This window comes from Methylobacterium sp. GC_Met_2 (assembly GCF_026540795.1).
GTDB lineage: Bacteria > Pseudomonadota > Alphaproteobacteria > Rhizobiales > Beijerinckiaceae > Methylobacterium.
Map to the genome: position 1 here is coordinate 56,414 of NZ_JALNUM010000003.1, position 55,442 is coordinate 111,855.

Annotated in this window: 53 protein-coding genes (2 of these 53 running past the window's edge); 23 read left to right on the plus strand and 30 right to left on the minus strand. The window is 68.0% G+C overall.

All coding sequences use genetic code 11. The annotated features are described in order from the left end of the window. The 3 genes from OXS49_RS02010 to ugpC all read right to left on the minus strand — a co-directional run. Positions 1-168 carry the 5' end (the start) of a sugar ABC transporter permease gene (locus OXS49_RS02010; protein WP_267421304.1) on the minus strand. 789 nt of this gene lie to the left of the window's left edge, so 168 of the gene's 957 nt are visible here — the first part of the coding sequence; it begins with the start codon at positions 166-168; the stop codon falls past the left edge of the window. A 23-nt stretch (positions 169-191) separates the two neighbouring features. Beyond that, complete coding sequence (locus OXS49_RS02015; RefSeq protein WP_267421306.1) at positions 192-1,496, minus strand: ABC transporter substrate-binding protein; 1,305 nt, start codon at positions 1,494-1,496, stop codon at positions 192-194. A gap of 74 nt (positions 1,497-1,570) precedes the next feature. After that, a complete protein-coding gene (ugpC, locus tag OXS49_RS02020) occupies positions 1,571-2,632 on the minus strand; it encodes a sn-glycerol-3-phosphate ABC transporter ATP-binding protein UgpC (RefSeq protein ID WP_244001874.1) in 1,062 nt (353 codons plus the stop codon). A gap of 257 nt (positions 2,633-2,889) precedes the next feature. On the opposite strand from ugpC, the gene OXS49_RS02025 reads away from it, so the two are divergent. From OXS49_RS02025 to OXS49_RS02035, 3 genes are read left to right on the plus strand one after another with little or no spacing between them, the layout of a single operon-like run. Next, positions 2,890-4,083, plus strand: a complete 1,194-nt coding sequence (locus OXS49_RS02025) for a fumarylacetoacetate hydrolase family protein (protein ID WP_267421313.1) — start codon at positions 2,890-2,892, stop codon at positions 4,081-4,083. A 47-nt stretch (positions 4,084-4,130) separates the two neighbouring features. Beyond that, positions 4,131-5,498: an FAD-binding oxidoreductase gene (locus OXS49_RS02030; protein ID WP_267421315.1), complete on the plus strand. Its 1,368-nt coding sequence runs from the start codon at positions 4,131-4,133 to the stop codon at positions 5,496-5,498. 10 nt (positions 5,499-5,508) lie between these two features. Then, positions 5,509-5,793 carry a DUF167 family protein gene (locus OXS49_RS02035; RefSeq protein WP_267421317.1) on the plus strand — a complete coding sequence of 95 codons (285 nt, stop codon included), beginning with the start codon at positions 5,509-5,511 and terminating at the stop codon, positions 5,791-5,793. A gap of 35 nt (positions 5,794-5,828) precedes the next feature. Here OXS49_RS02035 and OXS49_RS02040 read toward each other — a convergent pair whose 3' ends face one another. Continuing rightward, positions 5,829-6,758: a 3-keto-5-aminohexanoate cleavage protein gene (locus OXS49_RS02040; RefSeq protein ID WP_267421319.1), complete on the minus strand. Its 930-nt coding sequence runs from the start codon at positions 6,756-6,758 to the stop codon at positions 5,829-5,831. Between the two features lie 2 nt (positions 6,759-6,760). Continuing rightward, positions 6,761-7,684 (minus strand): 3-hydroxyacyl-CoA dehydrogenase, encoded by a 924-nt coding sequence (locus OXS49_RS02045; RefSeq protein WP_267421320.1) that lies wholly within the window; start codon positions 7,682-7,684, stop codon positions 6,761-6,763. Positions 7,685-7,779: 95 nt separating this feature from the next. On the opposite strand from OXS49_RS02045, the gene OXS49_RS02050 reads away from it, so the two are divergent. From OXS49_RS02050 to OXS49_RS02065, 4 genes are all read left to right on the plus strand, one after another. Beyond that, positions 7,780-8,493 (plus strand): GntR family transcriptional regulator, encoded by a 714-nt coding sequence (locus tag OXS49_RS02050; protein WP_267421321.1) that lies wholly within the window; start codon positions 7,780-7,782, stop codon positions 8,491-8,493. 2 nt (positions 8,494-8,495) lie between these two features. Beyond that, complete coding sequence (locus OXS49_RS02055; RefSeq protein WP_244001471.1) at positions 8,496-9,263, plus strand: SDR family oxidoreductase; 768 nt, start codon at positions 8,496-8,498, stop codon at positions 9,261-9,263. 156 nt (positions 9,264-9,419) lie between these two features. Beyond that, positions 9,420-12,371 (plus strand): FAD-binding and (Fe-S)-binding domain-containing protein, encoded by a 2,952-nt coding sequence (locus OXS49_RS02060; protein ID WP_267421324.1) that lies wholly within the window; start codon positions 9,420-9,422, stop codon positions 12,369-12,371. Positions 12,372-12,430: 59 nt separating this feature from the next. Then, a complete protein-coding gene (locus tag OXS49_RS02065) occupies positions 12,431-13,111 on the plus strand; it encodes a GntR family transcriptional regulator (protein ID WP_267421325.1) in 681 nt (226 codons plus the stop codon). Positions 13,112-13,132: 21 nt separating this feature from the next. Here the strand turns inward: OXS49_RS02065 and OXS49_RS02070 are convergent, their stop codons facing one another. Continuing rightward, positions 13,133-13,786, minus strand: a complete 654-nt coding sequence (locus OXS49_RS02070) for a GntR family transcriptional regulator (RefSeq protein ID WP_267421326.1) — start codon at positions 13,784-13,786, stop codon at positions 13,133-13,135. A gap of 362 nt (positions 13,787-14,148) precedes the next feature. Between OXS49_RS02070 and dctP the strand changes: the two genes are divergently transcribed. The 5 genes from dctP to OXS49_RS02095 all read left to right on the plus strand — a co-directional run bounded on the left by dctP (position 14,149) and on the right by OXS49_RS02095 (position 18,331). Beyond that, complete coding sequence (dctP, locus tag OXS49_RS02075) at positions 14,149-15,171, plus strand: TRAP transporter substrate-binding protein DctP (RefSeq protein ID WP_267421328.1); 1,023 nt, start codon at positions 14,149-14,151, stop codon at positions 15,169-15,171. Continuing rightward, a complete protein-coding gene (locus OXS49_RS02080; RefSeq protein WP_267421331.1) occupies positions 15,168-15,839 on the plus strand; it encodes a TRAP transporter small permease in 672 nt (223 codons plus the stop codon). Before dctP ends, OXS49_RS02080 begins: the two co-directional genes overlap by 4 nt. Beyond that, the gene (locus OXS49_RS02085) at positions 15,836-17,188 is read left to right on the plus strand and encodes a TRAP transporter large permease (RefSeq protein WP_267421334.1); all 1,353 of its coding nucleotides are present in this window, start codon (positions 15,836-15,838) and stop codon (positions 17,186-17,188) included. Before OXS49_RS02080 ends, OXS49_RS02085 begins: the two co-directional genes overlap by 4 nt. A 60-nt stretch (positions 17,189-17,248) precedes the next feature. After that, complete coding sequence (locus tag OXS49_RS02090; protein ID WP_267421336.1) at positions 17,249-17,512, plus strand: hypothetical protein; 264 nt, start codon at positions 17,249-17,251, stop codon at positions 17,510-17,512. 351 nt (positions 17,513-17,863) lie between these two features. Then, a complete protein-coding gene (locus tag OXS49_RS02095) occupies positions 17,864-18,331 on the plus strand; it encodes a YbaK/EbsC family protein (RefSeq protein ID WP_267421338.1) in 468 nt (155 codons plus the stop codon). Between the two features lie 10 nt (positions 18,332-18,341). On the opposite strand, the gene OXS49_RS02100 is transcribed toward OXS49_RS02095, so the two are convergent. The 4 genes from OXS49_RS02100 to OXS49_RS02115 form a co-directional block, all read right to left on the minus strand. Next, a complete protein-coding gene (locus OXS49_RS02100) occupies positions 18,342-19,154 on the minus strand; it encodes an enoyl-CoA hydratase/isomerase family protein (protein WP_267421340.1) in 813 nt (270 codons plus the stop codon). A gap of 23 nt (positions 19,155-19,177) precedes the next feature. After that, entirely contained in the window at positions 19,178-20,398 is a 1,221-nt protein-coding gene (locus tag OXS49_RS02105; protein WP_267421342.1) for a CoA transferase, read from the minus strand. 7 nt (positions 20,399-20,405) lie between these two features. Continuing rightward, positions 20,406-21,698 (minus strand): MFS transporter, encoded by a 1,293-nt coding sequence (locus tag OXS49_RS02110; RefSeq protein ID WP_267421344.1) that lies wholly within the window; start codon positions 21,696-21,698, stop codon positions 20,406-20,408. Between the two features lie 213 nt (positions 21,699-21,911). Further along, a complete protein-coding gene (locus OXS49_RS02115; RefSeq protein WP_244001448.1) occupies positions 21,912-23,162 on the minus strand; it encodes an MFS transporter in 1,251 nt (416 codons plus the stop codon). A gap of 530 nt (positions 23,163-23,692) precedes the next feature. Between OXS49_RS02115 and OXS49_RS02120 the strand changes: the two genes are divergently transcribed. Then, positions 23,693-24,625: a L,D-transpeptidase gene (locus tag OXS49_RS02120; protein WP_267421348.1), complete on the plus strand. Its 933-nt coding sequence runs from the start codon at positions 23,693-23,695 to the stop codon at positions 24,623-24,625. A 35-nt stretch (positions 24,626-24,660) separates the two neighbouring features. Here the strand turns inward: OXS49_RS02120 and glpX are convergent, their stop codons facing one another. The 3 genes from glpX to OXS49_RS02135 all read right to left on the minus strand — a co-directional run bounded on the left by glpX (position 24,661) and on the right by OXS49_RS02135 (position 27,953). Then, positions 24,661-25,644, minus strand: coding sequence for a class II fructose-bisphosphatase (gene glpX, locus OXS49_RS02125; protein WP_244001443.1), 984 nt, complete (start codon positions 25,642-25,644; stop codon positions 24,661-24,663). 196 nt (positions 25,645-25,840) lie between these two features. Then, positions 25,841-27,157, minus strand: a complete 1,317-nt coding sequence (locus OXS49_RS02130) for a homoserine dehydrogenase (RefSeq protein WP_244001441.1) — start codon at positions 27,155-27,157, stop codon at positions 25,841-25,843. A gap of 109 nt (positions 27,158-27,266) precedes the next feature. Next, positions 27,267-27,953, minus strand: a complete 687-nt coding sequence (locus OXS49_RS02135) for a ceramidase domain-containing protein (protein WP_267421354.1) — start codon at positions 27,951-27,953, stop codon at positions 27,267-27,269. A gap of 137 nt (positions 27,954-28,090) precedes the next feature. Here OXS49_RS02135 and xth point away from each other — a divergent pair, with 137 nt between their 5' ends. Together xth and OXS49_RS02145 are read left to right on the plus strand one after the other, a co-directional pair. After that, positions 28,091-28,885, plus strand: coding sequence for an exodeoxyribonuclease III (gene xth, locus OXS49_RS02140; RefSeq protein WP_244001437.1), 795 nt, complete (start codon positions 28,091-28,093; stop codon positions 28,883-28,885). A 69-nt stretch (positions 28,886-28,954) separates the two neighbouring features. Beyond that, on the plus strand, positions 28,955-29,578 hold the full coding sequence (locus OXS49_RS02145; RefSeq protein WP_267421355.1) for a glutathione S-transferase family protein: 624 nt from the start codon (positions 28,955-28,957) through the stop codon (positions 29,576-29,578). Between the two features lie 23 nt (positions 29,579-29,601). Here OXS49_RS02145 and OXS49_RS02150 read toward each other — a convergent pair whose 3' ends face one another. From OXS49_RS02150 to poxB, 7 genes are all read right to left on the minus strand, one after another. Next, positions 29,602-30,504 (minus strand): tetratricopeptide repeat protein, encoded by a 903-nt coding sequence (locus OXS49_RS02150; RefSeq protein WP_267421357.1) that lies wholly within the window; start codon positions 30,502-30,504, stop codon positions 29,602-29,604. Continuing rightward, positions 30,491-32,221, minus strand: coding sequence for a dihydroxy-acid dehydratase (ilvD, locus tag OXS49_RS02155; protein WP_267421358.1), 1,731 nt, complete (start codon positions 32,219-32,221; stop codon positions 30,491-30,493). The genes OXS49_RS02150 and ilvD overlap by 14 nt, the downstream gene beginning before the upstream one ends. A gap of 663 nt (positions 32,222-32,884) precedes the next feature. Next, positions 32,885-33,745, minus strand: coding sequence for a transglutaminase family protein (locus OXS49_RS02160; protein WP_267421359.1), 861 nt, complete (start codon positions 33,743-33,745; stop codon positions 32,885-32,887). A gap of 70 nt (positions 33,746-33,815) precedes the next feature. Continuing rightward, the gene (locus OXS49_RS02165; RefSeq protein WP_267421360.1) at positions 33,816-34,409 is read right to left on the minus strand and encodes an LUD domain-containing protein; all 594 of its coding nucleotides are present in this window, start codon (positions 34,407-34,409) and stop codon (positions 33,816-33,818) included. Then, positions 34,406-35,977 carry a lactate utilization protein B gene (locus OXS49_RS02170; RefSeq protein WP_267421362.1) on the minus strand — a complete coding sequence of 524 codons (1,572 nt, stop codon included), beginning with the start codon at positions 35,975-35,977 and terminating at the stop codon, positions 34,406-34,408. Before OXS49_RS02170 ends, OXS49_RS02165 begins: the two co-directional genes overlap by 4 nt. Continuing rightward, a complete protein-coding gene (locus OXS49_RS02175) occupies positions 35,974-36,717 on the minus strand; it encodes a (Fe-S)-binding protein (RefSeq protein WP_244001422.1) in 744 nt (247 codons plus the stop codon). Before OXS49_RS02175 ends, OXS49_RS02170 begins: the two co-directional genes overlap by 4 nt. Before the next feature lie 65 nt (positions 36,718-36,782). Beyond that, complete coding sequence (gene poxB / locus OXS49_RS02180; protein ID WP_267421366.1) at positions 36,783-38,513, minus strand: ubiquinone-dependent pyruvate dehydrogenase; 1,731 nt, start codon at positions 38,511-38,513, stop codon at positions 36,783-36,785. Between the two features lie 181 nt (positions 38,514-38,694). On the opposite strand from poxB, the gene OXS49_RS02185 reads away from it, so the two are divergent. Both OXS49_RS02185 and OXS49_RS02190 read left to right on the plus strand, forming a co-directional pair. Beyond that, positions 38,695-39,087, plus strand: a complete 393-nt coding sequence (locus OXS49_RS02185; protein ID WP_244001418.1) for a DUF2267 domain-containing protein — start codon at positions 38,695-38,697, stop codon at positions 39,085-39,087. Between the two features lie 174 nt (positions 39,088-39,261). Continuing rightward, complete coding sequence (locus OXS49_RS02190; protein WP_244001416.1) at positions 39,262-39,480, plus strand: hypothetical protein; 219 nt, start codon at positions 39,262-39,264, stop codon at positions 39,478-39,480. Positions 39,481-39,492: 12 nt separating this feature from the next. Here the strand turns inward: OXS49_RS02190 and OXS49_RS02195 are convergent, their stop codons facing one another. The 3 genes from OXS49_RS02195 to OXS49_RS02205 all read right to left on the minus strand — a co-directional run bounded on the left by OXS49_RS02195 (position 39,493) and on the right by OXS49_RS02205 (position 42,944). After that, positions 39,493-40,425: a hypothetical protein gene (locus OXS49_RS02195; RefSeq protein ID WP_267421368.1), complete on the minus strand. Its 933-nt coding sequence runs from the start codon at positions 40,423-40,425 to the stop codon at positions 39,493-39,495. A gap of 315 nt (positions 40,426-40,740) precedes the next feature. After that, a complete protein-coding gene (locus tag OXS49_RS02200; RefSeq protein ID WP_267421370.1) occupies positions 40,741-40,872 on the minus strand; it encodes a hypothetical protein in 132 nt (43 codons plus the stop codon). After that, complete coding sequence (locus tag OXS49_RS02205) at positions 40,869-42,944, minus strand: M3 family metallopeptidase (RefSeq protein ID WP_267421372.1); 2,076 nt, start codon at positions 42,942-42,944, stop codon at positions 40,869-40,871. Before OXS49_RS02205 ends, OXS49_RS02200 begins: the two co-directional genes overlap by 4 nt. A gap of 176 nt (positions 42,945-43,120) precedes the next feature. Between OXS49_RS02205 and OXS49_RS02210 the strand changes: the two genes are divergently transcribed. From OXS49_RS02210 to OXS49_RS02220, 3 genes are all read left to right on the plus strand, one after another. Beyond that, positions 43,121-44,038, plus strand: coding sequence for an extensin family protein (locus tag OXS49_RS02210; protein ID WP_267421374.1), 918 nt, complete (start codon positions 43,121-43,123; stop codon positions 44,036-44,038). Positions 44,039-44,110: 72 nt separating this feature from the next. Continuing rightward, a complete protein-coding gene (locus OXS49_RS02215; RefSeq protein WP_244003998.1) occupies positions 44,111-45,205 on the plus strand; it encodes a L,D-transpeptidase in 1,095 nt (364 codons plus the stop codon). A gap of 255 nt (positions 45,206-45,460) precedes the next feature. Next, complete coding sequence (locus tag OXS49_RS02220) at positions 45,461-45,850, plus strand: response regulator (protein ID WP_243920087.1); 390 nt, start codon at positions 45,461-45,463, stop codon at positions 45,848-45,850. Positions 45,851-45,878: 28 nt separating this feature from the next. Here the strand turns inward: OXS49_RS02220 and OXS49_RS02225 are convergent, their stop codons facing one another. Then, positions 45,879-46,268: a YraN family protein gene (locus OXS49_RS02225; protein WP_267421386.1), complete on the minus strand. Its 390-nt coding sequence runs from the start codon at positions 46,266-46,268 to the stop codon at positions 45,879-45,881. After that, the gene (gene rsmI, locus OXS49_RS02230) at positions 46,265-47,221 is read right to left on the minus strand and encodes a 16S rRNA (cytidine(1402)-2'-O)-methyltransferase (RefSeq protein WP_243920089.1); all 957 of its coding nucleotides are present in this window, start codon (positions 47,219-47,221) and stop codon (positions 46,265-46,267) included. The genes OXS49_RS02225 and rsmI overlap by 4 nt, the downstream gene beginning before the upstream one ends. Positions 47,222-47,356: 135 nt before the next feature. On the opposite strand from rsmI, the gene OXS49_RS02235 reads away from it, so the two are divergent. After that, positions 47,357-48,640, plus strand: a complete 1,284-nt coding sequence (locus OXS49_RS02235) for a penicillin-binding protein activator (RefSeq protein ID WP_267421388.1) — start codon at positions 47,357-47,359, stop codon at positions 48,638-48,640. Here OXS49_RS02235 and hemW read toward each other — a convergent pair whose 3' ends face one another. The 3 genes from hemW to rph are packed head-to-tail and all read right to left on the minus strand — an operon-like array spanning position 48,641 to position 51,194. Beyond that, complete coding sequence (hemW, locus tag OXS49_RS02240; RefSeq protein ID WP_267421492.1) at positions 48,641-49,816, minus strand: radical SAM family heme chaperone HemW; 1,176 nt, start codon at positions 49,814-49,816, stop codon at positions 48,641-48,643. A gap of 38 nt (positions 49,817-49,854) precedes the next feature. Further along, complete coding sequence (gene rdgB / locus OXS49_RS02245; RefSeq protein WP_267421391.1) at positions 49,855-50,484, minus strand: RdgB/HAM1 family non-canonical purine NTP pyrophosphatase; 630 nt, start codon at positions 50,482-50,484, stop codon at positions 49,855-49,857. Further along, complete coding sequence (rph, locus tag OXS49_RS02250; protein WP_244003988.1) at positions 50,481-51,194, minus strand: ribonuclease PH; 714 nt, start codon at positions 51,192-51,194, stop codon at positions 50,481-50,483. The genes rdgB and rph overlap by 4 nt, the downstream gene beginning before the upstream one ends. 180 nt (positions 51,195-51,374) lie before the next feature. Here rph and hrcA point away from each other — a divergent pair, with 180 nt between their 5' ends. Next, positions 51,375-52,430, plus strand: a complete 1,056-nt coding sequence (gene hrcA, locus OXS49_RS02255) for a heat-inducible transcriptional repressor HrcA (RefSeq protein ID WP_244004005.1) — start codon at positions 51,375-51,377, stop codon at positions 52,428-52,430. Between the two features lie 434 nt (positions 52,431-52,864). Next, positions 52,865-53,497 carry a LysE family translocator gene (locus tag OXS49_RS02260; protein WP_267421400.1) on the plus strand — a complete coding sequence of 211 codons (633 nt, stop codon included), beginning with the start codon at positions 52,865-52,867 and terminating at the stop codon, positions 53,495-53,497. Positions 53,498-53,516: 19 nt separating this feature from the next. On the opposite strand, the gene OXS49_RS02265 is transcribed toward OXS49_RS02260, so the two are convergent. After that, positions 53,517-55,076 carry a methyl-accepting chemotaxis protein gene (locus OXS49_RS02265; RefSeq protein ID WP_267421402.1) on the minus strand — a complete coding sequence of 520 codons (1,560 nt, stop codon included), beginning with the start codon at positions 55,074-55,076 and terminating at the stop codon, positions 53,517-53,519. Between the two features lie 9 nt (positions 55,077-55,085). Then, on the minus strand, positions 55,086-55,442 hold the 3' portion of the coding sequence (locus OXS49_RS02270) for a hypothetical protein (protein WP_267421403.1). It continues 69 nt past the right edge of the window; the window shows 357 of its 426 coding nt (coding positions 70-426); the start codon falls outside the window, past its right edge — the gene reads right to left on this strand; its stop codon occupies positions 55,086-55,088.

Consider the following 55,442-nt stretch of genomic DNA (forward strand, 5'->3'; position numbering starts at 1 on the left):
CAGCCAGATGCCCTTCAGAAGCGGATAGGCCAGGAACAGGCCGAGGATCAGCGCGGTCGGCAGCATGAACCAGAAGCCCGCCCAGCCGCGGCTCGCCCGCAGGCGCTTCCAGCCTGAGCGGGTCGGGACCGCGACTGGGGCGGGTTGCGTCAAGGCCGTGTGCGCCATGCTGTCGCCTCTCGCGCCGCAAGTCAGGTGTTGCGGAAGATGCGCTGGGCGGCGCGCTCGGCGTTCTTGATCGCGCCCTTCACGTCCTCGCGACCGGTGCAGTGGCTGGCGAACATGTCGACCACCACGAAGTCCGCCAGCACCGCCGCGATGCGCTCGCTCACCGGCGCGAGCCCGCCTGCCGCCAGGGAACGCCGCCCGGCCTCGGCGAAGACCGCGTTCTTCGGGTCGGCCGTCCAGATCGGATTCTTGGGATAGTTCGACAGCGGCTGGCACAAGTAGCCTTGTGCCTGCTCCAGCCACGGATTGTAGTTCGATGCCTCCATCATGAAGGCAATGAACGCCTTGCAGGCATTGGGCGCCTTCGAATACTTGAACGCCAGGATCGGGAAGGCAAGCTGGAACTCGGTCGGCTTGCCGACCGGGCCGACCGGCCAGACCGCGTGATCCATGTCCTCGGCGAGTTTCGGGTTGTCCTTCTTGGCGGCGGCGTAGATCGAAATGCCGTTGTTGGTGAGATACAGGTCGCCCGCCAAAAACGCCTTGTTGTTCGAGGAATCGTTCCACGAGACGGTGCCGGGCACAAAGGTCTCGTAAAGCGATTTGACGTATTCGAGCGCTTTGGCGGTCTCGGGTGAATTGATGACGATCTTCTCGTTGGCATCGACCAGATTGCCGCCATGCGACCAGAGCGCCCAGTGACACCACGTGTTGCCGTCGCCGGTGGCGTGGCCGAGCGCGAAACCGGCAGGCGTATTATTCTTCTTCAGGCCGCGGCAGAGTTCGAGAAAGCCGGCAGTATCGGTTGGAAACTTTTCGAACCCAGCCTTCTTCATCGCCGAGATGCGGTAGTTCGGGTATCCGCCGTTGAAGGCAACGGGGATCGCGATCCACTTGCCCTTGACCTTGCCGTAGGCCTCCGCGGACGGGAACCACGGGCCATACTTCTTGGCGAGGGACTCGGCGACATCCTCCAGCTGCAGGCACTTGTCGGGGAAGAGCGCCGGGAACGAGAACAGGCCCCAGACCATGTCGGGGCCCTGCCCCGTATTGGCCGCCACGGACGCCTTGGGCTGGATGTCGTCGTAGGATTCGTTGCTGACCGTGATCTTGACGCCGGTCGCCTGCGTGAAGGCATCGACCATCTTGAGGAAGGCCTCGTCCTCGCTCGGGATGAAGCGCTTCCAGCGCAGGAGCGATAGGCTGGCCCCCGGCTCGGGCTTCCACTCGGAACTCTGCGCCCAGGCCTTGGCGAAGCCGAGGAGGTCGCCGCCTGCAACGAGCGCGGCAGCGCCGGCGAGGAGGGAGCGGCGGTCGGTACCTTGCATGGGTGGCTTCTCCCGGGATGTGTCGCTTAGTGGGACCGGTTTACCGTCCCGCCGTCCGAGCGTTCGGAAGCCGTTCAGGTGGGCAGACGACGGCCGGTCTCGGCATCGAAGAGGTGCACGCGGTTCGGGCGCAGGAAGACGGTTTCGCCCGGCCGTTCGGTCACGCGTTCGCGCAGGACGCAGGTGAGATCGTGGCCGACCGCACGCACCGCCAGCATGGTCTCCGAGCCGGTGGGCTCCACGACGACCACCTCTGCGGCGATCCCGTCCGGGGTGAGATCGAAATGCTCGGGCCGGATCCCGAGGACGAGGGGCTTTCCTTCGACGCCGACCGGTATGTCGGTCAGCGGGATGGTCAGGCCCGTATCGGTGACGAAGGTCAGGCTGCCGTTCGCCCGGATCTTGCCGGACAGGAAATTCATAGCCGGCGAGCCGATGAAACCGGCGACGAACAGGTTGTCGGGCCGGTCGTAGAGTTCGAGCGGCGGTCCGATCTGCTCAACCACGCCGTCGTGCATCACCACGATCCGGTCGGCCATCGTCATGGCCTCGATCTGGTCGTGAGTGACGTAGATCGTCGTGGTCTTCAGGCGCTGATGCAGCTCCTTGATCTCGGTGCGCATGGCGACGCGCAACTTCGCGTCGAGGTTCGAAAGAGGCTCGTCGAACAGGAACACCTGGGGATCACGCACGATCGCCCGCCCCATGGCGACGCGCTGGCGCTGCCCGCCGGAGAGCTGGCGCGGATAGCGGTCGAGGAGATGGGTGAGCCCGAGGATCTGCGCGGCCCGATTGACCCGCAAGTCGATCTCGGAGGCGGCCGCTTTCCGAATCCGCATCGAGAACGCCATGTTCTCGCGCACGGTGAGATGCGGGTAGAGCGCGTAATTCTGAAACACCATCGCGATGTCCCGCTCCTTGGGCGGTACATCGTTCACGACCCGCTCGCCGATGCGGATCTCGCCGCCGGAGATGTTTTCCAGCCCGGCGATCATCCGCAGGAGCGTTGATTTTCCGCAGCCCGACGGGCCGACCAGGATGACGAATTCACCATCCCGGATGTCGACCGAGACACCGTGAAGGATGTTCGTCGATCCAAAAGCCTTGCGTACCTCGCGGATTCCCACCGAGGCCATGCTTCCTCCCGATCTAGGCCGCTCTGTCGGCAGCTCTGTGAATACAGTACACGGGAGCGTGAGCAGGAAAGCAAGGCGTCACCTTCATCATCCTGCAGAATATCCCGGTTCTGTCATTCGTCCTCGAACGGGTGGGTTACGGGGCGGTCGTGGTGAAACGGCGCTCAAGCCACAGCTCTCATTCGGGATGCTAAGGCTGCGCCGCCCCGGCCCGGAAGCAGGCTGCGGGACCGGCCATCTGGGGACAGGGGAGCACCATGCCGCTATCGGGTCTGAATGCGCACGCGATCCTGCCCGTAGACGGATGCCGCGGTTCGCTCGTGGGTCGGGTTTGGCGTCCGGACGCGCAGGGTCCGAGCGTCGTGGCGATCCGCGCAGGTGCGTCTGGCGAGGCGCGGGTGATCGATGTCACGCCCCGTCTGCCTACGGTGAGCGACCTGTGCGAGCAGCCCGATCCCGCCGCCGCCCTGCGGGACGTTCAGGGTGAGGATCTCGGCAGCCTCGATACCATCCTTGCGAATACGCCGCCGGATGCCCGCGATCCGAACCGGCCGTGGCTTCTCGCTCCGGTCGATCTCCAGGCCCTCAAGGCCGCGGGCGTCACCTTCGCGACCTCCATGCTGGAGCGGGTGATCGAGGAGCGCGCCCGGGGCGACCTCGCGGCCGCAGCGACGATCCGTGCCGAGGTCGAGCGCTTGGTCGGCCAGGACCTGCGGCGGCTCAAGCCCGGCTCGGCCGAGGCGATGGCGCTCAAGGCCGTGCTGGTCGCGCAGGGCGCATGGAGCCAGTATCTCGAAGTCGGCATCGGCCCGGATGCCGAGATCTTCACCAAGGGGCAGCCGCTCTCGGCCGTGGGCTGCGGCGCGGATGCGGGCCTCCACCCGGAATCGCATTGGAACAACCCGGAGCCCGAGGTGGCGCTCGCAGTCGCGTCGGATCAGCGGATCGTCGGCGGGACGCTCGCCAACGACGTCAACCTGCGCGATTTCGAGGGCCGCTCGGCGCTGCTCCTCGGCAAGGCCAAGGACAACAACGCCTCCTGCGCCGTCGGGCCGTTCCTGCGCCTGTTCGACGAGACCTTCGATCTCGACACGATCCGGCGCACCACCGTGACGTTGGAGGTGACCGGCGCGGAGGGGTTCCGCATGGAGGGTACCTCGCCGCTGGCTGAGATCAGCCGCAATCCCGACGAACTGGTGGCAGCCCTGATGGGGCGCACGCACAACTACCCGGACGGTGCCTTGCTGCTGCTCGGCACGATGTTCGCCCCGATCGAGGATCGGCACGGGCCAGGCCTTGGCTTCACCCATGTCGAGGGCGACCAAGTCGTGGTGGCGAGCCCGGAACTCGGAAGCCTCGTCAACCGCATGCGCCCGTGCGACGCTTGCGAGCCCTGGACCTTTGGGGCCCGCGCGCTGATGCGCAACCTCGCGGCGCGCGGATTTCTATGACACAGCCTCGGGCTCCAGCGCCGACATTTCCCGTCGAGACCCTGCCGATGACGAACGCCGCCCTGCTCGACCGCCTCGCCGCGATCGTCGAACCGTCCGGCCTCGTCACCGGTGACGAATTGCGCCAGCGCTCGGCCAACTGGACGCGACCCACCGAACCCTGCGCGGCCTTCGCGTTGGTCCGCCCGCGCAACACCGCGGAGACCAGCGCCGTGCTGGCAGCCTGCCAGGAAGCGCGCGTCGCGGTGGTGCCGCGCGGCGGCGCCACCGGGCTCGTGGATGGGACGCTCTGCGCGCCCGACGAGATCACGCTCTCAACCGAGCGGATGACCCAGATCGAGCCGGTGGATCCGCTCGGCATGACCGTCGTGGTCGGCACCGGCGCCACTCTCGAAAGCGTGCAGAACGCAGCGAGCGACAGCGGCCTGTTCTTTCCCCTCGATCTCGGCGCCCGGGGCTCGGCCACGGTCGGCGGCGCGATCTCCACCAATGCCGGCGGCCTGCGTGTGTTGCGCTACGGCATGATGCGCGAGATGGTGCTCGGTCTCGAAGCGGTGTTGGCCGACGGCACGGTGGTGTCCTCGATGCGCCCGCTGATCAAGAACAACACCGGGCTCGACCTGAAGCAGCTCTTCATCGGCACCGAGGGCACGCTCGGCATCATCACGCGGGCGGTGCTGCGACTGCGTCCGGAGCCGGCCGGTTACGCGACCGCGCTGATCGCCTGCCCCGGCGTGGATGACGGCGCCAGGGTCCTGCGCGCGGCGCAGAGTGCATTCCAGGGGCGCGTCTCGTCCTTCGAAGGCCTGTGGCCGGATTTCTACCGGGTGATGACATCCCCCGGCCGGGCGACCCCGCCGCTCGACCACGACTATCCGTTCTACGCGATCATCGAAGTCGAGTGTGTCCCCGAGGAATCCGAGCGGTTCCTCGGCCTGCTGGAGCGCCTGATGGGCGAGGGTACGATCCTTGATGCCGCAATCACCGCCTCCGAAGAGCAGAGGCGCGGGATGTGGCGTATCCGCGACCGGGTGGAGCACCTGAACGCCGACGGGCTCGACCGTGCCTTCGATGTTAGCGTACCGCTGGCGAAGATGGACGGCTACGTGCGCGGTGCGCTCGAACGGCTCAACGCGATTCCGGGCTGCCGGGCCGTGGTCTACGGCCATATCGGTGACAACAACCTGCACTGGAACACGAGCCGTCTTGATACCGTCGGCAACGCCGCGATCGATGCGGCGATCTACGAGCCGCTGGCCGGGTTGAACGGCTCGGTTTCGGCCGAGCACGGGATCGGGCTGGAGAAGCGGGGCAAATTGATGCTGTCGCGCTCGCCTGAAGAGATCGCCGCCATGCGCCTCGTGAAGCGGGCGCTCGATCCGGACAATCGGCTGAACCCCGGCAAGATCTTCTGAGACCCGCCCGATGACGGTTCGGCTGGCGGTGCGGCTGACACCCCGCGGCGGGCGGGACGCCACCGAGGGATGGGCCCGGGACGAGAAGGGCCAGCCCTACCTGAAGGCGCGCGTCGCCGCCCCGCCGGTGGAAGGCGCCGCCAACGCTGCGCTGGAGAAGATGATCGCCAAAGCGCTTAAGGTGGGCCGGGGTTCGGTGCGGATCGCATCTGGCGACCAGAGTCGGTTGAAGATTCTGGAGATCGACGGGATCGCGCAGGTGGATTTGGAGCGGGTGTTCGGCCAGCCCGGTTGAGCCACTACGGAAGCTGCCAACCGCCACGCTCGGCTTCAGAACGCGACCTTGTCGCCCCCCTTCAGCGCCAGCATCTCGCGCGCCTCGTCGGGCGAGGCCACGGCGAGCCCCAGCCCCTCGATGATCGACCGGACGCGCCGGACCTGCGCCGCATTGGTCTCGGCGAGCTTGCCCGGCCCGTCCCAGAGACTGTCCTCCAGACCCACGCGGACGTTTCCGCCCATGGCAGCCGCCATGGCGGCAATGTTCATCTGGTTGCGGCCCGCCCCGAGCACCGACCATTGGTATTGATCACCGAACAGCCGGTCGGCGGTTCGCTTCATGTGCATCACGTCGTCCGGATGCGCGCCGATGCCGCCTTGAAGTCCGAATACCGTCTGGATGAACAGCGGCGCCTGCACGAGGCCGCGATCGAAAAAGTATTTCAGATTGTAGAGGTGAGCGGTGTCATAGCACTCGAACTCGAACTTGGTGCCGTTCGGGCCGCAGGTGGTCAGGATGTGCTCGATCTGACCAAAGGTATTCCGGAAGATAATATCCTTGTTGCCGAGGTAATCACGCTCCCACTGGTGCTTGAGGTCCTTGAACCGATCGAGCATGCCGAATAGCCCGAAATTCATCGAACCGAGGTTCAGGGAGGCGACCTCCGGCTTGTAGGTCGCGGCCGGGCGGACCCGCTCCTCGATCGACATGGTCGGCGCGCCGCCGGTGGTGATGTTCACCACGCAGGATGAGCGCTGCTTGATCACGGGCAGGAACTTAGCAAACGCCTCGGGCGACTGGTCCGGTTGGCCGGTCTCCGGGTTGCGGGCGTGCAGGTGAACGATGGCGGCACCCGCCTCGGCGGCTCCGATAGCGGCGTCGGCGATCTCTTCGGGCGTCACGGGCAGGTGCGGCGACATGCTGGGTGTGTGGATCGCGCCCGTCACCGCGCAGGTGATGATGACTTTCCGCTGTGAGGCCATGCTCAATCCTCCTGTGAAACCTTGTGGGCCCGGAGCGCCGCCAGCCGCGTGTCGCGGCGGCGCATCCGGGCCGGCAGATCGGGTTTGTGCGGCCATTGAGCCAGGATCGCCTCAGTCGCTGGCACCGCGTAGACCGAAGGCGGCGCCGGATCGGCGGCGAGGCGCTGATAGAAACCCGTGTAGCGCGCGCAGTAATCGGCGATGCCGCCCGGTGCGTTGAGCTCGATCGTCTCGAACGGCCCCATGAAGCTCCAGCGCAAGCCGAGCCCGTCCGCGACGGTCCGGTCGAGATCCTGCGGGCTCACGTAGCCCTCCGCGGCGAGCCGAAACGCTTCCGCCAGCAGCGCGCCTTGCAGCCGGTTCAGGATGAAGCCCTCGATCTCCTTGAGCACGGTAATCGGCACCTGTCCCATCTGCTCGTAAACAGCCCTGGCCCGAGCCAACGCCTCCGGGGTCGTCCACGGCGCGCCGCTGATCTCCACCAGCGGAATCAGGTGGGGCGGGTTGACCGGATGGCCGATCAGGCAGCGCGCCCGGCCCGGCAGGTCCTCGGTGAACAGGGAGCACCGGATCGCCGAGGAGGACGAGGCCAGGATGGCGTCAGCGGGCGCATGGGCGTCGAGTTCGGCAAACAGCGTTTGCTTGGCGATCAGCGTCTCTCGACCGTTCTCCTGCACGAAACTGACGCCGTCGAGGCACGAAGCGAGGGTCGCGAAGGCCCGGATCCGGTGTCCGGCCACCGTCGGCTCGGCGCAGAGCCCATTGCCGGCCAGGACGTGCAGCCCATCGGCACAGAGCGGGATCGCTGCCTCGGCGACGCCCGCGGCGGCGTCGAACAGACGTACATCCCAGCCGGCGCGGGCGAAGATCATGGCCCAGGCCCGGCCGATCAGGCCGACCCCCACGATCGCGACGCTGCCGGTCATGACAGCCCTCCTGGGATACGCTCGGACGCAGCATGCGTTCACGCTGTGATCACAGATCACTAGCGGGATCGATCCGGTTTCGTCTAGTCTGAGCGATGGAATCCGTGGCGGCTCTGGCCGACCTTCCGCAACTGGACCGGCGAACCCTGACCGACACCGCCTATGCGGCGTTGTCGGACCTCCTGGCTTCGGGGCGGCTGGCCCCGGGCGACCGGCTCTCCCTGCGCCGAAGCGCGGCAGCCTTCGGTGTCTCGGTGATGCCGGTGCGCGAGGCCGTGAGCCGCCTCGTCGCAGAGGGTGTGCTGGAGGTTGCCCCGTCGCGGATCATCCGCGTGCCGATCCTGAGCGCGGAGACGTTCCGGGCCCTTGCCGAGACGCGCATCGCCGTGGAGGGCATTGCGGCCGCGCGGGCTGCGGAGCGCCGGACCGAGACCGAACTCGACGCCATCCGCAGGGCCGAGGCGGCGTTCCGGTCAGAAGCGGAGTGCCGTGAGCCCGATCGGGTCATGGCCGTTCAACTCAACCGCAACCTGCACTTCGCGATCTACAGCGCCTGCCGGTTGGCCCCACTCATAGAGATAATCCGACGCCTGTGGCTGAAAGCCGGCCCGGTCATCAACCTGGATCTGCGCGCCTGCCCGGAGCGGCTGCATCAGGGTTTCGCGCTCCGGCGGCACGCTGCAGCCCTCGCGGCGATCGAGGGGCGTGACGGTTCAGCTGCCTCTGCGGCCGTCGCAGCCGACATCCGCGACGCGGCCGATTTCATCCTGTCCCGCGGCACTCTGCGGACGGAACACGGGAAGGACTGATCATGGAACTCGGATTGGCAGGCCTGCGCGTCCTCGTCACGGCGGGCGCCGCGGGGATCGGGCGGGCGATCGTGGATGCCTTCCATGAGGAAGGCGCCCGGGTCTTCGCCTGCGACATCGACGCGGAGTCCTTGAACGCCCTGCCGGCCGATGTCGGGCGCAGCCGTACCGACGTCGCCGACCGGGTCGCCGTGGCGGCGCTGATGGATGCCGCGATCGATCATCTCGGCGGGCTCGACGTCCTCGTGAACAATGCCGGCATCGCCGGACCGACGGGTCGGGTCGAGGAGATTGCTCCCGAGGCCTGGGATCAGTGCCTGACCGTGTGCCTGACCAGCCAATTCAACTGTGCGCGCCTCGCCGTGCCGCACCTGCGGCAGAGCGCCAACGCCTCGATCGTCAACCTGTCCTCGGCGGCCGGCAAGTTCGGCTTCGCCCTGCGCAGCCCCTACGCGGCGGCAAAATGGGGCGTCGTCGGCTTCACCAAATCCCTTGCCATCGAGCTCGGCGGCGATGGCATTCGGGTCAACGCGATCCTGCCCGGTCTGGTCGCCGGGGACCGTCAGCGCCGGGTGCTGGAAGCCAAGGCCCAGCAACAGGGCACGAGCTTCGCAGAGATGGAGGAGCGCGCCTTCTCGTTCGTCTCGGTCAAGGAGTACGTCACTGCCCGCCAACTCGCGGATCAGATCCTGCTGCTCTGCTCGGAGCGCGGTCGAACGATGTCCGGCCAAGCCATCTCGATCGACGGGGATACGCGAATGCTATCCTGAAAACAGATCTCGATGGTGCGGAGCCTACGGACGAGAACGCCGCCGGAGGCCGCACCGCGCCGGAAGCGCGCAGGTTGCCGGGGGTGACTTCCGAATGGCTGAATTTTGAATACAATCCCGACAAGGTGACTCAGAGTCTCCGGGGAGGATGCCGAATTGACGGGACCGAAGGCGCAGATCGCGACAGCGCCGCGCGCGGCGGCGCGCCGGGATGCCGGACTGGCGCGCAGGCTGGCCGAGCAACTGCAGGGCGAAGCACGCTTCGATGCCTTTACGCGCGGCCGGTACAGCACCGACGCCTCGATCTACCAGATCATGCCGGCCGGCGTGGTGCTGCCGCGTTCCGCCGCAGACATCGCCGCCACGTTGCGGATCGCCGCCGATCACGGTGCGCCGGTGATCCTGCGCGGCGCTGGCACCTCGCAGAACGGGCAGCCGATCGGGTCCGGCTTGGTGGTCGACTGCGCGCGCCACTTCAACGGCGTGCTGGCCTACGATCGGGAGGCCGGCACGATCACGGTCGAGCCCGGCATGGTGCTGGAGCGGCTGAATGCCCGGGTGAAGGCCGACGGCTGGTTCTTCCCTGTCGAGCCGTCCACGGCGACTCGCTGCACCATCGGCGGCATGGCGGGTAACAATTCCTGCGGCGCCCGCTCCCTGCGCTACGGCAAGATGAGCGACAACGTCCTCTCCCTCGACGCGCTGTTTCATGACGGCGAGGCCTTCACGTTCGGCCTGACTGGCAACACGGTGTCGGGCGTGACCGGCTCAGCCCGTGCTGAAGCTCTGGCCGAGCAGGTGCGCACCCTGGCGGACGAGTATCGGGACGAGATCGCGCTCCGCTACCCGAAGGTGCAGAGGCGCGTGGGTGGTTACAACCTCGACGCTCTGATCGAGCCGCGGCCGAACCTCGCGCACCTGCTGGTCGGTTCGGAGGGCACGCTCGCCGCCACCACGGCGGTGACGCTGAAGCTGTCGCGCCTGCCGACCCATCGCGTGATGGGCGTGTGCCACTTTCCGTCGTTCCGCGCCGCGATGGAGACCACGCGGCACATCGTGGCCCTCGATCCGGTGGCGGTCGAGCTGGTGGACAACAACGTCCTCGTGCTCGGCGCCGACATACCGCTGTTCCGGACCACGCTGGCCGATATCACCCGCGGCAAGCCGAACTGTCTGCTGCTCACGGAATTCGCCGGGGACGACCTCGCCGCCCTGAAGCGCGATCTGAAGCGCCTCGAAGCCTGCATGGCCGATCACGGCTATCCGGATGCGGTGGTCGAGATCGTGGAGCCGGCCCGGCAGAAATCGGTCTGGGAGGTGCGCGAGGCTTGCCTCAACATCATGATGTCGATGAAGGGCGACGCCAAGCCGGTCTCGTTCATCGAGGATTGCGCGGTGCCGCTGGAGCACCTCGCCGAATACACCGACGCAGTGACCGCGGTGTTCACCAAGCACGGCACCCGCGGGACTTGGTACGCCCACGCCTCGGTCGGCTGCCTGCACGTGCGCCCGATCCTCGACATGAAGCAGGGGGGCGACGTCGCGAAGATGCGTGCGATCGCCGAGGAGACCGCCGAGCTGGTGCGTCGGTACAAGGGCTCCTATTCCGGCGAGCACGGCGACGGCATCTCCCGCTCCGAGTTCATCGCGCCCCTCTTCGGTGCCGCGATCGCGAAGTGCTTCGAAGTCGTGAAGGACGCCTTCGATCCGGAGAACCGGCTCAATCCCGGCAAGATCGTTCGCCCGCTCGCGATGGATGACCGGTCGCTGTTCCGGTTCAAGCCCGACTACGCGGTGACCCAGCCGATGGAGACGGCCCTCGACTGGTCGGACTGGGGCGGCTTCGGCGCGGCCGTGGAGATGTGCAACAACAACGGCACCTGTCGGAAGCTCGTCGGCGGGGCCATGTGCCCGTCCTACCGGGCGACCCGGGACGAGCAGCACCTGACGCGGGGCCGGGCCAATTCGTTGCGGCTCGCGATGTCGGGGCAGCTCGGCAAGGACGCCTTCACCAGCCCGGACATGAAGCGGACCCTCGATCTCTGCGTCTCCTGCAAGGCCTGCCGGCGGGAATGCCCGACCGGCGTCGACATGGCCAAGATGAAGATCGAGTTCCTGCATCATTATCACGCCCGGCACGGGCTGCCGCTGCGCGAGCGCCTGGTCGCCCTGATGCCGGTCTATGCCGGGGCGGCCGCCCGGCTGGCGCCGCTCCTCAACCTGCGCGATCGGCACCCGGGGCTGGCACGGCTCTCCGAGACGTTCGCGGGCCTCTCGGCGAAACGGACCCTGCCGCGCTGGCGCCGGCCCTGGAGCGAACAGGGTGAGGCCGCCCATCCGGACGACATCACGGGCGATGCCCGCGATATCATCCTGTTCGGCGACACCTTCAACCGCGCCTTCGAACGCGAGAACCTGGAGGCGGCCGAGCGGGTGCTGCGCGCCGCCGGCTATCGCCTGCACCGGGTCTATCCGAGCCGCGGGCGGCGCCCCCTCTGCTGCGGCCGGACCTGGCTCGCCTCGGGCCAGACCGACCGGGCGCGGCAGGAGGCGCGGCGAACCCTGGACGCGCTCCTGCCCTTCATCCGGGCCGGCGCCCGGGTGGTCGGCCTGGAGCCGTCCTGCCTGCTGACCTTCCGCGACGAGTTCGCATCCCTCCTCCCGGGCGCGGACACCGCCCTGCTGGCGAAGCAATCGATGCTGTTCGAGGAGCTGCTGGCCACCGATCTCGCGACGGGGCGGATCGAACTGCCGCTGGCGGATCAGCGCGGCCGCGTGGCCCATCTGCACGGGCATTGCCACCAGAAGTCCTTCGGCCTGATGGGCTCGGTGGAGACCGTGCTGCGGTCGGTCCCGGGGCTCGACCTACGGGTGATCGAGTCGAGCTGCTGCGGCATGGCCGGGGCCTTCGGCTACAGGCCGGAATCGATCGAGACCTCCTTCGCGATGGCCGAGCTATCCCTGTTCCCAGCCCTCCGGGCCGCGGGTCCCGACGATCTCGTGGTCGCCGACGGGACGAGCTGCCGTCACCAGATCCACGACGGCCTCGGCATACACGCGGAACATGTGGCTCGCGTGCTCGATCGGGCTCTCGTGCCTCGACACTGAATTGCCGGACACATAGACAGAGAAGACAGGCAAGCGGCCCTGCCATGCGTCGGGGGACCATGAACAAGATCGAGTCCGGTATCGGCATCCACCGCCGTTATCTTCACGATGAGGTGGCCGACCGGATTCGCGAGCTGATCCGATCCGGCGACATGGAGCCGAAGGCGCGGATCAACGAGGGCGAGTTGACGGAGCGCTTCGGCATTTCGCGGACGCCGCTGCGCGAGGCGATCAAGATCCTGGCGACCGAGGGTCTCCTGGAACTCCTGCCGAACCGGGGGGCACGCGTCGCCAGCATCTCGGATGCCGAGCTCGAGGAGATGATGGAAGTGATCGCGGGTCTCGAGGCCACGGCCGGCGACCTCGCGTGCCGCACGATCGGCGACGAGGAAATCGACGCCATCGTCACGGACCACGTCGCGATGGTGGCGGCCTGGAAGGCGGGCGACGAGGCCGGCTACTTCAGCCACAACCGGCGCATCCACGAGGCCATCATGGCGGCCAGCCGGAATACGGTTCTGGCGAACATCTACGAGAGCCTGTCGGGTCGGATTCAGCGTTCGCGCTACTCGGCCCATCAGACGCCGGACCAATGGGCCCGCGCGGTCTCCGAACACGAGCGCATGATCACGTTCCTGCGCGCCCGCGACGGCGCGTCGCTCGCCGTTCTCATGCGCGAGCATATCCGGGGCAAGAAGTCGGTCATCGCCGCGAATTACGGGGCTGCCGAGGCGGTCTGAAGCACCGTCCTGCGGCTGCGCTCAGGCGGCATTCGGTGCCCGCAGGCCGGCGACGAGATCGGTGAAACGGTCGCCCTGCACGATGACATGGCCGCGCAGCGCGTCGGCTGCCTGCGCCGCATCGCCGGCCAGGATGGCTGCCACGATCGCCTCGTGCTCGGCCAGCGACTGCGGCACACGTTGGCGAACGCGCAGCTGCAGCCGGCGATACGGCGCCAGCCGGCGATGCAGCGTGAGCGCCTGATCGGCCAGGAAGTCGTTGTGGCTCGCCCGGTATACGACGGAGTGGAAGACGTAGTTCTCGGCGTAGTAGGCTTCGGCATCCTCGGCCACCATGGCGGCGCGGCAGCCCGCCAGCGCCGCCTGCAGGGCAGCGGCATCCGCGGGAACGAGCCGCCGGGCCGCGAGCCGCCCGCAGGCCGCTTCGATCTCCGCCATGGTTTCGAACATCGCCAGAAGCAGGTGCGGCTCCGGTGCGCTGACGATCGCGCCCCGTCGGGGTTTCGTCTGGATCAGACCGGTGGCAGCCAGTTGCAGCAACGCCTCCCGGATCGGCGTCCGCGAAACGCCGAACCGGATCGCGAGCTGATTCTCGTCGAGCCGCGACCCGAGGGCGAGCTCGCCGGCGACGATCTCGTCCTCGATCCGCTGCTTCAGACGCTGCGCGTGGCTCATCCCCCGATCCCTTTTCTGCGACCGCCCTTTCAGAGGCCCCACTCTCGCCGTCACCCGAAACGACCGCACGGCGACGCTCGAAAGAGGTCGTCGACGCAGCCTCCACAACACGGACGCAGACCGTTGGCGGCGAAGCGGATTGAAACGCCGTTCTCCCGCGTCAGTGCTTGGTCTGGTGGCGAACCGTACGGTTGACCGATCGAAGCGCGCTTCCGGCGGTAAAAGCCCGGATTGTACCGAAGCGCATTATGCTTCCGCATTGACAAAATATACAAGCCGGTCATTCATGCATACATAGCGACGGTGCAAAGAATGCACCGCACAACAAGTCAGCCGCGTTGTTTGCGGTGCGGGAGAGCAACATGACGCCAACTCGTCGCTCGTTGATCGCTGCAACACTTGCAGCCCCTGCCCTGCTCAGGTTCGGCGTCGGGTCCGCGCAAGCCGCCACCACGTTGAAGCTGTCCCATCAGTTTCCCGGCGGCACCATCGACGAAGGCGATTTCCGCGACCGCATGTGCCGGCGGTTCGCCACGACGGTGGCCGAACGCTCCAAAGGCGCGTTGGAGGTGCAGGTCTATCCCGGCTCCTCGCTGATGAAGACGAACGCCCAGTTCGGCGCCATGCGTAAGGGCGCGCTCGATATGTCGCTCTATCCGAGCCCCTATGCCGGCGGCGAGGTGCCGGAGATGAATATCGGGCTGATGCCGGCGCTGGTGACCTCCTACGCTCAGGCGGTCGCCTGGAAGACCGCGCCGGTGGGCCGCAAGCTCACTGAGATCCTGGATTCCAAGGGCATCATTCTCGTCTCCTGGGTCTGGCAGTCGGGCGGCGTCGCCAGCCGCGAGCGGCCCCTTGTCAGCCCGGCGGATGCCAAGGGCATGAAGGTCCGCGGCGGTTCGCGCGAGATGGATATGATGATGAAGGAGGCGGGCGCCGCCACCCTCTCCATTCCGTCGAACGAATCCTACGCGGCGATGCAGACCGGAGCGTGCGACGCGGTCATCACCTCGTCCACCAGCCTGATCTCGTTCCGCCTGGAGGAGCTGGCCAAGGCGCTCACCTCGGGCCGGGAGCGGTCCTACTGGTTCATGCTCGAACCGATCATGATGTCCAAGACCGTGTTCTCCGGCCTGCCGAAGGACCAGCAGGACCTGATCATGGCGGTGGGCGGCGAGCTCGAGGCCTTCGGTCAGGCCGGCGCCAAGGAAGACGACACCCGCGTCGAGGAGATTTTTGGCAAGGCCGGCGCCAAGGTCTCGCAGCTCGACGAGACGTCCCTCGGGCAGTGGCGCGACCTCGCCCGCGGCACCGCCTGGAAGGACTATGCCGGCAAGAACGCGAACTGCGCGGAGCTGCTCAAGCTCGCGGAGCAGGTCGCGTGAGCCACGGCTTCGACGCCGCCACAGCGCCGCCCGAGGCCCGGGCCGACGAGCCGCGGCTGCCCGGACTGCTGGGCACCCTCGATCGGGCGATGCGTCTCCTGAACCGCGTGATCCTGGGGATCGGCGGCCTCTGCCTCGTGGCGGCCTGCCTCGTGCTGACCCACAGCGTCGTCGTCCGCTACCTGCTGAAGGAGCCGACCGAGTGGCAGGATGAGATGGCAGTGTTCCTGATCATCGGGGCCACCTTCCTGTCGGCAGCCGGCGTCCAGGCCAAGCGCGGCCACGTGGCGATCGAGGCGCTGACCGGCCTGCTGTCGCCGGCCGCCAACCGGGTCCGGCTGCTGCTGGCGGACGTCGTCAGCTTGGTCTTCTGCCTGTTCTTCGCCTGGAAGAGCTGGTCCCTGGATCATGAGGCCTGGACCGACGGTCAGGTCTCGCAATCGACCTGGGGGCCGCCGCTGTGGATTCCCTACACGCTGATGGCGGCCGGCATGAGCCTGCTGTGCCTGCAATTCGCCCTCCAGATCGCCGAGGGCCTCGCCTACGGGCCGCGCGCGGCCGGGTGGGCGAAACCCAAGATCGGGCTCGGCGCCGACCTCAACCAGACCATCGCGCCGGAGGGACCGGACCCGATGGGCCGGACGGTCACCGCGAAGGGTCAACGATGAGCACGGCGGCGATCGGTTTCCTGTACGCGGGCGCCACCCTGGGGGCGATGCTGTCGGGCATCCCCATCGCGTTCGCGCTGGGCTTCGTGGCGTTGGCGTTCATGGTGGCGTTCATGCCGGGCGCCTCCCTCGATACGGTGGCGCAGAACGTCTACGAGGAGATGGCCTCCATCACCCTGCTGTCGATCCCGCTCTTCATCCTGAAGGGCGCGGCGATCGGCCGGTCCAAGGCGGGCCAGGATCTCTACTCGGCCATGCATGCCTGGATGCACCGCATCCCCGGGGGCCTGGGCATCGCCAACGTCTTCGCCTGCGCGCTGTTCGCCGCCATGGCGGGTTCGAGCCCGGCGACCTGTTCGGCGATCGGCTCGGCCGGCATCCCGGAGATGCGCAAGCGCGGCTACTCGCCGGGCTTCGCGGCCGGGATCATCGCGGCCGGCGGCACGCTCGGCATCCTGCTGCCGCCCTCCATCACCATGATCCTGTACGCGGTGGCGGCCGAGCAATCGCTTGGGCGCCTGTTTTTGGCGGGGATCGGGCCGGGTCTGCTGCTCGTGAGCCTGTTCGCCACTTGGTCGGTGATCCGGTTCCGCTCGGAATACGCGACCGCGAGGGCGGTCGTGGAGCGCGGCGGCCCGGCCTCGCCGATCCTGGCGGACGAGCAGTACAGCATGGCGCAGCGCTTCTCGACGCTGCCGCGGGTGCTGCCGTTCGTGGTCCTGCTGACCGGCGTGATGGTGGCGCTCTATGGCGGCTACTCCACGCCCTCGGAGACGGCGGGTCTCGGCGGCCTGATGGCGCTGGCGCTGATCGCTGCGATCTACGGCGTGTGGCGGTTCCGGGACGTCAGCCCGATCCTGACCGCGACGTTGCGTGAATCCACCATGCTGATGCTGATCATCGGCATGTCGCTGCTCTACGCCTACGTGATGAGCTACCTGCACATCTCGCAATCGGCAGCCGCCGCGATCGTGGCGATGCAGCTCTCGCCCTGGGTCCTGCTGGTGACCATCCTGGCGCTCGTGATCGTGCTGGGCTTTTTCCTGCCGCCGGTCTCGATCATCCTGATGACGGCGCCGATCATCCTGCCGCCGCTGAAGGCCGCCGGATTCGATCTGGTGTGGTTCGGCGTGGTGATGACCATCACCATGGAGATGGGCCTGATCCACCCGCCGGTGGGGCTCAACATCTTCGTGATCAAGAACATCGCCCCCGACATCCCGCTCTCGGACATCATCTGGGGCACCCTGCCCTTCGTGCTGCTGATGGCGGTGGCGATCCTGATCCTGTGCCTCGTGCCGGGCATCGCGATGTGGCTGCCGGACCTGCTGCTGGCCACGACGCGATAGGCTGCGGATCCCGGCGACGCTACAGTCGCGTCGCCGGACGCGCCGCGCTATCACCACGGGATGACCGACCTCCGGACCATCCAGATGCTGCACGCGGCCAACGTCATCGCCGAGGACGAGATCGACGCGAGCGTCGAGGCGTTCCTGCAGGGCGCGGTGGCGGAACCCTACCGGTTCCGGAGCGGCCACCGGCTGAATCTCATCAAGGCGGTGCGCAGCCACCCCGGGGCGCAGGAATTCGTCGGGCGGGCGAATGTCGGCACATCGCTGAAGCGCCCCTTCGTCCGGGCGGCGATCCTGCAGGCACGGCCGCTGAAGGATTGATCGGGCATTCGTCCTCCGCATAAGCGCAACCTGCCCCCTCTCCCGTGCGGGAGAGGGCTGGGGTGAGGGACGAGAAGGTTCAGGATCGCGCGCACCGTTAAGGCGCCGACAGGGTGCGCCTCCTCCGGACAGGTCTCAACTCTCACCCGGCTTTCTGCGAAAGCAGACACCTCCTGCACGGGAGAGGGGACCCGCGCCTCGGTCCGCGATGGTGGCGTCGCTGTCGTGTCCCGTGTTGCAACGCGATCGGGCGCAGCTCTAAGCGCTGGACGCGATCACGCCGGCCCGCGATGAGGCTCGGGTGATCGCGCGCGCTTCGCGGGCACGACTGCCCCTGCATGAGAGACACCGATGAGCCTCGATTCCGTCCGGGCGTACTTCGCCGAGAAGGCGCCCGATATCGCGGTCCTCGAACTGGCGACCCGAACCGCGACCGTCGCGGAGGCCGCAGCCGCCCACGGCGTCGCCCCGGCGCAGATCGCCAAGACGCTGTCGATCCGGGTCGGCGATCAGGTCATCCTGGTCGTCACCCGCGGCGATGCCCGGCTCGACAACAAGAAGGCCAAGGCGGTGTTCGGCGGCAAGGTCCGGATGCTGGATCTCGCCGAGGTCGAGGCGGCCACCGGCCACCCGGTCGGCGGGGTCTGCCCGTTCGGCTTGAGCGCGCCGCTGCCGGTCTATTGCGACGTGACGCTCCGAGCCTTCGACGAGGTCGTCCCGGCTGCCGGGAGCACGCACAGCGCCGTGCGGATCGCGCCGGGCCGCATGGCCGACCTGACCGGGGCGACCTGGGTCGATATCTGCCAGGAACCGGGCTGAGCGCGCCGGTTCAGCGCCCGGTCCAGTCCGGCGTGCGCTTGCCGAGGAACGCTTCCATGCCCTCGCGGAAATCCTGGCTCATGTAGCACATGAGGATCAGGTCATCGCCCGGATGCGACTCGCCCTCGGCGGTGGCCTCCTCCTCGGCGAGGCGGCGCAGCCCTTCCTTGGTGGCCTGCATGGTCAGGGGCGCGTGGCCGGCCAGAAGCTGCGCCAGCGCATCGACCCGCGCGGTCAGGGCGGCGCAATCCTCCACGACCTCGCCGACGAGCCCGATCGCCAGGGCCTCCTCGGCCCCGACGAGGCGCGCGGTGAAGATGATGTCCTTGACCCGGGCCGGCCCGATCAGTCCCGAGAGGCGCTTGAGATTACCCTGGCTCAGGCAGTTGCCGAGCGTCCGGGCGATCGGGAAGCCGAACCGGGCGTCGCGGGTGGCGATGCGCAGGTCGCAGGCCGCCGCGATGGCGGCCCCGCCTCCCGTGCAGGCGCCCGCGATCGCCGCGATGGTCGGTACCCGCAGGCGCTCCAGGGAGCCGAGCACCCGGTCCATGAAGCGCTCGTAGCCCAGCGCATCCTCGGCGGTCTTGAAGGCGCGGAACTGCGCGATGTCGGTGCCGGCCGCGAAGGCCTTCTCGCCGGCGCCGGTGATGATCAGCGCCTTCACGGCCGGGTTGTCGGCGACCGCCTCGCAGCAGCCGATCAGGCCCTGATACATCGCGAAGGTCAGCGCGTTGCGGGCCTGCGGCCGGTTGAGCACGATCCGGGCGATGCCGGCTTCGTCGGTCGTGAACAGCAACTCGTCGGTGGCGGGCGTGGCACTCATCGGAACGGTCTCCGGGCGTCGGGTCAGGCGACGGTCTCGCGGACGACGCCCCGCGTGATCAGGCTGTCGATCTCGTCGGCCGTATAGCCGGCCTCGGCCAGGATCGCCCGGGAATGCTCGCCGAGCAACGGGGCCGGCCCGTGGACGCGGCCCGGCGTGTCCGAGAACTTGACGGGAAGGCCCAGCGTCTTCATCCGGCCGACCCGCGGGTGATCGACCTCGACCACCATCTCGCGCGCCCGCGTCTGCGGATCGCGGTGCATGGCGTTGACATCGAGCACCGGCCCGGCCGGGACGCCGCCGGCTTCGAGCCGTGCCAGCCATTCCGCGGAGGAATGCGCCCGGAAGATCGGAGCCAGCGTCGCGGCCAGCTCCTGGCGGTTGGCCATCCGGTCGCGGTTGAGGGCGAAGCGCGGATCCTCCGCCAAGGCGTCGGCACCGATCGCCTTCAGGAGGCGCAGCCAGTTGGTCTGGTTGGCCGCCCCGATGGTGATCCAGCCGTCGGCGGTCTCGAACGCCTCGTAGGGCGCGTTGAGCGGATGGGCCGAGCCCATCGGGCCGGGCGCGATCCCCGTCGCCATGGCGATGGCCGATTGCCAGTAGGTGTGGGTGATGCCGGCCTCGAACAGCGAGGTGTCGACCGCCTGGCCTTTACCCGTCCGGAGCCGGTTGGAATAGGCCGCCAGCACGCCCATTGCGGCGAGGATGCCGGCGGTGATGTCGGTCACCGGCGGCCCGCACTTCATCGGCGGCCGGCCGGGCCCCTCCCCGGTCACCGACATGAGCCCGCTCATGCCCTGCGCGACGAGGTCGAACCCGGCGCGGTCGGCGTAGGGGCCGGTGCGGCCGAAGCCGGAGAGCGAGCAGTAGACCAGCTCCGGGAACTCCTCGCGCAGGGTCTCGTAGCCGATGCCGAGGCGCTCCATCGTGCCGCCGCGGTAGTTCTCAATCAGCGCATCCGCCCCCCTGAGCAGGCGGCTCAGCACCGCGATGCCATCCGGGTCCTTCAGGTTGAGGCTGATCCCGCGCTTGCCGCGGTTCATCATCATGTAGGCAGCGCTCTCGCCCTCAAGGGCGGGCGGGACGGTGCGGCGGGTATCGTCGCCGTCCATCTTCTCGACCTTGATTACCTCCGCGCCCATGTCGGCGAGCATCAGCCCGCAGACCGGGCCGGCCATGATGTGCGCGAGTTCGATCACCCGCATCCCGGCGAGCGGGCCGAACCGTCCGGTCTGTTCCGCCATCGTGGGTCTATTCTCCCGCCGGGACGGTGGCGCTCGGCTGGACCAGCCGCCCGTCCGGCTCCACGAATTCGCGCTCGGGATGCATCGTGAACGCGAGGCCGGCGCCGAGCAGGCAGAGCCCCACCGACCCGATGAACGGCAGCGTCCAACTGCCCGTCAAGTCCACCACCACGCCGAAGACGATCGGCGAGACGATCGCGGCGATCGCCGAGCCGGTATTCATCAGCCCACTGGCGGTGCCGGCATATTTGGGCGCGATATCCATCGGCACCGACCAGATCGGCCCGATCACCAGCTCGGCGAAGAAGAAGCCGGAGGACAGGAGCAGCGCGACCAGGGTCAGGTCGCGGGTGAGCAGCACGCCCGCCAGACTCGCGGCCGCACCCAGGAACCCGACCACGATCACCGACAGCCGGGCGCGCTTCACGTTGCCGGTCCGGTGCAGGATCGCGTCGCTGAGGACGCCGCCGACCGTGTCGCCGATCACGCCGGCGAAGAACACACCCGAGGCGAACAACGCCGAGTTCTTGAGATCGAGGCTGTAATTCTCCTTGAAGAAGCTCGGAAGCCAGCCGAGGAACATCCACAGGGTCCAGCCGTAGCAGAAATACGTGATGCTCACCGGCAGCATGCGCCGGGTCAACGCGCCCCACGGCACGGTCTGCTTCGCGCCGACCTTTCGGGGTGCGGGCAGCGTGTCGAGCTCAGCCTGGGTGATCGCCGTGTGTTCGGACGGGTCGTCGCGGAAATACAGGTACCAGACCGCGACCCAGATGAAGCTCACCCCACCCAGGATCACGAAGCTGGTGCGCCAGCCGAAATGATAGATCAGGTAGGCGACGATCGGGGGCGCGACTGCGTTGCCCAGCCGCGCGAAGGCGTGAGTGATGCCCTGCGCGAAGCCGCGCCGGCCCGGGGCCGTCCAGTTCTGCATCGCCCGCGTCGCGGTCGGGAAGGTCGCGCCCTCGCCGAAGCCGAGCAGGACCCGGGCGAGGAACAAGCTCACCAACCCGCCGACCATCCCGGTCAGGATCGTTGCCATGGCCCAGATCAGGCCGCAGACCAGCAGCGTCCGCCGGGCGCCGAACTTGTCGCCGACCGACCCCCCGATCACTTGGAAGATCGCGTAGGGGTAGGCGAAGGCCGACAGGATCAGGCCGAAATCGGTCTTCGACATGCCGAAATCACGGATGATCTCGGCGCCCGCCGTGGCGATGTTCACCCGGTCCAGATAGGTGATGAAATACATCACACAGAGCAGGCCGAGCACGCCATTCGTGGCGCTTACGCGCTTCGCCATCGACCGTTCCTTCCCATAGCGGCGTTGCCGCTGCCGGCCGCCCGGCGCCTCAACCTGCAGTTGGGCGCTCTCTCGTAATGCATTATTCAAACGCTTCGAGAGGCGAATGGCAACCCGGAATTACGCCGTGTCCGGGAATTGACGATGGGCGCTTCAAAAGAAACGGGGGCCGCGAGGGCCCCCGTTCCGGGTTGGTCGATCGTGGCGGCCGGCTCAGGCGGTGGCGGGCTGCAGCTGTCCGGACGCTTCGGCAGGCGCCGTACCGAGCGCCTTGCCGCGTGGCCCGACCCAGCGTCCGACCCATTTGCGCTGCCAGAGGGCAAGGCATCCCAGCACGATCGCGGTGAACGCCGCGTAGCCGATGAAGCCGTACGAGAACGAGCCGGTATATTGCTTCGACAGGCCCATGACGTTCGGCAGGATCGCGCCGCCAAGTGCGCCGACTTCGCCGATCATCGAACCGGCGACCGCGGTGTTGTTGGGCCAGCGCAGGGGCACCAGCTGGAACAGCGCGCCGTTGCCGGCTCCGAGCGCAGCGAAGCACAGCATGAACAGGATCGTGGTCAGCGCCAGCGACGGGGTCGCGGTGAGCGACAGGAACGTCGCGATGGCGGCGAGCAGCACCACCGACAGCACCGCGATCCCGCCCATCCGGTCGGCGAAATAGCCGCCGACGATCCGGATCCCCGAGCCCATGAAGGCCGCCAGCATGGTCAGCCGGCCGGCCTCGACCTTGGTCACGGCGAACTGCTCGTAGAAGAAGGTCGGCAGGAAGTTCGACAGCCCGACGAAGCCGCCGAAGGTGATGACGTAGATCAGCGAGAAGGCCCAGCCGTCCTTGGTGAACAGGCAGGCGATGTGCTCCTTGAAGGACTGGTGCTCGGTGTCCGGCGGCTCCTTCGCCAGCACGATCATGACCACAAGCGGCAGCAGCATCACGACGCCTGCGAAGGCGTAGGTCGTCTGCCAGCCATAGGCCTGCGCCAGCGGCGGGGCGAACAGCACGGCCAGCACCGTCCCGGAATTGCCGGCGCCCGCAATGCCCATGGCGAGCCCCTTGTGCTCAGGCGGGAACCAGCCCGAGCCCAGCGACAAGGCAACGCCGAAGGACGCACCGGCGATGCCGAGCAGCACGCCCATGGCGAGCACGTCGCTGTAAGAGGAGACGAAGAGATAGCCGTAGGCCATCGCCAGCATGATCACGCTCATCTCGGTGATCGCAGCGTTCTTGCGGCCGATATACTGGGCCAAGACGCCGAGCGGGAAGCGCATCAGCGCGCCCGCCAGGATCGGCAACGAGATCATGAAACCGGTCTGCGCCGGCGTCAGCTTGTAGGTCTCTGTAATGAACGGACCCATGGCACCGTTCAGGACCCAGATCGCAAAGCAGAAATCGAAGTAGAGGAATGCCGCGAACAGAGTTGGGGGGTGCCCCGACTTCATTACCGTCTTGAAGCTGGCCATAGGGGTGCTCGTCTATAGTGGGCGAACCGCAACGCGGTCGCTCATGCCGGGGGATCCGGACTCACACCGTCCGCTATTTGGAGCGTCGTTGCTCCATGGCCGCAGCAGGCGCGGCTTCCTCCGCAATGCAGCAAGCGTGCCAGATCGCACGCTGCGGTGGTGGCGACCTCCAGAGGGCGTACGCCTACATGCCGATCGCCATCCGGGCGTGACGGTGCCGCTCCCGAAGGCAAAGCTGCCGAGTAAACGGGCGCCGCACCACCTCGCGGACCGACCCTCTCGGATCCTGCGCAGGCTTCGCGGATCGCCGGTCTTGGGTCCGTCAGCTCAGAACGCGATCACCGTAGCGGCACAACGGCAACAGTACCCCGGAGAAGAGCATTGCAGACTGCCCGACACCGGCAACGCAACTTGGCGGCGACACCGGATATTTGCTAAGTCACGGACTGAGCTGGGCCACGTATTCGTGCCAGCCCGCTCGATCGCGCGCCGCCACGCCTTGCGGTGTCGCCATCTAAGGAAATCGTTGCATGTCCGCCCCGATCCGCCGCCTTTGTCTGGCCGGCCTTGCCGCCCTCGCGTTGACCGCGACCGCTCATGCCCAGGGTCGCGGCCCAGTCGCCGAATCCGGCATCGACGGCTTCGGCGATGACGGCCAACTCTATCAGGATCAGAACGGCGCGCTCTATGTGCGGCGCGGCGGTCGCTACCTGCCCTATACCGGACGCACGGACATCGTTCGCCCGGTGCCGGCCGCACCGGCCGCACCGCCCCCGGCGGCCGATCTGGAGGCAGACCCGACCCAGCCGGCCCGGCCCGGCAGTGCCGCGGGTGCTCCGGGGCTTTCGCCCCTGGAAGCCGCGAAGGCCAAGGCCGTTCTGCGAGCACCGGACAACGAGCCGATCGATTACGCGAAGGCTTACGGGCCGGTCACGGACGACGTGTTCCCGATTCAGGCTTTCAACTACAAGAAGATGAACCCGGCGTTCCTGCGCCAGGAGATCGCCTACAACGGCCCGTATGAGCCCGGGACAATCATCGTCGATCCGCGGGCGCACCAACTGACCCTGGTCCAGGAAAACGGCCGGGCGCGCCGTTACGGTGTCGGCGTGGGCAAGCAGGGCTTCGCGTGGTCGGGCAACGCGATGGTCAATTCCAAGCAGGCTTGGCCGGATTGGTACCCGCCGAAGGAGATGATCGCCCGCAGCCCGAAGCTGGCGAGCGAGGTCGACAAGCTTCAGAGCGGCCTCGGCGTCGCCGGCGGCCTGCGCAACCCGCTCGGAGCCCGCGCCATGTACCTCTGGCAGGGCAACAAGGACACGCTGTTCCGCATTCACGGCACCCTTGAGCCGTTCTCGATCGGCAAGAGCGTCTCGTCGGGCTGCATCCGGATGATCAATCAGGACGCGATCGACCTGTTCAGCCGCGTCACGGTCGGCAGCAAGGTGGTGGTGCTGAACTGATCCCGCTGTGGTTCTGGGCGCCGATGATCGGTGCTTCAGACCAGACCGCGCCGATGCTCGCCGAGGATCCGGCGGACGGTGCCGGCCTCGGAGCGGTAGACGACGGTCTCGGTCTGGATCCGGTCCGGCCGGAAGCGGACGCCCCGCAGCAGCGCGCCATCGGTGACGCCGGTGGCTGCGACGATCACGTCGCCGCTCGCCAGATCGGTGAGATCGTATTTCCGGTCGAGATCCACGATCCCCATCTCGGCGGCCCGGCGGCGGCGTTCGGCCGTGTCGAGGATCAGCCGTCCCTGCATCTGGCCACCGATGCAGCGCATCGCCGCGGCGGCCAGCACGCCCTCTGGGGCCGCGCCGATCCCGAGATAGAGATCGATGCCGGTTTCCTCCGGGCTCGCCGTGAAGATGATCCCGGCGATGTCGCCATCCGAGATCAGGCGGACTGCGGCTCCGGCTTCCCGTACCTCGGACACGAGTGCCGCGTGACGGGGCCGGTCCAGGATCAGTGCGGTGATCTGCCGGGGATCGACGCCCTTGGCACGGGCGAGCGCGCGGACATTGTCGGTGGGGCTCGCATCGAGATCGACCAGGCCGGCCGGGTAACCCGGACCGATGGCGATCTTCTGCATGTAGACATCGGGGGCCGCCAGCAGGGAGCCGCGCTCCGCCATCGCCATGACGGCGATCGCCCCGGGCATATCCTTGGCGCAGAGCGTCGTGCCTTCGAGGGGATCGACGGCGATGTCCACCTCGGGCCCCTCGCCGCGACCGAGCTGCTCGCCGATGAACAGCATCGGCGCCTGATCGCGCTCGCCCTCCCCGATCACCACGGTGCCCCGGACCGGCAGACCGTTGAGTTCGTCGCGCATGGCATCGACCGCGGCCTGATCGGCGGCCTTCTCGTCACCCTTTCCACGGAGGCGGGCGGCCGCGATGGCAGCCCGCTCGGTCACCCGGGCGAGCTCCAGGGCGAGCATGCGCGGCACCCCACGGGAAGCGGGTATCTGAGTGTCGGCCATCGTTTCCTGCCTGTGTCCGGGTCCGATCTGTGTCGGATCCCGATCTAAACGCCGTCGGGCGAGCGACGTTCAGCCTAAGCGCCGTTTCGGGCGAGCCCATAAACTACGTTACGTCGGCGCATCGGATCGTTTCGCCGGGCTCGCCGATCGTCATCGCTTGGCCGTCCGGTCTCGCGCGGGCGACGATCGTGGACCGTTATTCGCGCTCGATCCGGATCACCTGTGGCGGCTCGGCCAGCAGCCCGTCCGCATCGATGGCATCCAGCGCGGCGCGGATGCTGCCTTCCGTGGCCGCATAGGTGATCAGCACCAGCGGAACCGGCCGGCCCGAGCGCCCGCGCGGATCAGAACCGCCGCCCTCGGTGCGGCGCTGCAGGATGCTCTCCAGCGAGATCTCGCGCTCGGCCATCCGCTGCGCGACGCCGGCCGCGACGCCCGGCCGGTCGTGGACCGTGAGCCGGATGTAGTAGCCGCCCTCGTGGCGCTGCATCTCGACGCGCTCGCTCGCGCGCATGGCGGCAGACGGAATGCCGAACGTCGGCCGCACGATGCCGCGCGCCACATCGGCGATGTCGGCCAAGACCGCGGAGGCCGTCGCCTCCCCGCCGGCGCCCGGCCCGATCAGGGTCAATTCGCCGACCGCATCGGCATCGACGGTGACCGCGTTGGTGACGCCCATGACCTGGGCGATGGCCGAAGATTTCGGCACCATGGTGGGATGCACGCGCTGCTCGATTCCGGCCTCGGTCGCCTGCGCGACGCCGAGCAGCTTGATCCGGTAGCCGAGCTCGTCGGCCATGCGCAGGTCGAGGGGCTGGACGCGGGAGATCCCCTCCACCGACACGCCCTCCGCGTCGATGGCGGTGCCGAAGGTGAGGCTCGTCAGGATCGCGAGCTTGTGGGCGGTGTCGAAGCCTTCGACATCGAAGGTCGGATCCGCCTCCGCGTAACCCAGCGCCTGCGCATCCTTGAGGCAGGCCTCGAAGGTCAGGCCCTCGCGCTCCATCCGGCTGAGGATGTAGTTGCAGGTGCCGTTGAGGATTCCGTAGACGCGCGACACGGCGTTGCCGGGCAGACCCTCCCGCAGCGTCTTGATCACCGGGATGCCCCCGGCGACCGCCGCCTCGTAGGCCAGGGCGACGCCGCGCGCCTCGGCCAAAGCCGCGAGCGCCGCGCCGTGACGGGCGAGCAGCGCCTTGTTAGCGGTCACCACCGGCTTGCCGGACTCAAGGGCCGCTTCGACGACGGTCTTGGCGGCGCCCTCAGCCCCGCCGATCAGCTCGATGACGACGTCCACGGTGCCGGACTTTGCCAGGGCGACGGGATCGTCGAACCACGCAATGCCCGTTAGAACGAGGCCGCGGTCACGGTTCCTGTCGCGCGACGAGACTGCGGTAACCTGCAGATCGAGTCCCGCGGCGGCCAAGGCCGTCCGGCGGCGTTCCACCATCCGGACCACGGACGCACCGACGGTGCCGAGCCCGGCGATCCCGAGGCGAAAACTCACTGGCATGACCCCTTCCGTGCCCGGACGACCGCGAGAAACCGGGCGCCCGATGCGGCGCTCTTCTGCAAGAAATCCGGCCGCGCCGCAAGGAAACCGCCTGCATGGCGGGCGCAGCTCAACCGACGGTTTGGCGATGCCGGATGGCCGTCGCCACCAGGGCGTACAGCACGGCGGCATTCAGCAGATGCCACAGCGCGTGGGTTCCGGTCGGCAGGATCGTGCAGACGGATCGGTCGAGGGTCCGTGCGGTGAGCGAGACCAGGAACAGCACGCCGATCCCGGCGAGTCGCCGTCCGGTGCCGGTGATGCGCTCCTCCGGCCGTCCGATGGTCGCGGCGGCCATCCCGAACAGCGCGACCAGAGCGGGCAGGTAATCGATGGAGCCGTTGCTCACACCCGCGACGTCGAGTCCGGTGAGGCGTTCGAGGACGGGCGTCAAGCATAGGCCGAACAGGGCGAACGCCGCGGTCATGCTGACGACCGCAACCAGGGGGAGGCGCAGGTACCACCGGAGCGCGAGGGCGAGATACGCGTCGATGAACAGCGCGATCGGAATCACGTCGGCGAGCATCGACCAGAAGACCGCCAGCGTGTGGAACAGGAACGAGCCGATTCCGACAACCGCGACGAGGCCCGACAGGGCCAGTCCGGCGCGATCCGGCGGGGCGGTTCGCGCCGCGCGGCGCGCCCCTGCTGCGGCGGCAATCAGGAAGGCGGCGTTCGAGAGGGCGTTGACCGGTTCGGCCCAGACTTCGCCGCCGGTCCGCTCGCAATAGGCCCGCACGGGTTCGAACCAATCCATCCGGCGACCTCGGAATGCTTCGTTTGCCAAGAGACCGGCACCGCGACGGGCACGAATTGCGAATCTGGCACCGGGCCGGCCTTGCCAGCGCGCCGCGAAGCGCGGATGACGGCCCTGCGGCGATCGGATGCGAGGCGATGCGGATCACGACCTGGAACGTCAATTCGATCAAGCAACGGCTCCCCCACCTGCTGGCGTTCCTCGACGAGGCCAAGCCCGACGTGGTCTGCCTGCAGGAGCTGAAATGCCAGGACGACGCGTTTCCCAGGGCGGAGGTCGAGGGCGCCGGCTATGCGGTCGAGACGCTGGGCCAGAAGGCCTATAACGGCGTCGCCCTGCTGGTCCGCGCGCCGCTGGCGATGACCGAGGTCCGGCGCGGCCTTCCCGGCGATACCGAGGACGAACAGGCCCGCTACATCGAGGCCCTGATCTCCGGGGCCGACACGCGGCCGGTCCGCGTCGCCTCGATCTACCTGCCGAACGGCAATCCCGTGGACAGCCCGAAATACCCCTACAAGCTCGCCTTCCTGGAGCGCTTGCGGCTCCATGCGTGCGCGCTGATGCAGGACGAGAATGCGGTGGTGCTGGCGGGCGACTACAACGTCATCCCCGATGCCGCCGACGCCGCTGATCCGGAGGCGTGGCGCTCGGATGCGCTGTTCCTGCCGCAGAGCCGCATGGCGTTCCGCGCGCTTCTTGCCGAGGGCTACACCGACGGCCTTCGGGCCTGCGACCCGCGCGACGGGCTCTACACGTTCTGGGACTATCAGGCCGGCTGCTGGCAGCGGAACGCGGGCATCCGGATCGACCACCTGCTGCTCTCGCCCCAGGCCGCCGACCGCCTGGTCTCGGCCTCGGTGCAGAAACACCTGCGCGGGCTGGACAAGCCGTCCGACCATGTGCCGGTCACGGCCGAATTGTCGGCAGGCTGACACGGCGCCCTATGTAAGCGGTGGGTCGCGGCGCTGAAGCGGCCGCGTCCACCAGCATGGGAGTTCCGCTTGATCGTCTACGGTACCGGTTATTCGCCCTACGTCCGCAAGGTTCTGGTCTCGCTGGTCGAGAAAGGCGTGTCGTACGAGCACAAGCCCTTGATGTTCCACGACCCCGATCGGGACTTTCAGGCCTGCAGCCCACTCGGGAAAATCCCGGCCATCGAGGATGACGGATTCCACCTCGCCGATTCTTCGGCCATCCTCTGGTACCTGGAGCGCAAGCACCCGAGCCCGACTCTGGTCCCGACCGATCCGAAGGCCCTCGGCCGCGCCGTCTGGTTCGACAAGTTCGGCGACACCGAACTCTTCGGCAAATTGATCGTGCCGTTTGTCGAGCGGGTGCTCAAGCCCAACATGAAGAAGCAGCCCACCGACGAGGCCGCGGTGACCAAGGCGCTCGATACGGATCTGCCGCCGCTCTTCGACTATCTGGAGGGTGAGATTTCCGGACCGTATCTGGCCGGGGATGCCTTCAGCATCGCCGACATCTCGATCGCGACCGGGTTTTACAATTTCCACTTGGCGCAGGCGCAGGTCGATTCCGGCCGTTGGCCCAAACTCGCGGCCTATGTCGAGGCCACGCTGGCGCGGCCCTCGTTCCAGACCGCCCTGGAGGCGCGGAAGGGCTGAGGCCCGGCCGAAGCCGGCGGCGTTCAGCGCCGCCGGCGGATCGAACCCACGGTCTGGAGCTGGGTCTGCGCCTCGGTGCGGTCGTCCTCGGCGGAGGCGGCCCAGTTCTTGTCGAACAGCGCGACGATCCAGTCGTCCTTGCGGCCCTCCGCCCCCTCCCGGGCCAAGGATAGCCACATCAGGCCCTTCACGCGCTGGATCGGCACCCCGCCGAGGCCGTTGATCAGCATGTCGCCGAGCAGAGCCTGGGCGGGATGATGCCCCTTCTCGGCGGCGAGGTTGAACCAGCGCGCCGCCTGCCGGGGATCCGATTCGACGCCGGTGCCGTCGAGGTAGAGCCGGGCCAGATTGTACTGCGCGTTGGGGTCGCCGTAGTAGGACGCCGCGTAATTGAACATATCGTAGGCGCGCTCGGGGTTCGGGCGCACGTAGGTACCCTTGATTCCCTCAAGGAAGTAGGTGCCGAGCGCCGTGAACGCGCTGCCGAGTACCGCCGAGTTCTGCGGATCGGGCCCGTCATCGGTGCTGGCATCGGCGATCCGGGAAAAGAACTCGAACGCCTTCAGGTCGTCGTGGGGCACGCCGTCGCCATCGGCGTACATCCGGCCGAGCTTCCACAGGGCCAAAGCATGACCCTGGCCGGCGGCATATTCGAGCGCCCGGGCGGCACCCTGCTTGTCGCCGGCATTGTACTCGCGCATCCCGGCGCGGAGCGCGTCCTTGGCCGAGCGATAGGCCTTGTCGGCCACCGGCACCGGGATGGGTGTCCGGATGTTGGCGTCGAGGGCGCGCGGCGCATCGGTCGGCACGGCCAGCAGGACCAGGGCCCAGCCGGCAAGCGCAGCTTTTCCGACGATCCGGAACCGACTGGGATCGGCCCCGGCCGGCGCCCTGCGCCGACTGAGGTCAGTCCTAGACGTCCGCATAGCTCTGCGTCTCCTTGGCACCCCCTGGGTGCGTGACGGCGCCGTAGAGCGCCGAGCCGACGCCCTGCGCGTATTTCCAGAGATAGCCGGAGGTCGCGGTGTTGCCCCGGGGCGTCCAGGCCTTGCGCCGTTCGGCCAGCTCCTCGTCCGACAGGGCAACGCTGAGCGTGCCCTGGATCGCGTCGAGGGTGATGATGTCGCCGTCGCGGATCAGCCCGATCGGGCCGCCGACCGCGGCTTCCGGCCCGACATGGCCTACGCAGAAACCGCGGGTCGCGCCCGAGAAGCGGCCATCGGTGATCAGCGCGACCTTGTCGCCCATGCCCTGGCCGTAGAGGGCCGCAGTGGTCGACAGCATCTCGCGCATCCCGGGGCCGCCGCGCGGACCCTCGTAGCGGATGACCAGAACCTCGCCTTCCTTGTAGGTGCGGGACTGGACGGCCTCGAAGCAGGCCTCCTCGCCGTCGAACACGCGGGCCGGACCGGTGAAAACCTGCTTCTCGGCCGCCATGCCGGCGACCTTCACGATCGCACCCTCCGGGGCGAGATTGCCCTTGAGGCCGACGACGCCGCCGGTGGGCGTGATTGGCCGGTTGGCCGGATAGACCACGTCCTGATCCGGGTTCCAGGTCACCCGGTCCATGTTCTCCGCGATGGTCCGGCCGGTCACCGTCAGGCAGTCGCCATGCATGAAGCCGTGATCGAGCAACGTCTTCATCAGCAGCGGGATGCCACCGACCTCGAACATGTCCTTGGCGACGTAGCGGCCGCCGGGCTTCAGATCCGCAATGTACGGTGTGCGCCGGAAGATTTCGGCCACGTCGAACAGTGTGAACTCGATGCCGCACTCGTGCGCGATCGCCGGCAGGTGCAGGGCCGCATTGGTCGAGCCGCCGGAGGCGGCGACCACGGTTGCGGCGTTCTCCAGGGCCTTGCGGGTGACGATGTCGCGCGGGCGGATCTGCTTGGCGAGCAGCTCCATCACCTTCTCGCCGGCCGTGGCGCAGAACTTATCGCGGATTTCGTAGGGCGCCGGCGCGCCCGCCGAGTAGGGCAGCGCGAGGCCGATCGCCTCGGAGACGGTCGCCATGGTGTTGGCGGTGAACTGCGCGCCGCAGGCGCCCGCCGAGGGGCAGGCGACCTGCTCCAGCTCGTCGAGATCCTCCAGGCTCATGTCGCCGACCGCGACCTTGCCGACCGCCTCGAACAGATCCTGGACGGTCACCGGCTTGCCGCGGAACGAGCCCGGCAGGATCGAGCCGCCGTAAATGAAGATCGACGGGACGTTGAGACGAACCATCGCCATCATCATCCCGGGCAGCGACTTGTCGCAGCCGGCCAAGCCGACCAGTGCGTCGTAGGCGTGGCCGCGCATGGTCAGCTCGACCGAATCGGCGATGACTTCGCGGGACGGCAGCGAAGCGCGCATGCCGCCATGGCCCATGGCGATGCCGTCGGTCACCGTGATGGTGCAGAACTCGCGCGGCGTCCCGTGTGCGGCGGCGACACCCTTCTTCACCGCCTGCGCTTGGCGCATCAGCGAGATGTTGCAGGGCGCGGCTTCGTTCCAGCAGGAGGCGACACCGACCAGCGGCTGATGGATCTGCTCGCGGGTCAGCCCCATGGCGTAGAGATAGGAGCGGTGCGGAGCGCGATCCGGCCCCTCGGTCACGTGGCGGCTCGGCAGCTTCGACTTGTCGTTCAAACGCGTCACCATGAACCCGGACACAGCCTTCGCACCACCGATCCCGAGCGGGTGCGAAGGACCGCGGCGCGTCGCTATCTGCGATGCGCCGGAACCGTCATCCGCGTGCTCGGAAAACCTCGTTCGTTAACGGTAAAGCGTTGTCGAAATTGCCGTTTACCGCGGATGTTGAGGTGGGCCCGGACTATGGCGGGATCGCGGCGTTTACGGGCAGGTCTCGGGGCGGATCCGGGATCGTTTTACGGTGTTGCGACCCCGCCACAGCCACGCTTCAGCGCTTTTCGCGAACCGGTGAAAGGTTAAAGATTCAACCCATTCGGCAAATAGATTGCCACGGCGTTCTAAATGACAGGGCGGGTTCGGGTGTTGTTTTTCCGCCCATCTAAACTTCTATCGAAGAAATTCTGGAAATAATAACTTAAATTATATTTGAGTAATATTTTAGTGAGAGTCAAAGATTTTGATAATACAGTAAATCTGTGACGGATTGGTTGCGCGAATCCGAGATGCGCTGGGTTGAGTTCGGGCGAACGGTGGCTGCGGACCCAGCGCAGCGCCTATGGCGAGGACGGTTCCGACCATCGTCGTGCGCACCATGCCGGAAGGGCTTCGGACTCCCCGAACGAAGAGCCGGTGGAGTCCGAGACCGTCGGACGTCCCGTGGTTTCCAGCCTGTCAGGCCGCTCCGGCGTGCGGTGCCGGGATCTCGGTCGAGATCGCCTCCACGGTGCGGGGCATCGGACTGCCCTGCCCGTCCGCGCGCTGGATCCGAACCTGCTGGTTCACAGGCTGCATGTTGCCGAACGGCGTCGAGAAGGCGATCTCGGCGGCGTCGCGCCCGACGCCGATCCGCACCAGCCCGTCGAGATCCGCCTGCCGCGTGGCGTCGAACAGCCACCAGCGGCCGTCGAGATAGGCCTCGAACACCGCGTGGAAATCGCTCGGCACGAGGCCGTGGGCGTAGCAGCTCACGAACCGGGCTGGGATGCCCAATGCCCGGCAGAAGGCGGTGCCGATATGCGCGAAATCTCGGCACACGCCGGCGCGCTTGAGCAGCGACTCGTCCGCGGTCGTCTCACCATCGCTCGTGCCGGGTTGGTAGGTGATGTGGTCGTGGATCCAGTTGCAGATCTGGTTCACCCGGGCGTGCCCCTTCGGCAAAGCGCCGAACTCCGCCAGGGCATAGGGCGTCAGCCGGTCCGAGGAGACGAAGCGGCTCGGCAACAGGAAGGGCAGGATGTCGAGGGGCAATTGCCCGATCGGTGTTTCGTTGATCGTGGCGGGATCGGCCCGGTGCACCGTCAGATCAACTTCGGCGTTGTATTCCAGCGCGAACTGGCCGGTGGGCACATTGACCGCCAGGTAGCGGTTCAGCATGTCGGGCGTCGTGTAGATGTCGCGCTTGAGATTTGGCGTCAGGACGAGGCTTTCGCTCAGGATCTCGACGCTCTTCAGCTTGGCCACCTCCAGATTGAAGATGAAGGTAGTATCCGAGAGTATGTTGTAGGACAGGCTGCAACCAAGCGTGTAGCGCATCGGATTTCCTTGCCGGGCGATGCCCTTTTCGCCGTCCAAGCAAGGGGCGGGCCCGATTGCCGGTTCCGGCTCAGGCTGTTTTCGGCTGCATCACCACTGTGAGCGAGCGTACACCCTGCGCCCCGTGGATCAGTACGCCTTCGATGTCAGCGGTCGCCGAGGGGCCGGTGTGCAGAACCGCGTAGGCCGAATGGCCGAATTCGCGCCGCCGATAGGCCGCCTGGACGTTCGGCAGGATATCGGCCGGATCGAGCAGCACCACCAGGTGTTGGGCGAGGTAGGCCACGGCGTTGACGATCAGCTGGTCTTCCGTGAACAGGACCGAGCCCGTCTCGGCGATGCCGAACACCGCGCGGACCACCGCCACGTCGACATCCTCCACCTCCTGCGGGTAGCGTACGCTCCGCAGGTCGCGATTGCCGGTCAGCTCCGGGACTGCCGAGGCGATGACCTTCGCACCGTCGAGCCGTTCACGGACCTCCGCGAAGACGTCACCGGCCCTGGGCTCGGCCACCCGGCCGCCCATGCGCTTCAGCCGTTCCCCGAACTCGGCCACGAGATCGTCGCCAACCAGGGCTGCGAACAGCGGCAGCACGGGCATCGGGAAATCGCCGGACGGCCGGTTCCGGCGGATCTCGGCCAGGATCGCGTCGCGTGCGCTCATCGACCCGCGTCCTTCATACGGTTCTGCTTGTACCAGGTGTGGAAGGTCTGGCGCGGCGCCTCGGGCATCTCGCGCTTCTTCCCCCAGGTGTTGAGCGGGTTGTAGACGGCGAAGCGCGGCAGCACCTTGAGCGCCGAATCCGCTGCGCCGATCGCGGCCCGGTAGGCGGCCGGACGCGACAGGACCGCACCCGCGGCCTTCATCATGCCCTGCTTGAGCGCCGGGATCTGGTGCTCCTCGACCAGAACCTTGCGCCAAGCAAAGATCTGCTCGTGGATGTTGATCTTCACCGGGCAGACGTTGGTGCAGGAGCCGTTCATCGTTGAAGAAAACGGCAGCGTCGAGTATTTCCTTTTGTTGAAGGTCGGATCGATGATCAGCCCGATCGGCCCTGAATAGGTCGCCCCGTAGGACAGTCCGCCCGAGCGCCGGTAGACCGGGCAGGTGTTCATGCATGCGCCGCAGCGGATGCATTTCAGGGAGGTCCAGAACTCCTCCAGGCCGAGGCGCTCGGACCGGCCATTATCGACCAGCACCATGTGCATCTCGGTGCCCTTGCGGGGCCCGCGGAAATGCGAGGTGTACTGGGTGATCGGCGAACCCAGAGCCGAGCGCGACAGCAGGCGGATGAACACGCCGAGATGCTCGACCTTCGGGATGATCTTCTCGATGCCGATCGAGTGGATCTGCAGTGGCGGCACGTTGCCCGACAGGTCGGCATTGCCCTCGTTGGTGCAGGTGACGACCGAGCCGGTCTCCGCGATGGCGAAGTTGCAGCCGGTCATGCCGGCATCGGCCTGCAGGATGTAGGGTCGGGTGGTCTCGCGCTGGCTCTCGGCGAGGTAATGGGCGTCGTCGTTGTCCGGATCGGTGCCGAGGGTCTTGGCGAAAACCTCGGCCACGTCCATCCGGGTCTTGTGGACCGCCGGGGCGACGACGTGGCTCGGCTCCTCGTTGTCGAGCTGCTGGATCCGCTCGCCGAGATCGGTCTCGATCACCTCGATGCCGTTGGCGTCCATATGGTGGCGGAAGCCGCACTCCTCGGTGAGCATCGACTTCGACTTCACCAGCGTTTTGGCGCCGTGGCTCTTCAGGATCTCCAGGACGATCCGGTTGTGGTCGGCCCCGTCCTTGGCCCAGTGGACGTGGACGCCGTTGGCCTTCGCGGCCGCCTCGAACTGCTCGAGATACTGGTCGAGGTGGCTCAGCGTGTGCGTCTTGATCTGCGAGGCGAGCTCGCGCAGCTCCTCCCACTCGGGGATGCCATGCGCGGCGGTATCGCGCTTCTTGCGCAGATCCCACAGGCGCTCGTCATGGGCGGCCTGATGCAGCGGCGCCGCGAGGAAGCGTTCGGCCGCCTCGGCCTGATCGATCGGCCGGTTGCCGCGGATCTTGGCGCCCCGGGGCTGCTTCTCGCGCACCTGCGGGGCGCGGATCGGCTTCGAAGCAGCCTCGGCGTGCTGAAGCCGGGTGCCGTCCTGCGCGCGCTCGCCCTCGTCGTCACGGGCCCGGACTTCCGGGTGGATGACGCCCTCGCGCTCGCGGGGATTGAGATCCTCGACGCTCATGCGGCGGCTCCGTTCATCACCTGCGCGATGTGGATGTATTTGAGAGGCAACCCCAGGCGCTCGGCGCAGCCCTTCTGGTGCATCAAGCAGGAGGAATCGGCCGAGACGACGTATTCGGCCCCGGCCCGATTCTGATCGGCGACCTTGTCGTAGCCCATCTTGGCCGAGACCGCCGGTTCGAACACCGAAAAGGTCCCGCCGAAGCCGCAGCACTCGTCCGGCCGGGCGAGGTCCACCAGCTCGACGCCGTTCACGAGGCGCAGCAGGTCGAGGGGCTTCGAATAATAGGGCTTCACCAGCTCGCTCGGCCGGGCGTGGTGGATGCCGCGCAGGGCGTTGCAGTTGGTGTGGTAGGCGACGCGGTGGGGGAAGCTGGCCCAGGGCAGCGCCTCGACCTTCAGCACGTCATGCATGAACTCGACCAGCTCGTAGGTGCTGGCGCGAACGTGGCGGACCTCATCGGTCTGCGGGATCGCAGTCAGGTGCTCGCGCACCTGATGAACGCAGGAGCCCGACGGGGCGACCACGTAGTCGAAGCCCGAGAAATTCTTGACGAACAGGGCCTCGGTGGCAGCGGCTTCCGCGTGGCAGCCGGTGTTGGTCATCGGCTGGCCGCAGCAGGTCTGATCGAACGGATACTCCACCGTGCAGCCGAGCCGCTCCAGCAGCTCCAGGGTGGCGATCCCGACCTCCGGCTCGAAGGCATCGACGTAGCACGGCACGAACAGGCCGACCCGCATGGTCCGGCACCCCCCTGGATCGCCGCTCCGTTGACCTGGAACGGTTCGAGACTGATCCTCAGGGTCTATCGGATGAGGTTGGTCTTGGCGAGGTCGAGAACCGCGTCACCGCGTCCATCCATCACGGCCCGCAGGACATAAAGGCTGAATCCTTTCACCTGTTGCCCGTCGATCTTGGGCGGCATCGAAAGCTCGTTGCGGGCCGTGCGCACGTCGAGGAGCGAGGGGCCGTCGAAGGCCAGGAACTCGCGCATGGCGCCGGGCAGCTCGGCAGGATCCTCGACCCGCAGGGCGAAGATGCCGGCGGCCCGCGACATCGCGGCGAAATCCGGATTGTCGAGGGCGACGCCGGTCTCGAGGTAGCCGGCGGCCTTCATCTCCAGCTCGACGAAGCCCAGCGTGCCGTTGTTAAACACCACGACCTTCAGCGGCAGCCGGTGCTGCCGCAACGTCAGGAAGTCGCCCATCAGCATGGCGAAGCCGCCGTCGCCGCACAACGCGATCACCTGCCGGTCTGGCTGGCACGCCTGCGCGCCGATGCCCTGCGACAGGGCGTTGGCCATCGAACCGTGGACCCAGGAGCCGAGGAGCCGCCGCTTCCCGTTCATGGCGAGATAGCGCGCCGCCCAGATGGTCGGCGTGCCGACGTCTGCGGTGAAGATCGCGTCATCGGATGCCGCCTCGCTGATCGTGCGGGCGAGGTATTGCGGGTGCAGCGGCCCGCCCGGCTTGCCGGTGGCCAGCTCATCGAGCCCGGTGCGCGCCTTGGCGTAGTGCTTCAGGCTGGCATCCAGGAAGGACCGGTCGGCCTTGGACTTCAGCCGCGGCAGCAGCGCCCGGAGCGTCGCGCCGACATCACCGACAAGACCCAGCGCGATGCGACAGCGACGGCCTAGCTCGGTGGGGCGCAGGTCGATCTGCGCAACCTTCGCCTCCTGTGGGTAGAACTGCTTGTAGGGGAAGCCCGTGCCGAGCATCAGCAGCGTGTCGCACGCCATCATGGCGGCGTAGCCCGAGGCGTACCCGATCAGTCCGGTCATGCCGACATCGTAGGGGTTGTCGAACTCCACGAACTCCTTTCCGCCGAGCGCGTGGACGATCGGGCTTTTCAGCGCCTCGGCGAGCTGAAGCAGCTCGGCATGGGCGCCCGCGCAGCCGCGCCCGCACAGCAGCGTGACGCGCTTGCCGGCATTGAGCAGGGCGGCCAGCGCGTCGAGTTCCGGATCCGCCGGCCGCACGACCGGCTTGGCGGGGATCAGCCCGGCCCGCGGCGCCAGTGCGCGCTTCGGCGCCTCGCGGAGCGCGACATCGCCCGGGATCACGATGACCGCGACGCCGCCCTCCCCGACCGCAGCGCGGATCGCGTTCTCCAGCACGAAGGGCATCTGGGCCGGGTCGGAGACCATCTCGCAATAGTGGCTGCAGTCGCGGAACAGCTCGGTGGGCTTGGTCTCCTGGAAATAGCCCGAGCCGATCTCGGGCGACGGGATGTGGGCGGCGATCGCCAGCACCGGCGTCCGGCTGCGATGCGCATCGTAGAGCCCGTTGATCAGGTGCAGGTTGCCCGGCCCGCAGGAGCCGGCGCAGACGGCGAGTTGTCCGGTCACCTGCGCCTCGCCGGCCGCCGCGAAGGCGGCGGCCTCCTCGTGACGGGTGTGGATCCAGTCGATCCGCCCACGCGCGCGCAGCGCCTCCGTGATGCCGTTCAGGCTGTCGCCGACCACCCCGTAGACACGCGCGACACCCGCTTCCTGAAGGGTCTCGGCGACGACGTCCGCGACGTTGCTGATGCGCATGATCCGGCTCCGGGTTTGACCTTGGTCGGGAAAGTGGGACCCGAGCCTCGGAAGTCACCCCGGGCAACGCACCCAGAGCACGCCCCCGGGGGGACTTTCCGGCGCAACCCCGCCCGTGCGCTTGATTTCCCGCGCCCCAGAGTCGAAGGACGTCTGGAAACGTTCCGAAGAGATCATCACCATGGAAGAACTGCTCGCCCGCGTGACCGCTCGTACCGGGCTCGACGCCGCGACGGCTCAGACCGCGATCGGCCACATCCTTGCCTTCCTGCAGAAGGAAGGGCCCGAGACCGAGGTGAATCAGCTCCTGACGGCGCTGCCGGGGTCGGAATCGCTGGTCGCCGAATCCAACGCCGGCGAGACCAGCGGCGGCGGTCTGATGGGCATGCTCGGCGGCATGATGGGCGGCGGCGGCGTCATGGCGCTCGGCCAGAAGTTGATGTCGGCCGGCGTGCCGATGGGCCAGATGCAGCCTCTCGGACAGGAGCTGTTCGCGTTCGGCCGCGAGAAGGTCGGCGAAGACGCGATGGGGCCGATCCTCGGCTCAATCCCAGGTCTCAATCAGTTCGTCTGATCTATCGCTGCGGGTGCGCAGCCGCACAGCATTCGGGCTTGGCCTGGACGATCGTGAAAAAACAGTTTCCGGGCGAAAGCTTGACGGAACCTGTCACCACGATCCCCGTTATTGGGGAGCGGTCGGAATCGACGCCTTCTGCGACGTTCGCGACCGCAATCCAGCAGGCCGGCCATGCCCGTCTTCGAAGCGAAGAATCTGGACAGTTCATTCGAGGGCCAGGCTCTCCTCGCCGCGATCCTGCACCCGACACGGGCGGCGCATTCCCGCGCGCTGCGTCACGGCCGCCGTCGCGCCGAGCGTTCGGCCGCCATGGCCGATCCGCTGACGCTGGAACCGCGTTTTCCGGTCCCGGCGGACGGGTTGGTCGCGACGCCCTACCCGTCCCGCTGAAGTCTCGGACAGCTACCAAGCTTGTGGGGTGATGATCCCCTGGCGGGTCACGACCACCCAGTCCCGCCCACGGCGCTCGACGCCCTCGACCCGGCCAAAGCCAGGCAGGATCTCCCCCGGTCCGATTTCCAGGAGCCGGTGGCGGCGATTCTCCAGAATCGCCATCCCGTCATAGACCTCGCGAACGGCCCAAACGTCGATCACCGGGGCCTTCTCCCCGCCCGTGGACTTCGGCTTCACGTCGGCCAGCTTGGCATCGGCGAGCTTCGTCTCGACGGCCTTTGCGTCCGTGACCTTTGCGTCCGCAACCTTGGCTTCCACAACCTTGGGCTCGACGGTCTTCGGCTCGACGCTCCGCGTCTCGGCGAGGCTCCCGGTCTGCGTCGGCTCGGCCTTCGTGACCGCAGCGGAACGCCGGTCGATCTGTGCAGCGAGGCTTGCGATCCGAGCGTTCTGCTCGCGCTCGACCTGTTCGAGCCGCTCGCCGAGCGCCGCGTTCTTGGCGGTCAGGTTCTTGTCGAGCTGCGCGAAGCGCTCGCCGAGCGCGCTGCTGCGGCTCGTGGCCTCCTTGCGGGCGGTGTCGGTCGAGGCGCGCAGGTCGGCCAGAATACGATGGAGTCGCGCGATATCGCTGCTGAGACGGGCTGTCTCGGTCCGGCCGGCGTCCAGCGTCGTGCTGAGCGCCGCGACAGCGTCGCTCGACAGGCCGGACGAGCGGGTCATCGCGATGACGCCACCGCCCAGCAGGGCGCCGAGCGCGATGCAGACGCCCGGGATCGCGAGGGCCCGCCGGTCGATCCGCGTCAGAGAACGCAGCATCGCCAGCGTCCCCGCGGGGGCTTCCGGAGACGTGGCGGCCTCCGGGACCGATTCGGCATGGCCGGTCACAACGGCCCTGAGCAGGTCGTCCGGCGACACGGCCGGCTTGGTCTCGGTCTTGGTCATCGCCCCCAACTCCGGTGCAGGACGTCACTGCAAGCCTTCGTTAAGGACGTTTGTTTACGAAACCCTTACCGACCGTGAAGAGCCACTCCCGTTCGCCGCGCGCACGGGACACGACACGCGTCTGCCGCCTGGGTCGGCAAGCGCGACCTGCCCCCTCTCCCGTGCGGGAGAGGGTTGGGGTGAGGGTCGAGAAGGTTCAGGATCGAGCGCACCTTCAATGCGCCGACAGGGTACGCCTCTTCCGGACAGGTCTCATCCCTCACCCGGCTTTCTGCGAAACACGACCTCTTCCGCACGGGAAAGGGGACCCGCGCCTCATTCGGCGATGGTGGCGTCACTGTCGTGGACCGTGCGCAGCGCGATCGAGAGCGGCTCTGAGGTCTTGGTTTTGCTGCGCGCTGTCGTGCCGAACCGGGAACCACTCCGGCGGAGAGCGCTCTCGATCATGCCGCGAGCCCGCGCTTCTTCAGCAGGGGCTCGATACTCGGCATCCGGCCGCGAAACGCCGTGTAGGCCTCGCGCGGGTCGCGCAGGTTGCCGGCGCCGTACACGAAGGTGCGCAGGCGCTTGGCGGTCTCCGGATCGAAGATGTCGCCAGCCTCGCGGAAGGCGTCGAACGCGTCGGCATCCAGCACCTCCGACCAGAGATAGCTGTAGTAGCCCGCCGCATAGCCGTCGCCCGAGAAGATGTGGGCGAAGTGCGGCGTCCGATGCCGCATGCCGATCTCGGACGGCATGCCGATCCGTCTCAACGCTTCGGTCTCGAAGGCGGGCACGTCCAGCCCGGACTCGCCCTCGGCCGAGAGGTGGAGCGTCATGTCGACGATCGCCGAGGCGGTGTACTCCACGGTGGCGAAACCCTGGTTGAAGGTGCGGGCGGCCAGGAGCTTCTGGAGCAGCGCATCCGGCATCGGCGCCCCGGTCTGGTGGTGGCGCGCATGGGTCCGCAGGACCTCCGGCTGCTCCAGCCAATGCTCGTAGAGCTGCGAAGGCAGTTCCACGAAGTCGCGGGCCACGGCGGTGCCGGAAAGCAACGGGTAGGTGACGTCCGACAAAAGGCCGTGCAGGGCATGGCCGAACTCGTGGAACAGGGTGCGGGCATCGTCAAAGGACAGGAGCGTGCTCTCGCCCTCCGGCGCCTTGGCGAAGTTCATCACGTTGACGATGATCGGCGTGATCGGCCCGTTCAGCCGCTCCTGCGAGCGGAAGGCGCTCATCCAGGCGCCGGAGCGCTTGGTCGCCCGCGCGAAGTAATCGCCCAGGAACAGCCCGACCTCGGACCCGTCCGGGTTGCCGACCCGCCAGACCCGGACATCCGGGTGATAGCGCGGCACATCCGACAGCTCTTCGAAGGTCAGGCCGAACAGTCGGGCGGCCGTGTCGAAGGCCGCCTGGATCATCCGCTCCAGGGGCAGGTAGGCCTTGATCTCGCTTTCATCGAGATCGTGCTCGGCGCGCCGTACTTTCTCGGCGTAGTGGCGCCAATCATGCGCCTGCAGGGTGAAGTTATGACCCTCGTCCTGAATCGCCGCCTGAAGCCGGTCGCGCTCGTCGCTCGCCCGCGCCCGGGCCGGGGTCCAGACGTCGCGCAGGAGGCCCGTGGCCGCGTCGGGGCTCGCCGCCATCGTGTCGTCGAGGGCGAAATGCGCGAAGCTGTCGAAGCCCAGGAGCCGCGCCCGCTCGGCGCGCACCTGGATGATCTCCGCGGCGATCGCGCGGTTGTCGGTCTCACCGCCGTTCTCCCCGCGCCGCGTCCAGGCTGCATGAGCCCGCTCGCGCAAGTCGCGCCGGGTCGAGAACACGAGGAACGGATCGATCAGCGAACGGGACAGGGTGATGACGTGGCCGTCCAGCCCGCGTTCCTCGGCGGCGCTCCGGGCCGCGGCGCGCAGGAACGGCGGCAGCCCGGCGAGATCGTCCTCAATCTGCAGCGGAAGCGTGAAGCTGCTCTCGTCGGCCAGCAGGTTCTGGCTGAACTTCGTGCCGAGCTCCGACATCCGGGCCGCGATCTCGGCGATACGGGCCTTGGCGTCGGGCGCGAGGGTCGCGCCGGAGCGGCGGAAGCGGATGCGGTAACGGTCGAGGACGCGCCGCGCCTCGGAACCCAGCCCCTCGGCGTCGGGATCGACGGCCGAGATTCGCGCCCAGAGCTGCGGGTTCAGGTAGATCGCGCTGCCGTGGCGGGCGAGCTTCGGCCCGATCTCGCGCTCGATCGCCTGCAGCTCAGGGTTCGTGTGGCTGCCGGTTAGGTTGTAGAAGACACCCGCAACCCGATCGAGGGCCTGCCCTGCACGCTCCATGGCTTCCACGGTGTTGGCGAACGTCGCCGGGGCCGTCTCTCCAGCGATCGCCGCGATCTCGTCGGCATGGGCGGCAAGCGCCGCCTCGAAGGCCGGGCGATAGTGCTCCGGCCGGATCCGCTCGAAGGGCGGGATTCCGTAGGGCGTGGTCCAGCGTGCCTCGCGGAAGGGATTGTCCTGCGGCAGGCTCGAGAGCCCGGCTTCAACGGCGTCCGGCATTCAATCCTCAGTGTCGATCCAGGTGGCGCGGGCCATCGTCGGGGCGGTTCGACGTCGTAGGTCGCGCTTACGATCCGCCAGACAGAATCCTGTTCGGGCGATCCGTCAACCGCGTGGTTGATCCGAATGGCCGCTCGCTCGTTTGGTGAGAACCAACGCCCACGCTTCGAGGCTCCATGCCGGGACGACATCCGCCGATCCGCCGACTGCCCACGACCCTGGCATTCGGCGCCCTCGTCCTGGCCGTGTCGGCCGTCGCAAGCCCGGCCGCGGAATCACCGGCGGCTACCGTCCCGGTGCCTCCGCCCCTGCCGCCTGAGCGGCCCGAGATCCTGAAGACGCCGCCCGCTCCGGAGGCGCCGCCGCCAACGCCGCCGGCCCGTCCGGCCGAGCTGACGCCACCGGCTTCGCCACCGAAGGAGACCGCCGATGCGCCCGCTCAGGCAAAGCCTTCAGAGACCGGCAAGCCCGAAATCCCCATTCCGCCGCCGACCCCGCCCGGGCGACCACCGGAACTTTCCGGCGAGGCAGCCCTGGCGCTCAAGGTCACGCCCCCGGACGACACAGCGTGTCGCACCCGTCTCAAGCGGCTCGGCGTCGAATTCGAGTCGCTGCCACCGATCATCGAGGGACAGTGTACGGCGCCGCTGCCACTGAAGGTCGTGCGGCTCGCCGATGGTGTGGCACTGCCGCAGGGGGCGACGCTCACATGCCGGACGGCCGAAGCGCTGGCACGCTGGGTGACGGAGGTCCAGGTCGAGGCCGAACGGTCGCTGAAGCACGGGCTGACCGGCCTGGAACTCGGCGGCTCGTACGTCTGCCGCGGCCAGAACCACGATGTCGATGCCAAGCTGAGCGAGCACGCCTTCGCCAACGCCGCCGACATCATGGCCTTCACCTTCGCGGGCCGCGCCAGCATCCCCGTCAAGGCGATGCCGGATGGCTCCGACGAGGCGCAGTTCTTGAGCGCTGTCCGTGGAAAGGCCTGCGGTTTCTTCCGAACGGTTCTGGGGCCAGGCTCGAACGCAGCCCATGCCAACCACTTCCACCTCGACGAACGCGAGCGGACGGCCGGTCATCGCCTCTGCGAATAGGGTGTGGAACGTTCGGGCATACGCAGCATTTCTGCGTGCGAAGCGTCCACGCTTCTGGAGACGGCGATCGCGATGAGCCCGAAATCCTGGCGGCCGGTCCTTGCGGCGCTCCTTGCGACCAGTCTCGCCGCGCAGGTCGCGGAGGCTCGCCCAAAGCCGAAGACCGCCGATCAAGCGGCTCCAGCACCCGCCCTGACCGCCGACGCCATCAATACCGCAGCCCTGCCGCCGCAAGCCGACGAGAAGGCGCCCGCCAAGCGCCAGACCAAGAAGGACGACGAGAAACCCGACCCGCTGATCGTCAAGGCGCAAGTCCTGCTTGATCGGGCCCACTTCTTTCCCGGCGCCATCGATGGCCTCACGGGCGACAATTACCGGCGCGCCCTTTCGGCCTTCGCCGTTGCCCAAGGCCTTCCGGCGACGCAGGCACTGACGCCGGAGGTGTGGGGAAAGCTGCAGGCCACGAGTGATAAGCCAGTAGTGACGGATTATGCGATCACGGAAGCCGATGCCTCGGGACCCTACCTCGACAAGATCCCGCCCAAGATGGAGCAGCAGGCCGATCTGAAGGCGATGAGCTACACGAATCCGCGGGAGATGCTCGCCGAGCGCTTCCACATGAGCCGCGCCCTCGTGACGGCCCTCAACCCCGACAAGCCGCTCGACAAGGCTGGCACCGCCATCACGGTCGCGGCCGTCGATCCGATGGGGACCGACAAGCCGAAGGCGAAGGAGCTGCCGCAGGAACCGAAGGTCGAACGGATCGAGGTCGACAAGACGAGCCGCGATGTGCGCGCCTACGGAGCCGACGACAAACTGCTCGCCTACTACCCGGCCTCCATCGGCAGTTCCGAGAAGCCGGCGCCGAGCGGCGACACGAAGGTGAAGGGCGTGGCGTTCGACCCCGACTACACCTACAATCCGAAATACGCGTTCAAGGGTGTCAAAGCGCAGCACAAGTTCACTATCCAGTCGGGTCCGAACAATCCGGTCGGCCTCGTCTGGATCGATCTGGCGATCCCGAGCTACGGCATTCACGGCACGCCGGAACCCGAGAAGGTCGGAAAGACCGAATCACACGGCTGCATCCGACTGACCAACTGGAATGCCCGCGATCTGGCAGCACACGTGGCGCGCGGTGCGAAGGTCAGCTTCAAGGACGATTGAGACGCCGGAACGGCCGCCGCCCGCAGCCGGCAACGAAAATGTATCGGCGGTTAACATTCTGCGCGCGGAAGGCCGGGGAACAGCGCGCGAACGCTTGACACGTTGCGCGTTACGGGCGACGCCAAGGACCACCTCGTGAACCGGTCTTCGTAGCAGCGTTGCGCTCTTCGGACGCCGAACACACGGTTCCCGGGTGTATCTTGACGGACGGCACGGTCCCCGGTTCGGGGGCGCTCGAAGGGAAGACGGCCCGGCGTGACTGCTGACTCCAACGATGATGTTCTCAACGGCGTCCGCGTACTCGTCGTCGAGGACGAGGCCGCGATCTCGATGCTGCTGGAGGACATGCTGCTCGATTTCGGCTGCGCCGTTGTCGGACCGGCTGCCCGGTTGTCCTCGGCGCTCGAGATGGCCGCTCAGGAAACGTTCGAGGTCGCGATCCTCGACGTGAACGTGGCGGGTGAACCGATCTACCCGGTCGCGGAAGCCATCGCCAAGCGAGATCTGCCCCTGGTGTTCTCGACCGGCTACGGCGGCGCCGGTATCCGCGAACCGTTCCGCGACCGGCCGGTCGTGCAGAAGCCGTTCAGCCAGGCCGAACTGAAGCGCACGCTGATTGGCGCCATTCGGGCCGCGCGCGCCTAAGACGAAAACGGCCGCAAGAGCGGCCGCGTCACATGCCCTCGATCGTGAACGCGTCGGCGACATGGGCCGGCCAGTCCCGGGCGCCGACGAACACGGCGTCCGCCCGGAACGTCATGCCCGCGGACCACGCGTTGTGTCCGATCCAGGCGCGGACGGCCCGGGAGAAGCGGCGCCGTTTGGCTGCGTCGATCGCCTCGCGGGCGTCGTCCCGCCGGGGCCGCGCCTTCACTTCCACGAACGCGATGGTTTTCCCGCGCTGGACGATGAGGTCGATCTCGCCACCCGCGAAACTCACGCGTCGGCCGATCGGCCAGTAGCCCTTGAGCATCAAGGCCGCCAGCGCCAGCCATTCGGCGCGATGGCCTCGCAGGTAGGCGGCGCGGCGCCGGACATCCTGTTCGGGCCGTGCCCCGGTCACGCGTCGCTCCGCGCCAGAGCGAGGGCCCGGGTGTAGACGAGGCGCCGCGGCTGCCCGGTCTCGTCGGCCACGAGGCTGGCGGCATCCTTGATCGAATGCCGCTCCAGCGCCGTACGGAGCAGGGCATCGAGGGCTTCGTCACCCTCAGCATTCCGCTCCACGGCCGTGGCGGCGCCGATGATGACGACGATCTCGCCCTTCGGCGGCCCGTCCTCGGCAAAGCGCTCGCTGAGGCCGCCCAACGTGTCGCGGCGGATCGTCTCGTAGAGCTTCGTCAACTCCCGGGTCACCGCGGCCGGGCGGTCGGGCCCGAGAACGGCGGCCGCGTCGGCGAGCATCTCCGGCAGCCGATGGGGCGATTCGAACAGGACCAGCGTGCCCGGCACCTGGATCAGTGCCTCCAGGCGGTTGCGGCGGGCACCGGCCTTCTGGGGCAGGAAGCCTTCGAAGAAGAACCGGTCCGTGGGCAGCCCAGCCGCCACCAGGGCGGTCATCACCGCAGAGGGACCGGGAACCGGCGTGATCGGAATGCCAGCCTCGATCACGGCCTGGACCAGCTTGTAGCCCGGGTCGGAGACCAGCGGTGTGCCCGCATCCGAGACGAGGGCCAGCGCCTCGCCGGCCCGTAGCCGGCCGACCATCCGCTCGCGCACCGCGTCGTTGGAATGCTCGTGATAGGCGAGCAGCGGTGTCGTGATGCCGTAATGGGCGAGCAACGTCCGCGTGACCCGCGTATCCTCGGCCAGCACGGCATCGGCTGCCGCGAGGGTGGCAAGCGCGCGAATGGTGATGTCGCGCAGGTTGCCGATCGGCGTTGCCACGATGTGCAGGCCGGGCGACAGCGGTTCGGTTTCACTCGCCAGCCCGAAGGCCGTGAAGGTGGTGGCCCGTGGCCGATCCTGTCCCGGTTTCCGGGGCGGGGCTGTCGTGGGAGCGTCGAATCTGCGGGTCATCGTTGGCGATCTTGCCACACTGACCGGCTCTCGTCGCGCGTCGGCCGTCTTGGCGGGGGGCAGTCATGCGCGCTGCGTTTACATTTCCGGATCCCGCGATCACGCTGCCCCGGCCTGCCCGAAGGAGATTGCGCCATGGCGCGCCTGATCGGCGCGCCGGATCATCGCGTGCGCGTCCTTGCCCTCAGCGCCGTCCTCTGCGCGGCGCTCCTGCCCCTCGGTGGGTGCCTTGGCGGCGATGTCGCCCGTCGCAAATCTGCGCCTCAGGCCGCCCTCACGCCACCTGTCGAGATTCCACAATCGGACGCGTCGCAGGCGGCCCCGGTGCCTGCAGGTCCGGGGCCTGTCACCCCAATGGCGTCGGCAGGGCCGCGGATCGGCGCGGGCTCGATCAAGGTCGGCCTGATCCTGCCCCTGACCGGTCAAGGATCGACCGTCGGAAACGCGATGCGCAACGCCGCGCAGCTCGCTTTCGAAGAGGCACAGCAGCCGGACCTGACGCTCTTGGTGGAGGACGACCGCGGTACACCCGAGGGCGCGCGTGAGGCGACCCAGGACGCCCTCCGGCAAGGCGCCGAAATCATGCTCGGACCGCTCTTCGCCGGCAGCGTCCAGTCCGCCGCCGCCGTGGCGAAGGCAGCCGGCAAGCCGGTCATTGGCTTCTCCACCGACGTCACCGTGGCAGCGCCGAACGTCTATCTCCTGAGTTTCCTGCCCCAGCCGGAGGTCGACCGGGTGGTCGAGGAATCCGTGGCCGGCGGCAAGCGCTCCTTCGCGGCGCTGATCCCCGAGACGGCTTACGGCAATGCCGTCGAAGCGGCCTTCCGCGAGACCGTGGCGCGCCGCGGCGCGCGGGTCGCGGCCGTGGAGCGCTATCCGGCGGGCAATCCGGGCCCTGCAGTGGCGCTTCTGACCCGTGTCATCATAGGCCCCGGCGCAACGGCCGACGCGCTGTTCATTCCGGAAACGGCCGAGGCGATGCCGGCCGTCGCGGCGGCGTTGAGCAAGGCCGGCTTCCTTCCGGCGCGAGTCCGGCCGGTCGGAACGGCCTTGTGGAACGAGCCGGCGCTCTTCGCCCTTCCGGCCCTCCAGGGCGGCCACTTCGCCGCGCCGGATCGCGGCGGGTTCTCGGCATTCGGCGGGCGCTATCAGGCGCGGTTCGGCGCCGCGCCGCCGCGCGTGACGTCCCTTGCCTACGACGCCGTGACGCTCGCGGCGGCGCTGGCGCGCCAGTACGGCTCGCAGCGCTTCGCCGAGCCGACATTGACCAATGGTGCGGGTTTCGCCGGGGTGGACGGAACGTTCCGTTTCCGTCCGGACGGGCAGAGCGAGCGGGCGCTGGCGGTCTACGAGATCCGCAACAACGCTGCGGCGCCGGTGAGCCCCGCCCCGCGGGTGCTGGCCAAGACCGGACTCTGATCAGCCGGCGAGTTCGGCGACAATCGCGTTGAGAACCGGCGCGCCACGTGCGGTTGCGGCGATGCGACCTCCAGAGCGCCGCTCCAGCAGGCCGTCACCGATCAGCATGCCGATCCGGTTGCCGTTCAGGGGGCGGCCCTTGAGGGCGGCGTAGCGCTCCGGATCGATTCCCTCGCGCAGGCGCAGACCCATCACCAGGAACTCGTCGGCCTGATCGGCGGGAGCGAGGGTTTCGGTCTCGACGATTCCCTGACCGTCGCGCTCGACCCGGGCGAGCCACGCCTCAGGCGCACGCTCGGTCACGGTGCCGATCCGGCCCGCCCCGGTCACGAGGCGTCCATGCGCCCCGGGGCCGATCCCGGCATATTCGCCGTAACGCCAGTAGAGCAGGTTGTGGCGGGATTCCGCACCGAGCCGGGCGTGGTTCGAGATCTCGTAGGCCGGGAGACCGGCGCCCGCGCAAAGATCCTGCGTCACGTCGTAGAGGGCGCGCCCCGTATCGTCGTCCGGCACCACCAGCTTGCCCGTGCTGGCGAGGCCGTAGAAAGGCGTGCCCGGCTCAATGGTCAGCTGGTAGAGGGAGAGATGCTCGCCGGCCCGTTCCAGGGCCTCGGCCAGCTCGTCCCGCCACATCGTCGGCGTCTGGCCCGGTCGGGCATAGATCAGGTCGAACGAGGTGCGCGCGAAGGTGGCCTGCGCGACGCGGATCGCGTCGAGCGCCTGCGCCACATCGTGGAGCCGCCCGAGGGTGCGCAACGCTGCATCGTTCAGCGCCTGCACGCCGAGCGAGACGCGGTTGACCCCGGCGGCGCGATAGCCATGGAAACGGGCCGCCTCGACGCTCGACGGATTGGCCTCCAACGTGATCTCGACGTCCGGCGCCACGGGCCAGCGCGAGGCGACGGCGTCGAGCAGGCCGGCGACCGTGGCGGGCTGCATCAGCGACGGGGTGCCGCCGCCCAGGAAGATGCTGGTGACGGTCCGGCCGGGCGTCCGCTCGGCGGCGTGGTCGATTTCGGCCCGGAACGCGTCGAGGAAGCGCGGCTCATCCACCCCGGCATGGCGGACGTGGCTGTTGAAGTCGCAATAGGGGCACTTCGCGGCGCAGAAGGGCCAGTGCAGGTAAATGCCGAATCCCGCATCGCGGGTCGGGTGGTCCGGGCCGGTCGCTTGCATGATGGTGGGGATGTGCGCGGCGCGGCCCTGTTTGGCAATCACGCGCTCGGCGCGAGGCAAGCCCGGCTGAGATCCACGAAGGCCCGGGCGCGGTGCGAGAGCCCCTGCCCGCGCTGCCAATCGACCCCGTGCTTCTCTTCGGCGGTCATCTCGCCGAAGGTCCGGTCGTGGCCGTCCGGCCGGAAGATCGGGTCGTAGCCGAACCCAGCCGAGCCGCGGGGCTCCACGAGGTCGCCGAACACCCGGCCCTCGAACAGCTCAGTATGGCCGTCCGGCCATGCCAGCACCAGCGCCGAGACGAAATGCGCCCGGCGACCCTGCGCGCCGCGCCTGTCCATCTCCGAGGCGATCCGCGCCATGGCGCCGGCGAAGTCCTTGGTCGGGCCGGCCCAGCGCGCGGAGAAAATGCCCGGCGCCCCGTCGAGGGCATCGACACACAAGCCGGAATCGTCGGCGAAGGCGGGCAAGCCCGTAGCGTCCGCGGCGGCCCTGGCCTTGATCGCTGCGTTCTCGGCGAACATCGTGCCGGTCTCCTCCGGCTCCGGCAGGCCGAGTTCGCCAGCCGACACCGCTTCGATTCCAAAAGGTTTGAGCAAGTCACGCATCTCGGTGAGCTTGCCGGCATTGTGGGTGGCGATGACCACCTTGCCCGTCAGGCGCCGGCTCACGCGATCGCCTCCTTCTGAAGCGCGACCAGCCGATCGGTGCCGACGCGCGCGAGGCGCAGCAATTCGAGCAGCTGATCCTGCGAGAACGGCTCCATCTCGGCCGTGCCCTGAACCTCCACGATGCCGCCCCGGCCGGTGAGCACGAAGTTGGCGTCGGTCTCGGCGGCCGAATCCTCGGCGTAGTCGAGGTCGAGCACCGGCGTGCCCTTGTAGAGGCCACAGGAGACGGCCGCGACGTGGTCGCGCAGCGGATCGACCGAGATGATCGAGCGCGTGCGCATCCAACTGAAGCAATCGTGCAGCGCCACCCAGGCGCCCGTGATGGCGGCCGTGCGCGTGCCGCCATCGGCCTGGATCACGTCGCAATCGACGGTCACCTGCCGCTCGCCGAGCGCCGGCAGGTTGGTGACCGCCCGCAGGGAACGCCCGATCAGACGCTGGATCTCCTGCGTCCGCCCGGAGGGCTTACCGGAACCGACTTCGCGGCGGGTGCGTTCGTGGGTCGCACGCGGCAGCATGGCGTACTCGGCCGTCACCCAGCCCTTGCCCGAACCGCGCAGCCACGGGGGGCCGCGCTCCTCCAGCGAGGCCGTGCAGAGCACCCGGGTATTGCCGAAGCTGACGAGGCACGAACCCTCGGCGTAGCGCGAAACCGCGCGCTCCAGGCTCACGGGCCGCAATTCGTCGGCGGCACGCTTGGAAGGCCGCATTGCGGACCCCTTCTGTAAGGAAAGTCGAGGGCCGGGCTCTTAGGCCGCCATCTCGGCGCGGGCAAGCGGCGCAGCGAAGCCGTCGTGTACGGATTGATCCAGACCGGACGGTCGGACATGATCGGACCACAGGATCAGAGCGTGACAGACCCGAACCCACGATTTCTCGACGGCCCATCGATGCAGGCGCTTGCCGCGCTCAACGAGCGCGCCCGGGAGATCTTCCGACAGATCGTCGAGAGCTACCTCACCACCGGCGAACCGGTCGGATCACGCAATCTCGCGCGGATCCTCCCGATGGCCCTGTCGCCAGCCTCGATCCGCAACGTCATGGCGGATCTGGAGCATTCCGGCCTGATCTTCGCCCCGCATACATCGGCGGGCCGGCTCCCGACCGAGCTCGGCCTGCGCTTTTTCGTCGACGCCATGCTGGAACTCGGCGACGTCAGTCAGGACGAGCAGGCCCGGATCGAGGCGCAGATGCGGGCCGCGGCGTCGGGCCACACCTTCGACTCGGCGTTGGCCGCGGCCTCGACCATGCTGTCGGGTGTCTCGCGCGGCGCCGGCGTGGTCCTGACCACTAAGGCGAACGTAAATCTGAAGCATATCGAGTTCGTGCGCCTGGACCCGGCCCGGGCGCTCGTCGTGCTGGTCTCGGACGACGGCTCGGTCGAAAACCGCCTGGTCGACCTGCCGCCAGGCCTGCCCACCGGCGCACTGCAGGAGGCGACGAACTTCCTGAACGCCCGGCTTCGGGGCCGGACCCTGGGCTCCCTGCGGGCCGAGATCGAGGCCAGCCGCCAGGCGATGAAGCGGGAACTCGATGCGCTGACCGAGCGCCTTGTGGATGCCGGCCTCGCGACGCCGGTCGGCCCGTCCGAAGCGCGCCAGCTGATCGTGCGCGGTCAGGCCAACCTGCTCGACGATCTGAAGGCCGTCGAGGATCTTGAGCGCATCCGCCTGCTGTTCAACGATCTGGAGAGCCAGAAGGACGTCATCGACCTGCTCGCCCGGGCCGAAGGAGGCGACGGCGTACGGATCTTCATCGGCTCGGAGAACAAGCTGTTCTCGCTCTCCGGCTCGTCGCTGATCGCCGCGCCGTTCCGCGACGGAGCCCAGAAAATCGTGGGCGTTGTCGGGGTGATCGGCCCGACGCGCCTGAACTACGCCCGCATCGTGCCGATGGTCGACTACACCGCCCGCGTCGTCTCGAAACTGCTGGACGGGGGGCGGTGACGCCGCCGTTGCTGTGGCCGGAGCGGCGCGTTATCTTCGGAAGTGGGATCGGCGGGGGCTAGCCGCCGATCCCTGGCATTCACCGTTTCCGGTGTTGCCGTGTCCAGAGAGGAATGGCGAGGCGGAGCGTGAATCTCCACTCGCCATTCGCTTTTCTGGACCATGCCAGAGAGATGACCATCCACTGCACTCCCGGCCGCAACCAGCCGCGTGCGGCCTTCGCGGGTGAGTCGGTCAAGCTCACAGCGTGTTTTAGCCGGCTCGGCGGCCGGTATAAGCTTGCAACGCCGGCAGGACAGCGCCGCTGAATGCTTTGACACTCCGGAGCGGATCCATTTAGCTTTCCGTCGAAGGCTATCGGCTTCCGTGTACGACGAATCGTCCGGGCAGGACGCGGGTGTTCGTCTTGCCGGCCGCCATTGGGATGGATCGAAGTGCCGGATCTTGGCAACTACCTTGCCTTCGCATTGATCTCGCTGGGCATGGCCCTCACGCCGGGACCGAACATGGCTTATCTGATCTCCCGATCGATCGCGCAGGGGCGGACGGCCGGCCTGATCTCGCTCGGCGGCATCCTGGCGGGCCACATCGTCTACATGGTGTGTGCGGCCTTGGGACTCACGGCCCTGCTGATCGCGATTCCCTACGCGTACAATGCCGTCCGCCTCGCCGGCGCATTCTATCTTCTGTACCTCGCGTGGCAGGCGGTCCGGCCCAACGGGCGATCGCCGTTCAAGGTCCATGCTCTGCCGAAGGACAGCCCGCGCAAGCTCTTCGTGATGGGGCTGCTGACCAACCTGCTCAATCCGAAGATCGCGGTCCTGTACCTGTCGCTCCTGCCGCAATTCATCGATCCGGCGAACGGGAGCGTGCTCGCACAGGCGTTGGTCTTCTGTGGCACGCAGCTCGCCGTCAGTGTCGGGATGAACGCCATCTTCGTCGTCTCGGCTGGGACGATCGCTGTGTTCTTCATCCAGCGCCCCCTCTGGAGCACGGTGCAGCGCTGGCTGATGGGCACGGTGCTGGCGGCACTCGCGATCCGCATGGCGGCCGAGGCGCATCGCTGATCGCCTCGGAATCGCATCGTCAGGCGGCTCTGACCGATTCAAGGAAGCGGGCGACCTCGACACCGAGATGGTCGGATTGTCGGGACAGCTCCGTCGCGGAATCCAGAACCTTATGCGCGGCCTGACCGGTCTGGGCGGCAGCTCCGGCCACGCCGGCGATGTTCGTCGTGACCTCGTCGGTCCCGGTCGAGGCCTGACTGACGTTGCGCGCGATCTCCTGCGTGGCCGAGTCCTGCTGCCCCACTGCAGCGGCGACCGCTGTGGCCACATCGTTGATGTCCCGGATGCGCGTCACGATCCCGTCGAGTGCCCGGGCGGCCTCGCTGGTCGAACCCCGGACACGCGCGATGTGGCCGGTGATCTCCTCGGTCGCACGGGCGGTCTGGGCGGCCAGTTCCTTCACCTCGGCGGCCACGACCGCGAAGCCGCGTCCTGCCTCACCCGCGCGCGCCGCCTCGATCGTCGCATTCAGCGCCAGGAGATTCGTCTGTCCCGCGATGGAGGAAATCAATCCGACCGCGTCGCCGATCTTAGACACGGCCTCGGACAGGTCCTGCACCCGGCGCCCGGTCTCGTCAGCCTCATCGACCGCCGTTCGGGCGAGGCGCGACGAGCCGGCGACCTGCCCGGCCACCTCCTGCACGCTCGCCCCGAGTTGCTCGGCCGCCGCCGCGACGTTGGCGGACGCCTCCTCGGCGGCGGCTGCGACGCCGCTGGACTGCGCCGCCGCCTGCGTGGCGGCGACCGTCAGCGTCTCCGCGGTCGTGTGCAGATCGGTGGCGGCGGACGAGACCGAACCCACGATGGTGCCGACGACCCGCTCGAACCCATCGGCCAGTTCGGTCATCGTGCGCCGGCGCTCGGCGGTGGCCGCCGCGTCGGCGAGGCGGCGCACCTCGGCCTGCTCGCGCGCCTTGTCGGCCACGAGGGCCTTGATGCCCTCGACGGCCCGGCCGACCATGCCGATCTCGTCCCGTCGGCGGGCCTCCGCAATCTCGGTCTCGAGTTCGCCCTGGCTCATCCGCTGGAGCACGCCGACGAGCTGGTTGAGGGGACGCGCCACCGTGCGCGCCATGGTCTGGCTGACCGCGACCGCCAGCGCCAGGAGCATGATGACGGTCGCGACCGCCATGGTCCGCGTGAGGTGATCGATCAGCGCGACCACCGCCGCGCGATCGAAGGACAGCGCGACGTACCAGTCGAGGTTGGGCGGCAGGTCCGGCACGCGGGCGAACACCGTCAGAGTCGCACGCCCGGCCTCGGTGGTCTCGATCGCGCGGCCGGCGGCGACGTCCGGCTTCGAACCGCCGATCAGGTCCGAGAGGGGTTTGCCGACGAGATCCCCTCTGGGGTGGATCAGAATCTTGCCGGCACCGCACACCAGGTAGGCGTAGCCATTGCCGCCTGGCACCACGTCGGCGATCATGCGAGCCAGGGCCCCGACATCGAAATCGCCGGCGGCCGCGCCGACAAGCGTGTGCTCGGCGTCTTCGAGCGGCGCGGCCGCCGTCAAAACCATGCTGTCCCGACTGGCGGATTTGTAGGGTTCGGTCAGGATCGCGCCCTTCGCCGCGACCACCTCCTTGAATCACGGCCGCGCCCGCGGATCGTAGCCCGGCGGGATCGGCGCCTTGGGCATCCGCGTGTAGAATCCATCGGTCCGCCCGAGATAGCTGACGTAGAAACCCTGGCGGACGATCGGCGCGTCAAGCACGCGGTCCGCCTCAGGCCCGACCCCGGTGCCGCTGATCTCCTGCGCCATCAACTGAATGAGATCGAGCTTTCCGCGCAGCCAATTGCCGATGCTCCGCGCGGCGGTACCGCTCAGGTTCGACATGCTGGTGTTGATGTCCGTCCGCAGCAGCGCGCTCTGCGACGTGTGAATGTAAACGGAGCACGCGAGGAAGGCGGTGAACGCGATCGCCAGGGTCAGGAGCGTCGCGCG

What these genes read in the sequence shown, in the direction of transcription:
- OXS49_RS02195 (WP_267421368.1), bottom strand. Translation starts at nt 40,425, where the DNA reads ATGACCAAGACCGAGACCAAGCCGGCCGTGTCGCCGGACGACCTGCTC.
- OXS49_RS02115 (WP_244001448.1), bottom strand. Translation starts at nt 23,162, where the DNA reads ATGGCCAGCTTCAAGACGGTAATGAAGTCGGGGCACCCCCCAACTCTG.
- OXS49_RS02175 (WP_244001422.1), bottom strand. Translation starts at nt 36,717, where the DNA reads ATGCGGGTCGGCCTGTTCGTGCCGTGCTACGTCGATGCCTTCGAGCCG.
- OXS49_RS02135 (WP_267421354.1), bottom strand. Translation starts at nt 27,953, where the DNA reads ATGGATTGGTTCGAACCCGTGCGGGCCTATTGCGAGCGGACCGGCGGC.
- OXS49_RS02090 (WP_267421336.1), top strand. Translation starts at nt 17,249, where the DNA reads ATGACCGACCTCCGGACCATCCAGATGCTGCACGCGGCCAACGTCATC.
- OXS49_RS02200 (WP_267421370.1), bottom strand. Translation starts at nt 40,872, where the DNA reads ATGATCGAGAGCGCTCTCCGCCGGAGTGGTTCCCGGTTCGGCACGACA.
- OXS49_RS02065 (WP_267421325.1), top strand. Translation starts at nt 12,431, where the DNA reads ATGAACAAGATCGAGTCCGGTATCGGCATCCACCGCCGTTATCTTCAC.
- OXS49_RS02055 (WP_244001471.1), top strand. Translation starts at nt 8,496, where the DNA reads ATGGAACTCGGATTGGCAGGCCTGCGCGTCCTCGTCACGGCGGGCGCC.
- rsmI (WP_243920089.1), bottom strand. Translation starts at nt 47,221, where the DNA reads ATGACCCGCAGATTCGACGCTCCCACGACAGCCCCGCCCCGGAAACCG.
- OXS49_RS02035 (WP_267421317.1), top strand. Translation starts at nt 5,509, where the DNA reads ATGACGGTTCGGCTGGCGGTGCGGCTGACACCCCGCGGCGGGCGGGAC.
- OXS49_RS02030 (WP_267421315.1), top strand. Translation starts at nt 4,131, where the DNA reads ATGACGAACGCCGCCCTGCTCGACCGCCTCGCCGCGATCGTCGAACCG.
- dctP (WP_267421328.1), top strand. Translation starts at nt 14,149, where the DNA reads ATGACGCCAACTCGTCGCTCGTTGATCGCTGCAACACTTGCAGCCCCT.
- OXS49_RS02210 (WP_267421374.1), top strand. Translation starts at nt 43,121, where the DNA reads ATGCCGGGACGACATCCGCCGATCCGCCGACTGCCCACGACCCTGGCA.
- OXS49_RS02170 (WP_267421362.1), bottom strand. Translation starts at nt 35,977, where the DNA reads ATGAGCGTCGAGGATCTCAATCCCCGCGAGCGCGAGGGCGTCATCCAC.
- OXS49_RS02085 (WP_267421334.1), top strand. Translation starts at nt 15,836, where the DNA reads ATGAGCACGGCGGCGATCGGTTTCCTGTACGCGGGCGCCACCCTGGGG.
- OXS49_RS02095 (WP_267421338.1), top strand. Translation starts at nt 17,864, where the DNA reads ATGAGCCTCGATTCCGTCCGGGCGTACTTCGCCGAGAAGGCGCCCGAT.
- OXS49_RS02105 (WP_267421342.1), bottom strand. Translation starts at nt 20,398, where the DNA reads ATGGCGGAACAGACCGGACGGTTCGGCCCGCTCGCCGGGATGCGGGTG.
- OXS49_RS02110 (WP_267421344.1), bottom strand. Translation starts at nt 21,698, where the DNA reads ATGGCGAAGCGCGTAAGCGCCACGAATGGCGTGCTCGGCCTGCTCTGT.
- OXS49_RS02070 (WP_267421326.1), bottom strand. Translation starts at nt 13,786, where the DNA reads ATGAGCCACGCGCAGCGTCTGAAGCAGCGGATCGAGGACGAGATCGTC.
- OXS49_RS02165 (WP_267421360.1), bottom strand. Translation starts at nt 34,409, where the DNA reads ATGAGCGCACGCGACGCGATCCTGGCCGAGATCCGCCGGAACCGGCCG.
- OXS49_RS02185 (WP_244001418.1), top strand. Translation starts at nt 38,695, where the DNA reads ATGGAAGAACTGCTCGCCCGCGTGACCGCTCGTACCGGGCTCGACGCC.
- OXS49_RS02190 (WP_244001416.1), top strand. Translation starts at nt 39,262, where the DNA reads ATGCCCGTCTTCGAAGCGAAGAATCTGGACAGTTCATTCGAGGGCCAG.
- OXS49_RS02120 (WP_267421348.1), top strand. Translation starts at nt 23,693, where the DNA reads ATGTCCGCCCCGATCCGCCGCCTTTGTCTGGCCGGCCTTGCCGCCCTC.
- OXS49_RS02100 (WP_267421340.1), bottom strand. Translation starts at nt 19,154, where the DNA reads ATGAGTGCCACGCCCGCCACCGACGAGTTGCTGTTCACGACCGACGAA.
- glpX (WP_244001443.1), bottom strand. Translation starts at nt 25,644, where the DNA reads ATGGCCGACACTCAGATACCCGCTTCCCGTGGGGTGCCGCGCATGCTC.
- ugpC (WP_244001874.1), bottom strand. Translation starts at nt 2,632, where the DNA reads ATGGCCTCGGTGGGAATCCGCGAGGTACGCAAGGCTTTTGGATCGACG.
- OXS49_RS02235 (WP_267421388.1), top strand. Translation starts at nt 47,357, where the DNA reads ATGGCGCGCCTGATCGGCGCGCCGGATCATCGCGTGCGCGTCCTTGCC.
- rph (WP_244003988.1), bottom strand. Translation starts at nt 51,194, where the DNA reads ATGCGGCCTTCCAAGCGTGCCGCCGACGAATTGCGGCCCGTGAGCCTG.
- OXS49_RS02160 (WP_267421359.1), bottom strand. Translation starts at nt 33,745, where the DNA reads ATGCGCTACACGCTTGGTTGCAGCCTGTCCTACAACATACTCTCGGAT.
- hemW (WP_267421492.1), bottom strand. Translation starts at nt 49,816, where the DNA reads ATGCAAGCGACCGGCCCGGACCACCCGACCCGCGATGCGGGATTCGGC.
- OXS49_RS02050 (WP_267421321.1), top strand. Translation starts at nt 7,780, where the DNA reads ATGGAATCCGTGGCGGCTCTGGCCGACCTTCCGCAACTGGACCGGCGA.
- OXS49_RS02150 (WP_267421357.1), bottom strand. Translation starts at nt 30,504, where the DNA reads ATGCGGACGTCTAGGACTGACCTCAGTCGGCGCAGGGCGCCGGCCGGG.
- xth (WP_244001437.1), top strand. Translation starts at nt 28,091, where the DNA reads ATGCGGATCACGACCTGGAACGTCAATTCGATCAAGCAACGGCTCCCC.
- OXS49_RS02015 (WP_267421306.1), bottom strand. Translation starts at nt 1,496, where the DNA reads ATGCAAGGTACCGACCGCCGCTCCCTCCTCGCCGGCGCTGCCGCGCTC.
- OXS49_RS02045 (WP_267421320.1), bottom strand. Translation starts at nt 7,684, where the DNA reads ATGACCGGCAGCGTCGCGATCGTGGGGGTCGGCCTGATCGGCCGGGCC.
- OXS49_RS02215 (WP_244003998.1), top strand. Translation starts at nt 44,111, where the DNA reads ATGAGCCCGAAATCCTGGCGGCCGGTCCTTGCGGCGCTCCTTGCGACC.
- OXS49_RS02205 (WP_267421372.1), bottom strand. Translation starts at nt 42,944, where the DNA reads ATGCCGGACGCCGTTGAAGCCGGGCTCTCGAGCCTGCCGCAGGACAAT.
- poxB (WP_267421366.1), bottom strand. Translation starts at nt 38,513, where the DNA reads ATGCGCATCAGCAACGTCGCGGACGTCGTCGCCGAGACCCTTCAGGAA.
- OXS49_RS02025 (WP_267421313.1), top strand. Translation starts at nt 2,890, where the DNA reads ATGCCGCTATCGGGTCTGAATGCGCACGCGATCCTGCCCGTAGACGGA.
- OXS49_RS02130 (WP_244001441.1), bottom strand. Translation starts at nt 27,157, where the DNA reads ATGCCAGTGAGTTTTCGCCTCGGGATCGCCGGGCTCGGCACCGTCGGT.
- OXS49_RS02040 (WP_267421319.1), bottom strand. Translation starts at nt 6,758, where the DNA reads ATGGCCTCACAGCGGAAAGTCATCATCACCTGCGCGGTGACGGGCGCG.
- ilvD (WP_267421358.1), bottom strand. Translation starts at nt 32,221, where the DNA reads ATGGTGACGCGTTTGAACGACAAGTCGAAGCTGCCGAGCCGCCACGTG.
- hrcA (WP_244004005.1), top strand. Translation starts at nt 51,375, where the DNA reads ATGCAGGCGCTTGCCGCGCTCAACGAGCGCGCCCGGGAGATCTTCCGA.